The organism is Methyloceanibacter sp. (assembly GCF_050999895.1).
Lineage (GTDB): Bacteria > Pseudomonadota > Alphaproteobacteria > Rhizobiales > Methyloligellaceae > Methyloceanibacter.
Genome location: NZ_JBPCOU010000026.1, coordinates 1 through 56,768 on the forward strand (window position 1 = coordinate 1; position 56,768 = coordinate 56,768).

Sequence of the window (56,768 nt, forward strand, 5' to 3'; positions counted from 1 at the left end):
CCAGGTTACCGTGACGATGGCACCGCCTGGTGGGTGCTCGCGATTGGCAAGATCGAGCCGCGCGCCGGTGCGCTCGAGCAAGGTCTTGGCGATGAAGAAACCGAGACCCATGCCGATATGCTCGTCGGGGGCCTCATTGCTCCAGCTCGGTCCCGGGCGCGTTGTCACGAAGGGCTCGCCGAGCTGCTCGAGCACGGCAGGCGTAAACCCTGCGCCGTCGTCGGCGATGAGGATCCTGACCTCCGCCGCGCTAAAGCGGGCATCGACCTCGACCTTCGTCGCGGCGAAATCGATGGCGTTCTCGATCAGATTGCCGAGCCCATAGATCATGCCGGGGTTGCGTTGCGTCACGGGCTCCTGCACGGCCTTGCCCTCGCCGTCGCCGGCGGCAGGCCCGGTCGCGACCTCGATCGGGACCGCCATCAGCCGGTGCGGATCGACGACCTCCTCGATCAAATGACTGAGGGTGAGGCGGGACAGGATGATGTCTTGCTGCTCGCCGCTGCCGGCGAGATTGGCGAGGATCTCGCGGCAGCGCTCGGCCTGGGCGCGCAGAAGCACGACGTCCTCGTAATGCGGGTCGCTCTCCTTGGCGTCACGGATGAGCTCCTTGGTCACGACCGTTATGGTCGCAAGCGGCGTGCCGAGCGCATGCGCCGCGGCGGCGGCGAGCCCGTCGAGCGCGGACAGCCGCTGCTCCCGCGCGAGCACCATCTCCGCCGCTGCCAGGGCCTCCGCCATGCGCCGCGATTCCTCCGCCGTTCGCCAGGAATAAAGCCCGATGAAGAGAATGCCGGACACGACCGCGGCCCACACCCCCATCACATAGGGGAAGGGCAGCACCAGCGGCCGGTGGTGAAACCACGGCAGCGGGTAGTGAAAGGTCGTGAGCAGCGTGGCGCAGAGCACGGCGAGCGCGCCGAGCGCGATGGTGATCCTGATCGGCAGCGTCGATGCCGACACCGTCACCGGCGCAATCAGAAGGAAGGCAAATGGGTTCTCCAGTCCGCCGGTGAGATAGAGAAGCGCGCCGAGCTGGAGGATGTCGTACCCAAGCATGATGAAGGCGTAATTGCTCTTCAGGCGCTGGCTTGCCGGGTAGCGGATGCGCAAGGCGACGTTCAGCCAGGCCGACAGCGCGATCACGGCAAGGCAGCCGCCGATGGGAAGATCGATGCCGAGGATCCAATAGGCGCCGATGACGGTCGCGGATTGTCCCAGCACCGCGAGCCAGCGCAGCCGCACGATGGTCTGGAGCTTGAGCCGGCTCTCGCCGCGCCGCAGCCAGTCCGACATCGCGGAACCGGACGCGGTTTGACTATTGTTGAGGGCAACCATAGGTGAATCCTAGCACAGTGAAGAGGCCACAATTCCGCCAAGTCGGGCGGCCACGCCGGTCATATGGACAAGAGAGTCGTTGAAGCAAGCAGCCGCCTGGGTGCGGCGCTCCCGGTGGTGGCGCGCGGCCTGACCAAGCTCTATGGCTGCATCACGGCCGTCGACCATATCAGCTTCAGCCTGGAGCCTGGCACGACGGTTGCGCTGCTCGGCGGCAACGGCGCCGGCAAGACCACCACCATCGCGATGCTGCTCGGACTCGTGCTTCCGAGCGCGGGCGAGGTTCGCGTATTCGGCGCCGATATGAGCCGCAATCGCGGGGCCGTCGCGCATCGAATGAATTTCCAGAGCCCGTATGTGGACCTGCCGATGCGGCTCACGGTGCGGCAGAACCTGACCGTGTATGCAAAGCTCTACGGCGTCGCCAATGTTGGCGACCGCATCGCCTTTATCGCCGACGACTTGCAGATCGAGCCTCTGCTCGATCGGCTGACGGGCAAGCTCTCAGCGGGGCAGAAAACGCGCGTCGGCCTCGCCAAGGCGCTGCTCAATGCTCCCGAACTGTTGCTGCTCGACGAGCCGACAGCCTCGCTTGATCCCGACACCGCCGACTGGATCAGGCGCAAGCTCAAGGAATATGCCGAGGACCGCGACGCAACTATCCTGCTCGCCTCGCACAACATGGCGGAGATCGAGCGCCTCGCCGACCGCGTCATCCTGATGGATGTCGGCCGCATCATCGAGGACGCGCCGCCGCGTACCCTGATCGAAACCTACGGCAAGGAGACGCTCGAGGATGTGTTCCTCGACATCGTGCGCGGACGCGTCCGCGACGAAGCCGCAATTCCAACCCGGCAAGCCTCATGACGCGAAGCATCCATGCGCATCCCGGCGCCGAGCCGATACTCCTGCCGCCGACAGGCATCGACGCCTCCTTTCGCCGCATCCGTGCGCTCGTACGGCGCTATGTCTATCTGCTGCGAAGCTCCGGCATCAGGCTGCTCGAGCTGATCTACTGGCCGTTCCTGCAAATGCTGACCTGGGGTTTCTTGCAGCAATATCTCGCCGACACGACGAGCCCGCTGGCGCAGGCCGCGGGCGTCCTGATCGGATCGGTGCTGCTCTGGGATATCCTGTTCCGCTCCAAGATCGGCTTCTCCACCACCTTCATCGAGGAGATGTGGTCGCGCAATCTCGGCAATCTGCTCACCAGTCCGTTGCGGCCCGCCGAGCTTGTCGCAGCGCTCAGCCTATGGAGCGTCATTCGGCTCGGAGTGAGCATGGTGCCGGTCGCCATCGCCGCCTATTTCATTTTCGGCTTCAACCTGCTCGATCTCGGTTTGCCGCTCGCGGCCTTCTTCGCCGTTCTGGTGATGACGAGTTGGTCGCTGGGACTGATCTCGGCGGGCGTCATCCTGCGCTACGGCCTTGGCGCGGAGGAGTTCGCCTGGTCGCTCGCTTTCCTGCTGCTGCCTATCTGCTGCGTATATTATCCCGTCTCGGTCCTGCCGAACTGGCTCCAGCCCATCGCGCTTGCGCTTCCCCCTACCCATGTGTTCGAAGGCATGCGCTCGATCCTGCTGCACGGCACCTTGGATGCGACCGATCTATGGTGGGCGCTCGCCTTGAACGCGGTGTATTTCGTCTTGGGCTACGGCCTGTTCAGCTGGTTCCTGCATGGCGCCCGCGAGAAGGGCACGCTCATTCAGCTCGGAGAATAAGAAAGATGTCTCGCCGCCTTGCTGTGATCGTTGCTGGCTTTCTCATCGGTGCGCTCGCCGGTGCGGCGGCTCTGGTTTTGAACAAGGGTCATGAGACCCTAGGGGTCGCAACCACGGGCACGGCACTGGTCGGCGGGCCGTTCACCCTTGTTGACCAGACCGGCAAGACGGTCACCGAGCGCGACTTCCGCGGCCGCTACATGCTGGTCTTTTTTGGGTTCACCCACTGCCCCGACATTTGCCCGGCCGAATTGCAGGTCATCGCCGCGAGCCTGGAAGCGCTGGGGCCGGCTGCGAAGAAAGTGGTGCCGGTCTTCATCACTGTGGACCCCGAACGCGACACGCCAGAAGTGATGGCGGACTATATCAAGAATTTTGGCGATGAGTTCGTGGGTTTAACCGGATCTCCCGAGCAGATCGCGGCTGTGGCAAAGGCCTATCGCGTCGCTTACGCAAAATTTCAAGAGAAAGACTCGGTGACCGACTATAGCGTCGACCATTCTGCCCTGGTTTACTTGATGAGCCCCAACGGCGACTACATCACACACTTACCCTATGGCACCAGCGCCGAAAAGATGGCCGAAACGCTGCGGCGCTACCTTTAGCCGCGCACGCTAACTCGGGCCTTGCGGCGTTGTGTCATTGCGCTGCAACATAGAATCACCATTTGATTCCGCGATGCAGCATTCTCGTGCAAAGATGCTAAAGTCGGAACGGTGATCCCATGCTCTACCATCTCTATGAGTTGAACCAGGCCGCGCTGAGCCCCGCGAGGGCTGCGGCCGAGGTCGGTCGCCTTCTCTTTCGAAATCCCCTCAACCCCGCCTCGCACACCCCGTTTGGTCGCGGCGCGGCCGCGGCGTTGGAGCTTTTCGAGCGATCCACGCGGCGCTACCGCGAGCCGATCTGGGATATTGCGACGACCACCGTCGATGGACGCGAGGTCGCGGTCCGCGAACGCACCATCATCAGCAAGCCCTTCTGCAAGCTCGTCCATTTCGAGCGCGACGTCTCCGCCTCAAGGCGCCGGAAGGACAACAAGCTCCTGATCGTGGCGCCGCTTGCGGGGCATTTCCCGACGCTCTTGCGCGGGACCGTCCGCGACATGCTACCGGATCATGAGGTCTACATCACCGAGTGGCGGGACGCGCGCCAGGTGCCGCGATCCTCAGGCGGTTTCGATCTGGAGGACTATGTCGACTACATCGTTGAGTTTCTGCGCTATTTCCGGGGCGACGTGCATGTGATGGCCGTCTGCCAGCCAACCGTTCCCGTGTTCGCGGCCGTGTCGCTGATGGAGGCCGCAAACGACCCCAAAGTGCCCCATTCCATGATCTTGATGGCCGGCCCCATCGACGCGCGCGAGAGCCCGACTGCGGTCAACAAGTTTGCCGTCTCACGGACAGTGGAATGGTTCCGGCGCAACGTCATTACGCAGGTCCCGTGGCCGCTTCCGGGCATGATGCGCAATGTCTATCCCGGATTCCTCCAGCTCACTGGTTTCATGGGCATGAATTTCGGACGCCATATTTCGGCGCACCGGGATCATTTTCATCATTTGATCCGGGGCGACGGTGATTCAGCCGAAAAGCACCGCGAGTTTTACGATGAGTTCCTGGCGGTCATGGATCTCACCGAAGAATATTACTTGCAGACGATCGAGAACGTCTTCATCGAGCACAAGCTGCCCAAGGGCGAGATGATTCACCGTAATGTGAAAGTGGACCCGGGCAGGATCCGCCGTGTGGCCTTGATGACGGTCGAGGGCGAGAAGGACGACGTCACCGGCTTGGGCCAGACTTTTGCTGCCCATAAATTGTGCAAAAGCCTCCCGGAGTCGATGCGGGCGCATCACGAGCAGCCCGGCGCCGGCCACTACGGCGTTTTTAATGGTTCGCGCTTCCGTGCCGAAATCGCGCCTAAAATCAAGGCTTTCATGGCCTCGAACAGGCGTCGGACCAGTCGCTTGGCGCGGGCTTTTAGCCGCAACGCGTAATCCGGGGGGAGCATCCGCCCCCGACCCTGTGCTATCGTCGGTTTCGTCGAATCGGAGGCCAACTCCGAAGACGGCAGGGAGCGTAGTGTTATGCTTAAGCGGCTCAAGCCCGGTCGCGGTGAAACCATCGAGGTTAACATCCGTGGCCTCGGGCTCCCCCTTTTACTCAAGCGCAGCCCGCGGGCGCGCCGTTTCAGCCTTCAGGTCAGCGAAGCGCGGCGCGGCGCCGTGCTCACGATGCCGGCGTATTCGAGTTTTGCGGAAGCGGACGAGTTTCTCTCCCGCCATCTCGATTGGCTGAAGGAACATGTCGCGGGTCTCTCCGAGCCGGTGCCGTTCACGCATGGCGCGATCGTACCGTTGCGCGGCTTCGCGTATCAGCTTCGCTTCGCCGGCTGCGTGCGGCGTCGCGGGGTGGTGTGGGTGGAAGCTGCGGAAGACGCCAAGGCCGCGCCCGCATGGCCGGGTGGTGCGCGCGTGTCGGTGCGGCGGCTGCCGCGCCTGCATGTGTCCGGCGAGGACGAACATGCGCCGCGACGTCTCCTCGACTGGCTGAAGCGTCAGGCGCATCTCGATCTCAAGACGCGCGTCGACGTGCATGCGCGCCGCCTCGACCTTCGCCCGAAGCGGCTCTTCATTCGCGATCAAACCACGCGCTGGGGATCCTGCTCGACGAGCGGGGCGCTCTCCTTCTCGTGGCGGCTCGTGCTCGCGCCGCCCTTCGTGCTCGACTATCTCGCAGCACATGAGGTTGCGCATCTTGCCCATATGAATCACGGGCCGCGCTTCTGGGCGTTGGTGGAGCGGTCGATGCCGCGCCAGGTGGAAGCGCGCGAGTGGTTGCGCAAGCATGGTGCGAGCCTGCACCGCTACGGCGCCGATGCCATGCTGCCGTCATCGAACGGCTATTCGCCGAAGCGCAGCATCGAGTAGCGGGAAGCTACGTGTCGCGCGTCTGCTAGTTGCCGGAAAAGATCCCGAACACACGGCGGAAGAGGGGCGTGTCGCCGCCGCTTAGCGCTTGCCACGGCAACTGTGCCGAAGCCTCCTGCACTGGCGGCATGCGCGCCCCCGGCAGCGGCAGCGGCTGCTTGTTCTCATGCGCGTAGAGCATGATCTCGTGCCAGATTTCGGCCGGCACGGTGCCGCCGGTGACCTTCTTCATCTTCGCGCCGTCGTCATTGCCGACCCAGACGCCGCCGACGTAATGCGCGGAGTAGCCGACGAACCACGCGTCGCGTGACGCCTGACTCGTGCCGGTCTTGCCCGCGGCGAAATGGGTTGGGATGCCTGCGGCCTTGCCCGTGCCACGGGTGATGGTGGCGTTCATCATGTCGTTCATGGCGCCGACATATTGCAGCGCCACGACCTGCGGCGGCCGCGCGCTGTTGCGCCGGAAAAGCACGACGCCGTCGCCATTTCTCACTCGCGTGATGATGTGCGGGGTGACGGCATGGCCGCCATTGGCGAAGGGTGTGTAAGCCCCCGTCAGCTCCAAGAGCGTCACCTCCGCGGTGCCGAGCGCAAGCGAGGGGCTCTCATGCAGCACGGACTGAATCCCGAGCCGCCGCGCCGCGCGTGCGACGCGCCAGACGCCGACATCGGCGGCGAGCCTCACCGCGACGGTATTGATGCTCTCGGCCATGCCCTGCCGCAACGTCACCTGGCCGCGGTAGGTGTTGGTGTAGTTCTTCGGCGTCCACCCGGCGACCGTGATGGGCTGATCGGTCTCGACCGAGTCAGGCGAATAGCCGCTCTCCAGCGCCGCGAGATAGACGAAGGGTTTGAAGGCGGAGCCCGGCTGCCGGGAGCCCTTGAGCGCGCGGTCGAACGGGCTCGTCCAGTAGGACCGGCCGCCGACCAGCGCCTTAACGCCGCCCGAGGTGTCGAGCACGACCACGGCGCCTTCACTCATGGAGAGCATAGCACCGTTCGTGTCGAGCTGATTGCGGACAGCCTTCTGCGCCACGCGCTGGAGCCCGGCGTCAATGGTGGTATCGACGATGAGATCGCCGTCCGCGCGTCCGATGAGGCCGGGAAGAAGCTCGGCCACCCAATCCACGGAATAGGGATAGCCGGTGACGTCGTCTCTTGCGCGCAGCCGCAGCGGCTGGGTCTGCGCCGCGCGCGCCTCTTCTTCCGAGAGGAAGCCTGCCTCCACCATGTTTTGCAGCACGTCGTCGAGGCGCGTGCTGGCGAGACTGACGCTCCGCGTCGGCGCATAGCGAGACGGCGCCTTCAAGAGCCCGGCCAGCAGCGCTGCCTGCGGCAGCGTCACCAGGCGCGCCGACTTGCCGAAATAATGCCGCGCCGCCGCCTCGACGCCAAAGGTGCCGCCGCCGAAGTAGACGCGATTGAGATAGAGCTCGAGGATCTCGTCCTTGGTGAAGCGCTGCTCGAGCCAGATCGCGTAGATCAGCTCTTCGAGCTTGCGCTGGAGCGTGCGGTCCGGCTCGAGGAAGAGGTTCTTGGCAAGCTGCTGCGTGATGGTGGAGCCGCCTTCGACCACGCTGCCCGCCGCCGCATTGCGGAACGAGGCGCGCACCAGCCCGATCGGGTCAATGCCGAAATGGCTGTAGAAGCGCCGATCCTCCGTCGCGATGACGGCGTTGATCAGATAAGGCGGCAATCTGTCGAGACGCACATGGCCGCGGCGCAGACCACGCTCCGCGAGCACGGTGCCGTCATCGGCCAGGATGGTGAGATTGGGGGGCCGGTCGTCGAGCGTCGCCAGGATCGGATCGGGCACCTGGGAGATGAAATAGACGAGCGCGCCGCCGAGCACGATGCCGCCCCAGAAGAAGGCGAGCAGGAAGAAGCGCAAGCCGCGATAGAGGAGCGGATGCCAGTTGCGGGTGAGCTTCCGGCGTCTGGCGGGCTTGCGCTGGATGCGTGGGCCCTTGCGCCGCTCGCCAAAGCTCGCCGCAGCCGGACGACGGCCCTGCGCGCTGGGCTTTTGCGTTCGCCGTGCGCCCTGCATTACCCCGCCCCCAACCGACCAATGCCCAACGGGCACAGCGACGGTTGCCGCGATGCCAGCCTCAAGGGTTAACCCTGTCGGATTGATACGGCGTTAAGGAAGCTCGGAAGCGGAGGCTGAACTGCGCCTTAAACGTCGAGATTGGCAACCTGGAGCGCGTTTGCCTGGATGAATTCGCGGCGCGGCTCCACGACGTCGCCCATCAGGCGGGAGAAGATGTCGTCGGCGTCCTCGCCTTCCTTGATCTTCACCTGGAGGATGGTGCGGGTATCGAGGTCGAGCGTGGTCTCCCAGAGCTGGTCCGGGTTCATCTCGCCAAGGCCCTTATAGCGCTGGAGCGAGACGCCCTTGCGGCCGGCGGCCATGACCGCGTTCAGGAGATCGGTCGGGCCGTGCACGGGCAGCGTCACGACCTTGCGCTTGAGCGTCGCGTGCTTGGCGTAGACTTCCTGGAGGTGGGCGGCAAAGCTATCGAGCTTCAGCGCGTCCGCCGAGGCGATGAACGGCCCGTCGATGAGATGAGACTCCATGACGCCGCGAAGCTCGCGCCAGAAGCGCGAGCCGCCCTCGGGAAGCGCCTCGCCCGTCCAGCCGCGCTCGGTCTCGTCGGCAAGCGCATCGAGCCGCTTGGCGATATAAGTCGCCGCCGCCTGCGCTTGCGCGCGGTCCTTCAGCACCTTCGGATTGAGCACGCCCGCGATGGCCGCCTGTTCGATGATGAAGCGCGGGTAGCGGCTGTGCAGGCCCTTCAGGATCGAGACGATCTTGCGCGCGGTCTCAACGATGTCGCGGAGATCCGCGCCGCCGCGTTCGGCATAGTCGCCGGTAAGGAGCACGGTGTCTTCAAGCCCCTCCTCGACGAGATAATCCTCGAGCGCCGTTTCGTTCTTCAAATAGCGCTCGCCGGTGCCGCGCTTCACCTTGTAGAGCGGCGGTTGCGCGATGTAGAGGTGGCCGCCTTCGACAAGCGCAGGCATCTGCCGGTAGAAGAAGGTGAGCAGCAAGGTGCGGATATGCGCGCCGTCCACGTCGGCGTCCGTCATGATGATGATGCGGTGATAGCGGAGCTTGGCGAGATCGAAATCGTCGCGTCCGATGCCCGTGCCGAGCGCGGTGATGAGCGTGCCGATCTCCTGGCTGCCGAGCATCTTGTCGAAGCGCGCACGCTCCACGTTGAGGATCTTGCCGCGCAAAGGCAGCACGGCCTGGAAGGCGCGATCGCGCGCCTGCTTGGCGCTGCCGCCGGCACTGTCGCCCTCGACCAGGAACAGCTCGCATTTGGAGGGATCGCGCTCCTGGCAGTCGGCGAGTTTGCCGGGCAGCGAGGCGATGTCGAGCGCGCCCTTGCGCCGCGTGAGTTCGCGGGCCTTGCGTGCGGCCTCGCGCGCGGCGGCCGCCTCGACGATCTTTTGCACGATGATGCGCGCTTCACCGGGATTCTCCTCGAACCATTGCGAGAGCGCCTCGGCCATCACGCCTTCGACCACGGGGCGCACCTCGGAGGAGACGAGCTTATCCTTGGTCTGGCTTGAGAATTTGGGGTCCGGCACCTTGACCGAAAGCACGCAAGTCAGCCCCTCGCGGGCGTCGTCGCCGGTAAGCGCCACCTTCTCCTTCTTGGCGATCCCGGATTCGGCCGCATATGTGTTGACGGTGCGCGTCAGCGCCGCGCGGAAGCCCGCGAGATGGGTGCCACCGTCGCGCTGCGGGATGTTGTTCGTGAAGCACAGCACGTTCTCGTGGTAGCTGTCGTTCCACCACAGCGCCGCCTCGACCACGATGCGCTCCTGCTCCCGCATCACCACGACCGGCTCGGTGATGAGCGGGTGCTTGGTGCGGTCGAGATAGCGGACGAATTCCCGCAACCCACCCTCGTAGCGCATCTCTTCGGTCTTGGGCTCGACCCCGCGATGATCGGTGAGCAGGATGCGCACGCCCGAATTGAGGAACGCGAGCTCGCGCAGCCGGTGCTCCAGCGTTCCATAGTCGAATTCGACCATGGTGAAGGTGTCATGGCTCGGATGGAACGTGATGCGGGTGCCGCTCTTGCCCTCCGCGTCCCCGACGATCTTCATCGGCGCCTCGGCGACGCCATGGGCGAAGCGCATGAAATGCTCTTTCCCCTGGCGCCAGATGGTGAGGTCGAGCCGGACCGAAAGCGCGTTGACCACCGACACGCCGACGCCGTGCAAACCGCCGGAGACCTTGTAGGAATTCTGGTCGAATTTTCCGCCCGCGTGCAGCTGGGTCATGATGACCTCGGCCGCCGACACGCCTTCGCTGTGCATCTCGGTCGGAATGCCGCGGCCGTTATCCTCGACCGTCACCGAGCCGTCCGCGTTGAGCGTGACAGTGATCTCGTCGCACCAGCCGGCCAGCGCCTCGTCGATGGCGTTGTCGACGACCTCGTACACCATGTGGTGCAGACCGGAGCCGTCATCGGTGTCGCCGATATACATCCCCGGCCGCTTGCGCACGGCGTCGAGACCCTTCAGCACCTTGATCGACTCTGCGCCGTAATCGGAAGTTGCGGCTGCCTTGCGTTCGGAAGCTCGTGTCATTTTTGTCCTGAATCGGTTGCTCAGCCGGGCCTCTCGAAGGCCCCTTTTTCAGCTCCTGATTATACCCTGATTCACGGTGAGAATCTGAGCGTCTTGGGCGATCGGAGCGAATAACGCAACATCGGTTCCGGTCATCCAGGCCTGGGTATCGAGGCGCAGAATTTCGCCAAAAAGGGCCTCTCTTCGGGCCCTGTCCAGATGCGCCGCGATCTCGTCCAGGAGGATCAGGGGAGGGACCCCCTGCAGCGCCTTGATGAACTCCGCCTTGGCGAGGACGAGACCGATCAGAAGCGCCTTTTGCTCCCCCGAAGAGCAGAGCGGCGCGGGGATTTCCTTGGGCCCATGCGAGACGATGAAATCGCTGAGATGCGGACCTTCAAGGGTGCGCGATGCCGCACGGTCGCGCTCGCGGCTCGCATCGAGCAGCGCACGATGGGCGTCCTCGACCTCCGTCGCGGACTGCATCGCGAGCGCATTTTCGAGCATCCCTTCGACGCTGATGACCGCCCACGGAAACGGACTGTCGCCGCGCGCACGCCGCGTGGTCTCGATCAACGCAGCTAGCCGCGCGACGGCATCGAGACGCGCCGCCGCGATCGCGACGGCGGCTTCGGCCATCTCCGTCTCCAGTCCCGTGAACAGGGTACGCGAGCCTTCGCGCATCTGGAATAGCCGATTGCGCTGCCGCATGGCGCGATCGTAGCGGCCGAGCGGACCGCGCATCTTGGGATCGATCGCAAGCACGAGACGATCGAGAAAGCGGCGGCGCTCCGACCCTGGCCCCGTAAACAAGCCGTCCATGGCGGGGATCAGCCAGATCACGCTCACATAATCAGCGAGCGCGCCGGCGCTCTGCTCCTTGCCGGAGATGCGCACAACGCGGCCGGTCCCCTCGCCCGCCTCTGGCGGCGCCGACCCGGTGCCGATCTCGACCTCGCCGTGGCGCGACATCACCCGCGCGGCAATCGCGAAGCCGCCGGGGGCATCCTTGCGCACGAGATCGCCATAGGGGCGGCCGCGTAAGCCCTGGCCCGCGCCGAGCAGCGACACGGCCTCCAGAAGATTGGTCTTCCCCGCGCCGTTCTCGCCGACAAGCAGCACGGGGCGATCGTCGAGCCTCACATGCGCGCGTGCGTAGTTGCGAAAGTCCGTGAGCTTCAGATCGGCGACATAGAGCCGCTCGGGCCGCCCCCTCGCCGCCGCGCCCGATCTATCCTCTCCGTATGCCGCGCTTAAAAGGGCGCTCATACCCGCATCGGCATGAGGACGTAGAGGGCGGATACGTCCTTGACGTCGCGCACCATCGTCGGGGACCCGGGATCGGCAAGCTGGAACTCGGCCGTCTCGCCTTCGAGCTGTCCCGAAATATCCAACAAATATCGCGCATTGAAGCCGATTTCGAGTGGATCGAAACCGTAATCCACCGCGAGTTCCTCGGTGGCGCTGCCGCTATCCGGATTATTGACGGAGAGTATGAGCTTACCGTCCTCGAGGCTAAGCTTCACGGCGCGGCCCTTATCGCTCGACAGCGTGGAGACGCGGTCTACGGCCTGCGCGAAGGCAGCGTTATCGACCTCCATGCGCTTGTCGTTCCCTTGCGGGATGACACGCGCATAATCGGGGAAGGTGCCGTCGATCAGCTTCGAGGTGAGCACGACCCTCGACGTCGAGACGCGGATCTTGGAGGGCGACAATTCGAGCCGCACATCGCCGCTCGTGTCCTCGACGAGCTTGGCAAGCTCAAGCACGGTTTTGCGGGGCACGATCACGCCGGGCATACCTTCGGCGCCTGAAGGAAGCGGGATTTCCACTTGCGCCAGGCGATGGCCGTCGGTCGCGACTGCGCGCAAGGTCGGCTTGCCCGCATCCTCGCCCGCATGCAGATAGATGCCATTCAGGTAATAGCGCGTCTCCTCCGTGGAGATGGCGAAGCGGGTCTTTTCGATCAGCCGCTTCAGGTCGGCGGCGGAAAGCGTGAAGGCGTGGCCGAGATCGTCGACGCTCAACGACGGAAAGTCGTCGGCCGGCAGCGTTTGCAGCGAGAACTGCGACGGCCCGCACGAAATGGTCAACCGCCCCTGCTCGCCGTCGCGCACGAATTCGATCTCGGCATCCGGGAGCTTGCGCACGATATCGTAGAACATGTGCGCCGGCACGGTCGTGGCGCCTTCGCCCTTGCTGCGGCAGGGAACGGTTTCCACGAGCTCCATGTCGAGATCGGTCGCGGTGAGCTTCAGCTCGTTATTGGCCGTGGCGAGGTGGACGTTCGACAGGATCGGAATGGTGTTACGCCGCTCCACTACGCTCGCCACATGGGCAAGAGCCTTGGAGAGACTCGACTTATCAATGCTCCACCGCATGGGCTGATTGTTACCTTTTCGACGACCTTCCGACCGGCGCTTTGAGCCCGCCTAGACCAGCGGTCAAGGCGAGAATCTGCTCCGGTGAAGGCGAGATAGGCGCTTAGAAACCCCTGCTGAACTTGGCCTGATAAGAGGGATTTTGCAAGAGCGTCAAAGGCCCCTCCGCGGCTGCGAAGGGGCCTCTTTTTGGGCTCTTTTCCTAGTCGCGCAGCAGTCGCTTCAGAAGCTCGATCTCCTCGCGCAGCTGATTGTCGTCGCTCATGAGCTGCTCGATCTTACGGATTGCGTGCAGCACGGTGGTGTGGTCGCGGTTTCCGAACCTGCGCCCGATCTCCGGCAGCGAGCGGGAGGTCAGAAGCTTGGCCAGATACATGCCGATCTGCCGCGGCCGTACGATCGAGCGGTTGCGCCGTCCCGACAGCAGGTCGCCGCGATTGACGCCGTAATGCTTCGACACGGTGCGGAGAATGTCGTCGATGCGCACGCGCCTCGGTTCCGCTCCCCGCATGAGGTCGCGCACGATCTGCTCAGCGGTCTCAAGCGTGACGGGCTCGTCGGTGAGCTGGAAGCTTGCACGCAAACGATGGATGGCGCCTTCGAGCTCCCGCCCGCTTTCCGTCAGCCGCTCGGCTAGGAACGCGAGCACGATATCCGACACATTCAGGCCGGTCGTGTCCGCGCAGGCCTCGCTTGCGCGTTTCGACAGGATCTTGTGGCGAAGGTCGTAGTCCATGGTCCCGATCTCGGCGACGAGGCCGCCGCCGAGCCGCGACCGCATGCGCGTGTCCAGCTTGTCGAGCTGTGTCGGCGCGCGATCTGCCGCGACCACCACCTGCTTCCCGCCGTCGATCAGGGAGTTCAGCGTGTGACAGAACTCCTGCTGGATGGTGGGGCCTTGCAGGAACTCCATATCGTCGATGAGCAGAATGTCGATCTTGCGCAGCTTTTCTTTGAAGGCGAGCGCGTCGCGCGCCCGCAACGCCTGCACGAAGCCGGACATAAAGCGCTCCGCGGTGAGGTACAGGACCTGCGCCTCGGGCCTGTGCTGGGTGATGTCCCACGAGATAGCGTGCAGGAGATGCGTCTTTCCCAGGCCCACATTGCCGTGCAGAAACAAGGGGTTGAACAGCGGCTGCGGCGACGAGAAGGCGCCTGCCACCTCTTGCGCGGCGGCGTGCGCCAGCCGATTGGAAGCGCCGGTGAGGAACGTCGAGAAGCTTAAGCGCGGATCGAGGGGCGAGCCCTCAAATCCCTCATAGCCCGTGCGCAACGGGAGCTGCACCGGGGCAGCCTCAGGCGGCATAGGGCTCCGCCGCTGCTGTGGCGCGGCCTCCTTTTGGACTTCACCGCCGAAATGCGGCTGTCTGACCCTGAATTCGATGCGTTCGACTTCGGGCCATTCGCTCCGGCCGAGACGCAGCACGAACTCATAATAGTGCGTGCGCAGCCAGTTCCGCAGAAAGCGCGTTGCGACCGTCAGATGCATGACGGGGCCATCGATACGTTCCAGCTCCACGCCCCGGAACCAACTGGCGAAGACGTCCTCTCCAAGCTCTGCGCGTAGGCGGCTCTTGACCCGCGCCCAGGCGTCTACAGGCGCGATTTGTTCTTGCTGTGCCACGTTTTTTGCCCTGCCCCATTGTATCGTTCGCGCCGCTACGCACCGCACGCCTCACACTTGAGCAGCCAACTATTTCGACGCGGACAGCCATAATCATCATGACGGGGTCTTGCTCCCTAGCTCTGTTGCCAGGGAAGACCGGCCGCCTTCCACCCTTCGACGGCACCGCGATGCCTGTCCCCGTCCAGCGGTCCTTCAAAACCGCCAGCGACGTTATGACAAGCACGGTATCCCGCCTCCGCCATTGCCTTGGCCGCAGCCAAGCTCCGGCTACCCGAACGGCAAATAAAAAACAGCTCGTCGTCCAACTGGATTCCCAGCGCCTTCAGCTCACCGGCCAGGCGCTCGACAAAGCGATGATCCACGGCTTGATCGGGAAAGGTCTGCCACTCAACAAGCACAGCCCTTTTGCCAATCGGTCCTAAATCCGGGATCCCCACATAGGTCCACTCCGCACGTGTGCGCACGTCGACGAGTTGCGAGCGCGGTGTTGTCGTGAGGCTCTTCCAAGCCGTTTCCACGTCAACATCGTCGACCGCTCTATCGTCCGCCCGTGAACTCAACGGTCGCGTCCTCCATCAACGACAGAACGACGTTTCGTCAAATGTTTTGCTGACTAACTATACTTGGTGGTTACGTGACCTAAAGATCACTACCACTCACAGCTTACACGTTAAAATCCACAACATTTCATCCCTCCTTACGCCAGAGACAAAGAAAACCTGTCCCGGCAACAACCAGGCGCATGACGCTTAATTGTAAGGAAGGGGTTCCGCCCCGTTCAGATGTTGGACTATACACATGCGGTTCGGCTGGATCAAGCTATGCCCGGCCACGCAACTGTCACAGATAAGATGTGAGCGGAGCATTCAAGGATGCCGGCCAAGCCCCTGGATCGAAACACGGATTCGAGGCGGCCGTTGCCGGCGCCTGCCTCACATTTGCTGGTTTTACACACGCTCGCGCCGAAGAAATTTTCCCTGCCGGCGCCGATGCCGGGCGCAGAAATGCTGGCGCTCCGGGGCGCCAGACCAAGTCTCTGAAAATGCTTCTGGATTAAGGTCGCGATTGCCATCGCGAAACTGTTGCGCTTCGGCAACAGAGCCCGCTATTGCGCGGGCGCGGCGTCCATGGCGGCGATCCGCTTGGCAAGGCGGGACACTTTGCGCGCTGCCGTCTTGCGATGGATGATGCCGATTTGGCCCGTGCGAGCAATAACTGGCTGGGCGGCGCGAAGAGCGGCCTGGGCGGCATCGCGATCGCCCCCGGCTATGGCCTCCTCGACGCTGCGCGCTGCGCTGCGGAGACGGGTCCGGCGCGCTTTGTTAGCGACGGTACGGCGCTCGGTCTGGCGGCCAGCTTTTTTCGCCGATTTCGTATTAGCCATGGTTCGGTCCTTTGCCCTCGGCCTCGAGGGACGGAAATACCCTGAAAGCTTAGATGATGGTTGGCGTGGTCTATAGCGAGCCGTTTTTGAAGCGTCAACCGAAGTAAGTCATGCCGTTCACGTCCGCGCAGACGGCAAAGCTTCACGCGCAGCGTGAGACCGTCGCGCCCTACTTATTCTTGAACTCAGGCTTCCGCTTTTCGATGAAAGCGGCCATCCCCTCCTTCTGGGTCCTCGGTCGCGAACAGCGAATAAAACTGCCCGCGCTCGAAGCGCACGCCCTCGGCGAGCGTGGTGGCGAAGCCGCGATTGATGGCCTCCTTGATCATCATGACCGCATGCCCGGACAGGTTCGCGATCCTGTCTGCATCCTTCATCACCTCCTCCATCAGCTCCGCGACAGGCACGATCCGGCTGACAAGGCCTGCGCGCTCGGCTTCCTCCGCCTCCATGCGCCGTCCGGTGAGGCAAAGCTCCATGGCCTTGGCCTTACCCACGGCGCGGGTGAGGCGTTGCGTACCGCCGGCGCCCGGCATGATGCCGAGCGTGATCTCCGGCTGGCCGAATACGGCATTGTCTGCGGCAATGATGATGTCGCAGCTCATGGCGAGCTCGCAGCCGCCCCCCAGCGCGTAGCCCCCGACCGCGGCGATTAGCGGCTTGCGGCAGGCGCCGATGCGGTCGAAGGGCGCAAGGAAGTCGCTGCCATAGGCCTCCACGAAGGTTTTCTGGTGCATTTCCTTGATATCGACGCCGGCGGCGAAGGCCTTCTCGTTGCCGGTGATGACGATGCAGCCGATGCCCGGATTGGCTTCGAAAGCGTCGAGCGCACGGTTGAGCTCGCTGATGAGAAGCGTGTTGAGCGCGTTCAGCGCCTGCGGGCGGTTGAGCGTGATGATGCCGACCTTGCCCTTGGTGGTGGCGAGGATAGTCTCGTAACTGGGTGTGGCGTGTGGCTTGGCTTGGTCCCTGCTGATTTCTTCGACATACATTGTGGTCGGTCCTTATCGTTGACAGGTTGGACAGTAAAAACTGGAGCGGCCGTTCTGCACGGCGCGAGCAACGGTGCCGCCGCAGCCTTTGCGCGAACAGGGCTTGCCGGTGCGGCCATAGACCTTGAAGAGATGCTGAAAGCGGCCGAGCGTGCCGTCGGTGCGCGCGTGATCGCGCAGGCTCGACCCGCCCGCCTCAATCGCCTGTTCCAGCACAGCCTTGATGCCGGCGACGAGGGCGATGGTCTTTGCCGTTGCCTTGCCCGTCTTGGTGGGGATGGTGCCGGCCGAGCGGAAGGGCGAGAGCCCCGCGCGGAAAAGCGCCTCGCAGACATAGATATTGCCGAGGCCTGCGATGAGTCGCTGATCGAACAAGGCGGCCTTGATGGAGGTCTTCTTGCCCTTGAGCTTGCCCGCGAGCCAGGCCGGGGTGAAGTCCTTGCTCAGGGGCTCGACGCCGAGGCCTATGAAGAGAGGATGCGTGTCGAGGCTATCGGCAGGGATGAGATCCATATAGCCGAAGCGGCGGGCATCGGTGTAGCGGACCGCGCTGCCGTCATCGAGATGGAACACGATATGCTCGTGCTTTGGAGCCTCCGCAGCCTTTTGGGCGAAGCTGCCGGGCGCGCTTTCCGCTCCATTGGCATGATCGACCTTGAAGCGCCCGCTCATGCCGAGATGCATGACGAGCACCTCGCCGTCGTCGAGCCGCGCCAGCAAGTATTTGGCGCGGCGATCGAGCGCCTCGATGCCGCGGCCTTCGAGCCGCTTCGCGAAATGGGCGGGGAGGGGAAAGCGCAGATCCTTGCGCCGCTGCTCGACCGCCGCGAAGCGATGGCCCACGAGAATGGGGGCCAAACCCCGCCGCACGGTCTCGACTTCAGGCAGTTCAGGCATGGAGGATTAACATACTGCACTGCGAAAGAGTTTCCATTGCGGTGCAACAATAGCATGAACTTGGGCCTTGCGCTATTGTGTAGCGCATGGCTGGGAAAATTGAGGATCGGGGCGCAAAAGGTGCAGACGCGAGCTTCGGCTTCGCGCGCGTGGCCGAAGGCGCCAAGCAGGGCCTGGTCAACCAGGTCTTTGCCAGCGTCGCCGGCAATTACGACCTCATGAACGATTTGATGTCCGGCGGCCTGCACCGCCTTTGGAAGGACGATCTGCTGGGCTGGCTCGCCCCGCCGAAGGGCGCCAGGCCCTTCGCCCTGCTCGATGTTGCGGGCGGGACCGGCGATATCGCCTTCCGCGTCCTCGATAAGACAGGCGCAGGCGCACGGGCCGTCATCTGCGATATCAGCGCTGAAATGATGCAGGCCGGGCGGTCGCGGCAAGGCGGCGCGGACCGCAGGCTCGCGTTCGTCCAGGGAAACGGCGAGGCGCTGCCCTTCGCCGACAAAAGCTTCGATGCCTATACGGTCGCCTTCGGCACGCGCAATTTCACCCATCTCGAGGCGGGGCTCAAGGAAGCCTTCCGCGTGCTCAAGACCGGCGGCCGCTTCCTTTGCCTTGAGTTCTCGGCCGTCGATGTGCCGATCCTCGACCGGCTCTACGATGCCTATTCCTTCAATGCGATTCCGGCGCTGGGCGAGATTGTCGCCGGCGACGGCGCGTCCTATCTGTATCTGGTGGAAAGCATTCGCCGCTTTCCGGATCAGCAATCATTTGCGCGTCTTATCGCCCAAGTAGGCTTCGAGCGCGTGATCTACCGCAATCTGACGGGGGGCATCGCGGCGATCCACTCAGGCTGGCGACTGTGATGCGGATGCGATGAACGCGATTGGTAACATGGCGCGGCTGACGCGGGCGGGGGCGATCCTTGCCTGGAGCGGCGCGCGCGTCTTCCCCGAGGACACGGCGCTGCCGGCGCCTCTGGCCCTGTTCGGCCGCGTGACCGCGCCTTTGCGCAAGAACGGCGCCGCCAACGGCGGCAACGATGCCCGCCTCTCCACGGCGCTGACATCGCTCGGTCCCTCTTACGTCAAGCTCGGCCAGTTCCTTGCCACCCGCGACGACCTCGTCGGCCGCGATCTCGCCCGCGACCTCGCCACCTTGCAGGACCGGCTGCCGCCGTTCTCCGAAACCGAGGCCCGCACCGCGGTCGAGGAGGCGCTCGGCGCGCCGATCGACACGCTCTTTGCCGAATTCGGGCCGCCGATCGCCGCGGCCTCGATCGCTCAGGTGCACAAGGCTTCTGTGCGTGAGCCGAATGGGAGGCTGCGCGCGGTCGCGGTCAAGGTCCTGCGCCCCGGCATCGAGCAGCGCTTTCAGCGCGACCTCGACAGCTATCTCTTCGCCGCGCGCATGATGGAGCAATTTCACTCGCCCTCGCGTCGCCTGCGCCCCGTCGCGGTCGTCGACACGCTGGCGAAATCCGTCGCCATCGAGATGGATCTCCGGATGGAAGCCGCCGCCATTTCCGAGATGGCCGAGAATATCAAGAACGATCATGGCTTCCGCGTGCCGCAAGTCGATTGGAACCGCAGCGCGCGGCGCGTGATGACGCTCGACTGGATCGACGGCATTCCCATCGGCGACCGCAACGCTCTCCTCAAAGCGGGTCACGATCCGAAGGCGCTCGGCGCGCATCTGATGCAGTCCTTCCTGCGCCACGCCATGCGCGACGGCTTTTTCCACGCCGACATGCATCCCGGCAATTTGTTCGTTGACGCCGACGGCAGCATCGTCGCGGTGGATTTCGGTATCATGGGGCGGCTCGGGCTGAAGGAGCGCCGCTTCCTCGCCGAGATCCTGCACGGCTTCATCACCCGCAACTATCAGCGCGTCGCCGAAGTGCATTTCGAGGCGGGCTACGTTCCCTGGCGCCATTCGGTCCCGCTTTTCGCGCAAGCCTTGCGCGCCATCGGCGAGCCGATCATGGGACGGCCCTCGAGCGAAATATCCATGGGCCAGCTCTTGGGCCAGCTCTTCCAGTATACCGAGGTCTTCGACATGGAGACCCGGCCCGAGCTTCTGCTTTTGCAGAAGACTATGGTCGTGGTCGAAGGTGTCGGCCGCGGCCTCGATCCGAACCTGAATATCTGGGTCGTCGCCGAGCCCGTGGTAAAGGAGTGGATGGAGGCGACGTTTGGGGCGGGGGCGCAGTTTGAGGCCGCCGCGGAGGGCGCTGCGTCGGTCGGGCGCTTCGTCGGCGATATCCCGAAGCTGCTCGGGCAGGTCGAGCGCACCTCCGATGCGTTCGCCGCCATGGTCGAGGACGGCTTGCGGCTGGACAACGATTCCGTGGAGCGCCTCGCCGAGGCCCAAAACCGCCGCAACCGGGTGAGCCGGGTCGCGATCTGGGCGGGCGCCATCGCGCTCGTGGCCATCGCGCTGACGCTGATCTTTTGATTTGGGCTGCCACTAACCTATCTTTGGTATCGCTAAAGTCCGGCTTGCGCCGGGGCAGTGCGAGTGAAAAGACAATATGATGCAAGGCAAGCGCATCCTCTTGATCGTCGGCGGCGGGATCGCCGCCTATAAGAGCCTGGAGCTCGTGCGACGCTTGAAGGAGCGGGGCGCTTCCGTGCGCGCCATCGTCACCAAAGGCGGCGCTGAGTTCGCAACGCCGCTGTCCTTCTCCGTCCTCACCGAGGAAAAGGCCTTCACCGATCTGTTCAACCTCAAGGACGAGGCAGAGATCGGCCATATTCAGCTTTCGCGTCAGGCGGATCTCATCGTCGTTGCGCCCGCGACCGCGGATCTGATCGCGAAGATGGCGAACGGTCATGCCGACGATCTCGCCTCGACCGTGCTGCTCGCGACCGACAAGCGCGTGCTCGTGGCGCCCGCGATGAATGTGCGCATGTGGCGCCATCCGGCGACCGAGCGCAACCTTGCGACCTTGCGCGGCGATGGCATTGCCTTTGTCGGCCCGGACGAGGGTGAGATGGCATGCGGCGAGTTCGGGCCCGGACGCATGGCGGAGCCCACTGCAATTCTCGATTCCATCGCTCGCCTGCTTGGGGCGAAGGCCGAAGGCCCGCTTGCCGGGCGGCGCGTGCTCATCACCTCAGGCCCCACGCAGGAGCCGATCGACCCCGTACGCTACATCGCCAACCGCTCGTCGGGCAAGCAGGGCCATGCGCTTGCACGTGCCGCGGCGGCCCTTGGCGCGGAGGTGACGCTCGTGAGCGGACCTGTCGCGCTTCCCGACCCCGACGGCGTGCGCGTGGTGAAAGTCGAGACCGCGCATGAGATGCTTGCCGCCGTGCAGAAGGCGCTGCCAGCCGATATCGCGATCTGCGCCGCCGCGGTCGCAGATTGGCGCGCCATCGACGAGTCGCCGCAGAAGCTGAAGAAGGAACAGGGGTCAACCGAGACCTCTCTCCATCTCACGCAGAATCCCGATATCCTAGCGACCATCGCCAAGCCCGGACGTCAGCGCCCGCGCCTCGTCATCGGCTTCGCCGCCGAGACGCAAAATCTTCTGGCGACCGCCGCTGCGAAGCGCCACGCCAAGGGCGCGGACTGGCTCGTCGCCAACGACGTCTGGCCGGGAACGGGCTCCATGGGCGGCGACAACACGCAGATCCATCTCATCACCGAGCAGGGCGTGGAGGACTGGCCTGCGATGAGCAAGGACGAGACCGCGCGCCGGCTTCTCGCCCGCGCCGCGGACGCGCTTGTCGCGCTGCGCTCGGCTGCGGAATGAACGACGCCGCGCCGCAGGCGGCTCGCACGAAGCTTCGGCTCCAGCAGCTGCCGCACGGCACGGGCCTGCCGCTTCCCGCCTATCATTCGCATGACGCCGCCGGCCTCGATCTACTGGCGGCTCTGCCGCAAGCCGAGCCCTTGAAGCTCGCGCCCGGAAGCCGTGCGCTGGTGCCGACCGGCCTCGTACTCGAAATTCCGCCCGGCTACGAGGGACAAGTCCGGCCGCGCTCCGGACTCGCCCTCAAACATGGCGTGACGGTTTTGAACGCGCCCGGCACCATCGATGTCGACTATCGTGGCGAGGTCATGGTTCTGCTCGTCAATCTGGGCCCAGAAAATTTTATCGTCATGCGTGGCGACCGCATTGCGCAGCTCGTCATCGCTCCGGTGACGCGCGTGGACATTGAGCTGGTCGAGGAAACAAGCGGCAGCCAGCGCGGGCGGGGCGGCTTCGGCTCAACCGGCTGATGAATCCGGCTCTCCCATATGATGCCGAAACGCCCTACATAGACGTATGCTCACCCCTGACGAGATCGAACGTTACAAACGGCATCTTGTGCTGAAGGAGATCGGCGGCGAGGGCCAGCAGCGCCTGAAATCCGCGCGCGTTATCGTCGTGGGCGCGGGTGGCCTCGGCTCTCCGTTGCTTCTTTACCTTGCCGCCGCAGGCATCGGCTCCATCGGCATCATCGACGATGACCGCGTCAGCCTCGACAATCTTCAGCGCCAGGTCGTTCATGACACAGCAAGCGTCGGGGAGTTCAAGACGCGCAGCGCGGCGGGCCTTATCGAGCGCCTCAATCCGCAGGTCGAGACGCGGCTCTACACCACGCGGCTCATAGCGGAGAACGCGCTCAACATCATTCGCGACTATGACATCGTCGCCGATGGCTCCGACAATTTCGCCACGCGCTACCTCGTCAATGACGCCTGCTATTTCGCGAAGGTGCCACTCGTCTTTGCGGCGTTAGGATCTTTCGACGGCCATCTCACCACGTTTCGGGCCTTCGAGGCCGGCGCCGACGGCAAGCCCAACCCCTCCTATCGCTGCCTGTTTCCGGAGCCGCCGCCGGAAGGCACCGTGGCGCCTTGCTCCGAAGCCGGCATTCTCGGCGCGGTCGCGGGAGTGATGGGCACGCTGCAGGCCGTCGAAATTCTGAAGGAGCTGCTCGGCGTCGGCGACAGCCTTGTAGGCAAGCTCCTGATTTACGATGCGCTTGAGACCCGCTTCAGCCAAGTGAGCTACGGCTGGGATCCCGAGAATCCGCTGAACGGGACCAATCCTCGCTTCTCGGACCTCTCCCATCACCGCAAGGCGTTTGCCGACGAGTGCGGATAAAGAGGCACGCGATGCCCACGGAGACCATCACCACGCGCTGCGCGATCGCCGGAGGCGGGCCGGCCGGCATGATGCTCGGCTTCCTCCTCGCCCGCGCCGGCGTCGATGTCGTCGTTCTCGAAAAGCACGAGGATTTTCTGCGCGACTTCCGCGGCGACACCATCCATCCCTCGACCTTGCAGGTCATGTATGAGCTCGGGCTCCTAGAAGCATTTCTCAAGCCGCCGCATTCGGAGGTGCGCGAGATCGGCGGGGTCATCGGCGACGACCCGATCACCTTCGCCGATTTTTCGCACCTGCCGACGCACTGCAAATTCATCGCGCTGATGCCGCAATGGGATTTTCTCGATTTCCTGGCCGACAATGCTAAACGCTATCCGCGTTTCAGGCTCCTGTTGCGCGCCGATGTCGATGGCCTCGTTGAGGATGGCCAAGACATCGCCGGCCTCAAGGCCCAGACGCCAGACGGACCGATCGAGATTCGTGCCGACCTTGTCATCGGTGCCGACGGTCGCCACTCGGTCGTGCGCGATCTTGCCGGGCTGAACGTCGAGGATCTCGGCGCGCCCATGGACGTGCTGTGGATGCGACTCTCCAAGCGCCCCGAGGATGGCTCGCAGACGCTGGGGCGCATTCAGGCCGGTCACCTCTTCGTCATGCTCGACCGCGGCGACTATTGGCAATGCGCCTTCCTCATTCCCAAGGGCGGTTATGACAAGCTGCGCCGCAAAGGACTCGCTGCCTTTCGCGCAGAGATCGTGGACCTCAGCCCGGCGCTTGCCAACCGCGTCGATGAGATCGCGTCATGGGACGACGTGAAGCTTCTGACCGTGAAGGTAGATCGCTTGAAGCAATGGCATCGGGCCGGGCTTCTCTGCATCGGCGACGCGGCGCACGCGATGTCGCCGGTCGGCGGCATCGGCATCAATCTCGCCATTCAAGATGCGGTCGCTGCCGCCAATATCTTGGCGGCGCCCTTGCGCAATGGCGCGGCTTCGATCGAGGTGCTGCGTAAGGTGCAGCAGCGCCGGCAATGGCCGACCGAGATGACGCAGGCAGCGCAAATCTTCGTGCAGAACCGCATCATCAGCAATGTTTTGAGCATGACGACACAGCCGCGAGCACCCTTTGCCGCGAGGTTGCTGAATCGGTTTCCGGTCCTGCGCAGAATTCCCGCGCGCCTTCTCGGCATGGGTCTGCGGCCCGAGCATGTGCACACCCCGGAAGTGAAGCCGGAGCGGCATACTGTCTAGAACATCGCCGGATGCACGCGGTCGGGCGGCGAATGGCCGTCGAGAAAGGTCTTGATGTTGATGATGACCTTCTCGCCCATGTCGACGCGGCCTTCGAGCGTTGCCGATCCCATATGCGGCAGCACCACGACCTTGTCGTTTTTGAGAAGCTTCGGGTTCACGGCGGGCTCGTGCTCGAACACGTCGAGGCCGGCGCCCGCAAGCTCGTTGTTCTCGATCATGCGCGCGAGCGCGTTCTCGTCGATCACCTCGCCGCGCGCGGTGTTAACGACATAGGCCGCGTTTTTCATCAGCGCGAGCCTGCGCGCGGACAACAGATGATAAGTTGCCGGCGTATGCGGACAGTTGACCGAAATGATGTCCATGCGCGCCAGCATCTGGTCGAGGCTGTCCCAATAGGTCGCCTCCAGCGCGTGCTCGATATCCGGCGAGACGCGGCGGCGGTTGTGATAGTGGATCTGAAGTCCGAAGGCCTTCGCGCGTTTTGCGACGGCCTGGCCGATGCGGCCCATGCCGACAATGCCGAGGCGCTTGCCGAAAATACGGTGGCCGAGCATCCAGGTCGGCGACCATCCCTGCCACTCGTCGGTGCCGCTCTTGAGGAGCGCAGCGCCTTCGGTGAGGCGACGGGGCACGGCGAGAATCAGCGCCATTGTCATGTCGGCCGTATCCTCGGTCAGCACGCCGGGCGTGTTGGTCACGAGGATGCTGCGGTTCCGTGCGGTCTCGAGATCGATATTGTCGACGCCTGTGCCGAACTGGGCGATGAGCTTGAGTTGCGGACCGGCCTGACTCAGCACGCCGCGGTCTATACGGTCGGTCACGGTCGGAACCAGCACAGTCGCGGTCGTAACCGCCTCGACCAGCTCGTCGCGCGTGAAGGGCCTGTCGTCGAGATTAAGCTTTGCGTCGAAAAGCTCGCGCAGCCGCGTCTCCACGACGTCGGGAAGCTTGCGAGTGACGATAATATTTGGTCGTTCAGCGGTCATAAATCCGTTCCGTGAGGAGGCAGGCGGGGGAGGCGTCTCCCCGCTTCAATCTCGGGCGCTCCGTGTGAGGCGCGCCGCCTTTCCTAACAGAAGGGCCTTTGCGAGATAAAGCGTCATATTGCTCAAAGCCACGATCCGTTCACTTTTCTACGCCATGCAAGGATCAGGGATTCGAGAAGGCTGGCTTTCCGAAAGGAGGGCATCGCCCTTGAGGGCCAATGGGGGTTGGGCGGTGCGGCATCGATTAGGGGTGGGGGTTGGGGTCCTGGCGCTCGTTTTCGTCGCGTGCCTCGATCTTAGTGCAGCCGCGCAAAGCGCGAATGACGCGCCGCCGCAGGCCGGCAAACAGGCGCTGCGACTGCCGCGCTTCGTCAGCCTGAAATCCAATAAGGTCAATGTGCGCAAAGGGCCGAGCACCGAGCAGGCCATCGTCTGGGTGTTCTCCCGCGCCGGCCTTCCTGTCGAGATCATCGCCGAATCGGAGAATTGGCGACGGGTGCGCGATAGCGAGGGCGCCGACGGCTGGGTATTTCACGGCATGCTCAGCGCGCGGCGGACTGCCCTGATCGCACCGTGGGAGAAAGAAAAAACGGGAACGCCTCTTTATGCGAGAAATTCCTCGGGCTCGCGCGTGCTTGCGGAGCTTGAGCCCGGCGTGCTCGGCAATGTGCTCGAATGCGATGGAGAGTGGTGCAAGCTCTCGGTCGGGGACTATTCCGGGTATGTCGAGCAGGGCAGGCTTTGGGGCGTCTATCGCGGCGAGACGATCAAGTAGCGACGATCGCCGCTTAGCTGCTCTTGTCCACGAGGCGCACCAGCACGTCGACGCGGGCGATCGTCTTTCCTTCCGGCGCTTCGGGCAAGCCCTCGATACGGATGTCTGCGGTCGGGATGTCCATGAGGCGGCCCGAATGCTCGCAGAAGAAATGATAGTGGTTGCAGGTATTGGTGTCGAAATAGGTCTTGGCGCCTTCCACCGCGACCTCTCGCAGAAGCCCGACTTCGGTCAGCTGATGCAAGGTGTTGTAGACGGTCGCCAGCGACACCGGCACCCGCTTGGCCTGAGCTTCCTCGTGCAGCACCTCGGCCGTCACGTGGCGGTCGCCGGGAGCGAATAGCAGCTGCGCAAGCGCCACGCGCTGCCGGGTGGGCCGTAGCCCCGCGCCGCGAAGAATCCTCGCCACGTCGTTCTCTGTCATGTCTGTCAGCATCTTATGCATGCGGGTGACCATTGGGGCCGGGCTTGAAGCGAAATATAGGCGGAAGCAGTGGAACCCGCAATGTCATGCTGCAGATGTAAAAGGAGCAGCGTCGATGGGTCCGGCCTCGCCGGGGGTGGGCTTTTGGTGGCGCGCCGACTGTGTTAGGAAACCCCCCTTAACGACGGTTTGGGCGGAAAGTGGAGTATCCATGACAGGCCGGCAGAGCCAGTTTGCGTTTGAAGACCTGCTTGCATGCGCGCGCGGTGAGCTGTTTGGGCCCGGCAACGCGCAGTTGCCCCTGCCGCCGATGCTGATGTTCGACCGTATCTCGGAAGTGATCGAGGAGGGCGGCGAGCACGGCCAGGGCCGGATCGTGGCCGAACTCGACCTGAAGCCGGACCTCTGGTTCTTCCCTTGCCACTTCAAGGGCGATCCCGTGATGCCGGGCTGCCTCGGCCTCGACGCCCTTTGGCAACTGCTCGGCTTCTTTCTTGGCTGGCTTGGCGCACCCGGCAAGGGGAGGGCGCTGAGCGTGGGTGAGGTCAAGTTTTCCGGCATGGTCTTGCCGACCATGCGCAAGCTCGAATACATCGTCGATCTCAAGCGGGTCGTGCGCCGGAAGTTCACCCTCGGCACCGGCGACGGTTGGCTGAAAGCGGATGGTGAGACCATCTACACGGCGAAGGATTTGAGGGTCGGCCTGTTCCAGGCGGACGCACCGGCACCCGCCGTTGCCTGAACCGAAAGCGGAGCGCGCCCTTAGCGCCTTACCTCAAGGACGTTGACCTTATGAGACGCGTGGTCGTGACCGGCATGGGCATTGTGTCCCCCATCGGCAATAGCGCCCAGGAGGTGCTTGCCTCCTTGCGCGAGGCCAAGTCCGGCATTGTGACGGCCGAGACCTATGCCGAGATGGGCTTTCGCTGCCAAGTGCATGGCGCGCCCAAGATCGACTGGGAAAGCATGATCGACCGCAAGATCCGACGTTTCATGGGCGCCGGCGCGGCCTGGAACTACATCGCCATGGAACAGGCGATTCGCGATTCAGGCCTGGAAGACTCCGAGGTCTCCAACGAGAAGACCGGCATTATCATGGGTTCCGGCGGACCGTCGACCCGCGCCATCGTGCAATCCGCCGATACCGCGCGCGAGAAGGGTCCGAGGAAAGTCTCGCCCTTCGAAGTGCCGAAGGCGATGTGCTCGACCAATTCCGCGACGCTCGCGACGCCCTACCACATCAAAGGCGTGAGCTATTCCATCTCGTCCGCATGCTCCACCTCGGCGCATTGCATCGGCAACGGCGCCGAGCTCATTCAATGGGGCAAGCAGGACATGGTCTTCGCCGGCGGCGGCGAGGAGCTGGACTGGACCCTGTCGGTGCTGTTCGACGCCATGAATGCCCTGTCCTCGGATTTCAACGACCGGCCGCAAGTGGCGAGCCGCGCCTACGACGTCAATCGCGACGGTTTCGTCATTGCCGGTGGCGCGGGTGTCGTTGTGCTCGAGGAGCTTGAGCATGCCAAGGCCCGCGGCGCCCGTATCTATGGCGAGCTTGTCGGCTACGGCGCCACCTCCGACGGCTTCGACATGGTGCAGCCCTCGGGCGAGGGTGCGGTGCGCTGCATGCGCATGGCCATGCAGAATGTCGACGGCATCGACTATATCAATCCGCACGCCACCTCCACGCCGATCGGCGATCTCCGCGAGATCGAAGCGATCCGCGAGGTGTTCGGGTCCGACGCGCCCCCCATCAGCGCGACGAAGTCGCTGACCGGACATTCGCTGGGCGCCGCCGGCGTGCACGAGGCCATCTATTCACTCCTGATGATGAATAACGGCTTCATCTGCGAGTCTGCGAATATCGAGACGCTCGATCCGGTTGTCGCCGATATGCCGATCGTGCGTCAGCGTCAGGACAACGTCGACATTAACTGCGTGATGTCGAACAGTTTCGGTTTCGGCGGCACCAACGCCACACTTGTATTCCGTCGCTTCGACGGCTGAGCCTCCAGGGACGAAGCCCGAGCGAGCGGCCCTTAACCAGAGTAACCACCATGGCAACAACAAAAGATATCGCTGAACCCGGGCCCCTGATGGCGGGCAAACGAGGCTTGGTGATGGGCGTCGCCAACGATCGCTCCATTGCCTGGGGCATCGCCCGCGTTCTGCACGGGCAGGGCGCCGAGCTTGCCTTCAGCTACCAGGCCGGAGCCTTCGGACGCCGTGCCCTCCCTCTCGCCCAGTCCATCGGCGCCGAGATCATAGAGGAAGCCGATGTCGAGGATCTCGCCAGCGTCGAGAACGTGTTCAACGTGATCCGCAAGAAATGGGGCTCGCTGGATTTCGTCGTGCACGCGCTCGCCTTCTCCGACCGCAACGAGCTGCGCGGCCGCTATTGCGACACCTCGCGCGAAAATTTCAAGCACACCATGGTGATCTCCTGCTTCTCCTTCACGGAGATCTGCAAGCTTGCCACGGACTTGATGCCAAATGGCGGCTCGCTCCTCACTCTGACCTATGGCGGCTCGAACCGCGTCGTCCCCTGCTACAATGTCATGGGCGTGGCGAAGGCGGCGCTGGAGGCGAGCGTGCGCTATCTTGCTTCCGATTTCGGGCCAAGGGGCATCCGCGTCAACGCGCTTTCGGCGGGACCGATGCGGACCCTCGCCGGCGCGGGCATTTCGGATGCCCGTACCCTGTTTCACTTCCAGCAACAGCACGCGCCGATGCGGCGCTCGCCCAATCTCGACGAGGTCGGCGGCGCCGCGCTCTATCTTCTCTCAGATCTGTCCGGCGCCGTGACGGGAGAGGTGCATTTCGTGGATTGCGGTTACAGCACGATCTCGATGCCGGCTCTTCCGGCCTTGAAGGCCATGGAGCAGATCGACAAGGACCCGGAGATCGCGGCGGAGAAGCCGCCCCGCGAGGCGGCTCAATAGCTTGAGAATCTAACAGAAAGGACGGGCAATGGCCCATCTCGTAATCATTGCGTGCCTTGTGGCGGTCCAGAACGAGTGCAAGGAAATTCCGCTTCTCGATATCACGGCGGAAGACGTGACGCTCTGCATCACCAAATCGCACGAGAACGCGGAGAAGTGGCAGAAGCAAAATACCGAGTATGTCGTGATCGGTACGAAATGCGTGAAGAATAGCTGAGCGAGAGTGCAAACGTGCTTGCCGCCTCTAGCTTGCTTCGGCCCGCTCCAGCTCCTTGCCCGTCGCCTGGTCGACGACTTTCATGGACAGCCGGACCTTGCCGCGCTCGTCGAAGCCGAGCAGCTTCACCCAGACCATATCGCCTTCCTTGACGACGTCGGTGACGGCCTTGGGCCGCCCCTCGCCAAGCTGTGAGATATGCACCAGACCGTCCTTGGGGCCGAAGAAGTTCACGAAGGCACCGAACTCCATCACCTTGACGACCTTACCTTGATAGATCTCGCCGACCTCGGGCTCGGACGTGATGCTCTTGATGCGGGTGATCGCGGCGCGGATCGACTCGGCGTTCGCGGAGGCGATCTTGACCGTGCCGTCGTCGGAGATGTCGATTTTGGCGCCCGACTCCGCAACGATCTCGCGGATGACCGAACCGCCTGAGCCGATCACTTCCCGGATCTTATCGACCGGAATCTGAATCGTCTCGATGCGCGGTGCATACTCGCCGAGCTCCGGCCGGGCGGTGTTTAGCGCCTTGTTCATCTCCGAAAGGATATGAATGCGGCCGTCACGCGCCTGGTCGAGCGCGACCTTCATGATCTGTTCGGTGATGCCGGTGATCTTGATGTCCATCTGCAGCGATGTGACGCCTTCCGATGTTCCGGCCACCTTGAAGTCCATGTCGCCGAGATGGTCCTCGTCCCCGAGAATATCGGAGAGCACGGCGAAATCGTCGCCGTCCTTGATGAGGCCCATGGCAATACCGGCAACGGGACGTTTCAGTGGAATGCCCGCATCCATCATGGCGAGCGACGAGCCGCAGACCGTGGCCATTGATGAAGAGCCATTGGACTCGGTGATTTCGGAAACCACGCGGACCGTGTAGGGGAACGCCTCACGTTCCGGGAGCACCGGATGGATCGCCCGCCAAGCAAGCTTGCCGTGTCCGATCTCGCGGCGCCCGGGTGAGCCGATGCGCCCAACTTCACCGACCGAGAAAGGCGGGAAATTGTAATGCAGCATGAAGGTCTCTTTATAGGTGCCCTCGAGCGCATCGACATATTGCTCGTCTTCGCCGGTGCCTAGCGTGGTCACCACGAGAGCCTGGGTCTCGCCCCTGGTGAAGAGAGCGCTGCCATGGGTGCGCGGCAGGATGCCGACCTCGCACTCGATCTGCCGCACCGTGCTGAGGTCGCGGCCGTCGATGCGCTTATGCGTCTTGAGAATGTTGCTCCGGACGATGTCCTTCTCCGCGGCCTTGAATGCGCTCGAGACCTTCGCAGCGACCTGGCCGTCATCGTCCTCGGGGACGAGCGCGAGCTTGATATGGTTCTTGACAGCGGCGACAGCGTCGCGGCGGTCTTGCTTGGCGGCGATCATGTAGGCGTCGCGCAAGCCCCCTTCCGCTTCGGAGCGCACGCGCGAGCCAAGCTCGTCGATCGCTTCCTCGAGTTTCACATCCCAAGGATCCTTGGCGGCGCGCTCGGCGAGCTTGATGATGGCGTCGATGACAGGCTGGAAGTGCTGCTGCCCGAACATCACGGCGCCGAGCATCACGTCCTCGGCGAGTTCCTTGGCTTCGGATTCCACCATCAGCACGGCTTCGGTGGTGCCCGCCACGATGAGGTCGAGCTGGCTTTCACCCATCTCGTCCAGCGTCGGGTTCAGCACGTAGTTTCCGCCGATATATCCGACGCGGGCGGCGGCAATCGGTCCTAGGAAGGGGATGCCGGAGATTGTAAGCGCCGCGGACGCTGCGATCATCGCTACGACGTCCGGGTCGTTCTCCATGTCATGGGAGAGGACCGTCGCGATTACTTGCGTCTCGTTCTTGAAGCCCTTGGCGAAGAGCGGACGGATCGGCCGGTCGATGAGACGGGAGGTGAGCGTCTCCTTCTCGGCCGGGCGTCCCTCGCGCTTGAAAAAGCCGCCTGGGATCTTGCCGGCGGCGAAGGTCTTCTCCTGGTAGTTTACCGTCAGCGGGAAGAAGTCGAGGCCGGGCTTCGGCTCCTTCGCGGCGGTGGCGGTCGCGAGAACGGCAGTCTCGCCATATTGCACGAGAACCGAGCCGTCGGCCTGGCGGGCGACGCGACCGGTCTCAAATTTGAGCGGCCGCCCTGCCCACTCGATCTCTACGGAATGTTTATTGAACATGTTGGTGTCCCAATTTGTGGGGAGGAATGCGGCCGCGTTTTAGGGCCGCGGCGGAAAGGCCCGCTCGTCCAGTCAGTGCAAGACGCATCTTGGAGTTGGCTGTCACCGGCGGATACCGAGCCGGTTGATCAACTTCAGATAGCGGTCTTGGTCGCAGGACTTGACGTAGTCGAGGAGCCGACGCCGTTGGCTGACCATTTTAAGCAGCCCCCGGCGGGAATGATTGTCTTTGGCGTGCGTCTTGAAGTGTTCGGTGAGATTGCTGATGCGTTCGGTCAGGATGGCGACCTGCACCTCGGGCGAACCGGTATCGCCGGACGTCGTCTCGTATTCCTTGATGAGTTCTTGCTTGCGCTCAGCGCTGATCGACATCGGATTATCCTTGCTATTTGGGGTTTAAGATTGGCCGGGCCGGGATGTCGTCCAGCACGGTCTGGCTCGGCGCGGGACACATTGAGGAGCCCTAGCGCAAGCGCGGAATATAGGGGTAATTCAGCCCGAGGCCAGTAATATTTGTGCTTTTTAAGGGGCGGTCTTGCTTAATGGCCGAACGGATTGCCCGGCGGTTCGGCCGTCATCCTGCGAGATTGAAGATCCGCCGCGGCCGCAATTCCCCTTGCGCGACATCCCCGATCGCCACGAGCTTGCCGCGCGAGGTGGCGTAGGCGGCACCGGCCATGATCGGCGCGTCGCGTCCCCGCAACAGCACCGCCTGGCCCATTTTCAGCCTGGCGGCATCGGGCCCGCTCAGGCTCAATTCGGGGAGATCGCCAAGCGCGGTCTCGACCGGCTTGAGGACTCCGAGCAAAGCGGCATGACCCTCGGCCCCCGCGCCGAGTGCCTCAAGCCGCGACAGGGGGATGGCCTCGTCCTCGCTGAAGATGCCGACGCGCGTGCGCCGCAATGTCGCAACGTGACCGAGACAGCCAAGCAAACGTCCGAGGTCCCGCGCCACGGACCGCACATAGGTGCCCTTGCCGCACTCGGCCTCGATCACGCAGTGATCGTCCTCCGCCCAATCGACGAGTTCGAGCCGGCCGATTTGAACCGGCCTCGCGGCAAGCTCGAACGCCTCGTCGTCCCTGGCGAGGTCGTAGGCGCGGGCGCCATCGACCTTTAGCGCCGAGTAGCGCGGAGGGACTTGCAGGATGTCCCCGACGAATTGGGGAAGGGCGGCGTCGATCTCGGCGCGCGACGGGCGCCGGTCGCTCGTCGCGACGATCTTGCCGTCGGCGTCGTCGGTATCGGTCTCCGCGCCGAACCGGACGGTGAAGCGATATTCCTTGCGGCCGTCCATGACGAAGGCGACGGTCTTCGTCGCCTCGCCGAGCGCGATGGGCAGAACGCCGGTCGCGAGCGGATCGAGCGTCCCGGCGTGACCTGCCTTGTTCGCCTGGAACAGCCGCTTGACCCGGCTGACGGCTTGCGTGGAGGTCATGCCTTGCGGCTTGTCGAACACGAGCCAGGCGTCGATTGCGAGACCTTTGCGCTGCCGCGCCATGAATTCTCGCCTCTATTCGTCGTCGAGGTCGCGCGCGACAGTTGGGGAGGCGAGCAGCTCGTCGATGCGCCGCGAGACCTCGAACGAGGTGTCGATCTTAAATCGAACTTCCGGCATGAATTTCAGATTGATGCGCCGGGCGAGCGCGCCGCGCAGGAACCGTTTGTGCTTCTCGAGTTGCGCCACCACGTCCTCCGCACCTTCGCCGCCGAGCGGTAGCACGAACACCGTTGCGAGCTTGAGATCGGGTGTCATGCGCACCTCGGGCACGGTGAGGGAGTGGCGCGCCAGCACGTCGTCGTGCAGATCGCCGCGGGCGAAGATCTCCGTGATGGCGTGGCGAATGAGTTCGCCCACCTTCAGCTGGCGTTGCGACGGTCCCTTCGCGGCTCGCTTCGCTCGATCACCCATGGGCTCGGTTCATTGAGTTGGCCAGGCCGTCGGTGCGGGGGTCGTGATAGCTCATCGCCCGGGTCCGAAGGCCTCCGGCAAGCGCGGTTAACGAGCGAACCTTACAGGGCCCGCTGAACGTGCTCGACCTCGAAGCACTCGATCACGTCGCCGGCACGCATGTCCTGGTAGCCCTCGAAGGCCATGCCGCACTCCTGGCCGGCTGTCACCTCGCGCACTTCGTCCTTGAAGCGCTTGAGCGTCGAGAGCTTGCCCTCGTGGATGACGATGTTGTCGCGGATGAGGCGGACATTGGCGCCGCGCTCGACCTTGCCTTCCGTCACGCGGCAGCCGGCGACCTTGCCGACCTTGGAGATGTTGAACACCTCCAGAATTTCCGCATTCCCGAGGAAGGTCTCGCGCACCGTCGGCGCGAGCAGGCCGGACATGGCCTGCTTTATATCGTCGACGAGATCGTAGATGATGGCGTATTGGCGGATCTCGACGCCGAGCCGTTCGGCGGCGTCGCGCGCTTGCGCATTGGGCCGCACGTTGAACGCGAGCAAGACCGCCCCCGACGTTCCCGCGAGAGAAACATCGGATTCGGTGATGCCACCGACGCCGGCGTGCAGGACCCTGGCCCTGACCTCGTCGGTGCCGAGCTTGCCCAACGTCGCGATGATGGCTTCGACCGAGCCTTGCACGTCGCCTTTGATGACAAGCGGGAATTCCTTGATCCAGGCCTCTTTGATCTGGCTCATCATCTGCTCGAGCGAGCCGCGCGCGCCGGCCACGGCCACGCGCCTGCGCCGCTCGCGCATGCGGTAATCCGTGATTTCGCGGGCGCGGGCCTCGTTCTCGACGACGGCAAACTGGTCACCCGCCTCAGGCGCGTTATCGAAGCCGAGCACCTCGACCGGAATCGAGGGGCCGGCTTCCTTCACCTGCTCGCCGACATCGTTGATCAGCGCGCGGACACGGCCCCAGGCCGAACCCGCGACGATGATGTCGCCGAGATGCAGCGTGCCGCGCTGCATCAGCGCTGTTCCGACCGGGCCTCTGCCGCGCTCCAACTTCGCCTCGACGATGACGCCTTCGGCCGGACGCTGCGGGTTGGCATTGAGTTCGAGCACTTCGGCTTGCAGCATGATCGCTTCGAGCAGCTTGTCCAAACCGGTCTTTTTCAGCGCCGACACCTCGACCTCGAGCGTATCGCCGCCGAGGCTCTCGACGACGATCTCGTCGCTCAGGAGCTCGGTACGCACGCGCTTCGGATCGGCGCCTTGCTTGTCGATCTTGTTGATCGCGACGATGATCGGAACACCGGCGGCCTTGGCGTGATTGATGGCCTCGACCGTCTGCGGCTTCACTCCGTCATCCGCCGCAACGACGAGGACCACGATGTCCGTGACCTTGGCGCCGCGGGCGCGCATGGCGGTGAACGCCTCATGGCCCGGCGTGTCGATGAACGTGATGCGATCGCCCTTGGGCGTTTTCACCTGATACGCACCGATATGCTGGGTGATGCCGCCCGCCTCCTGGCTGACGACGTTGGTGGTGCGAATGGCGTCGAGCAGGGAGGTCTTGCCGTGGTCGACATGGCCCATGATGGTCACGATCGGTGCGCGCGGCTCCAGGTCCTCGGCCTCGTCCTCGGCGCCGATGAAGCCTTCTTCGACGTCGGCCTCCGAGACGCGGCGCACGGTGTGCCCGAAATCCTCGGCGACAAGCTGCGCCGTATCTGAGTCGATCACATCGGTGATCTTGTGCATGGCGCCGTCTTTCATCAGGAACTTGATGACATCGACGGCGCGCGCGGCCATACGGTTCGCCAGTTCCTGAATGGTGATGATTTCAGGGATGACGACTTCGCGCTGGATTTTCTGCTGGGCCTGCGGGCCCATGGTCTGCTTTTTCTGCCGCTCGCGGTGGCGCTTCAGCGAAGCCAGGCTCCGCTGGCGCTGCTCCTCGTCGAGGGCATTGGTGATCGTCAGGCGACCACGAACGCGGCGCTCCTCGCCACGCCGCAGCGGCGGCGAGCTCTTCTTGTGACGCGCATCCTGGGTGCGGGGAGCCTCGTCGGCCTCCTCCTTGACGAGAGGCTTGCGAACGACCTCTTCGACCTTCGGCTTTGCTTTGACCTCCGCCTCCAGGCGCTCCGCCTCTTGACGCTCGAGCGCTTCGATTTCCTCGCGAGCCCTGGCTGCAAGCTCATCCGGCGTCGGCCCGCGCTCGGCCTCGTATTTCGCCCGCTCGCGCTCCTCGGCCTCGCGCTCGCGCGCGCCGACCAGCGCCTTGCTGCGAGCATCCTTCTCTTCTTCGGAAAGCGGGCGCAGCACGACACCGGACCGGCGCGGCGCCTCCTCGCGTTGGGTTCTTTGCGGTGCAGCGGGCGCGGCCGCGGCGGCTGCCTTTTCCGCAACCTTCGGCTTCGTCTCTTCGGCCGGCTGCTCGGCTCCACCGAGGACCCGGCGCTTCTTCTTCTCGACGAGAACCGATTTGCTGCGGCCATGGCTGAAGCTCTGGCGCACATGGCCGGACTCAACCGTCCGGCGCACACCGAGCGTCATCTTGCGCGAACCGCGCGCGGTCTTGCCTTCAGTTTCGTTAGTCTCGCTCATTCCGGTTCCGTATCTCGATCCATTTTGGCAAATGCTGCGCTGCCGTCCCGGTAGCGCTCTACACGTTTTGCCGCCTCGACGAACTTCTCTGCAGCTCCGTCCTGGATCAGCGCTGCATGTATCACATTTGTCCGCCCCGATGCCAAACTCAATTCCTCGGTGCCGAAGGTGCGGATGGGCGGAACGGCCTTGTTTACGCTTCGTGCACCGAACTTCGCGTCAAGCTTGCGGCAGCCGTCTTCCGCGGCTTCCTGGGCGTGAACCAGCCGGATCACCCGGCCTCGGGCGAGGGCGTCTTCGACCTTGCCATTCCCGAAAACAATGCCGCCGGCCTTATTGGCCAGCCCGAGCGCGCCGAGCGCGGCATCGGCGAGAAGCCGGTCAACCCGGTCGGCAAGGTCCTTGGGGACCGCAACCTGCGCCTTGAGGGCGCGGGCGAAAACGTTGCGCTTTGCGGCGTCGGCCACACAGTCTCGGGCCGCCGTCAACCAGACGCCCCGGCCGGGCAGGCGCTCCTTCAGGTCCGGAACGATCTCCCCGTCCGGACCGAGGACGAAGCGGAGAAGCTCCTCTTTGGGGCGTCGCTCACGCGTCAGCGCGCAGCGGCGGACAGGACCCGATTCCTCGGGCTCCGCGCACGCCGCTTCGTCCTGATGCATCGCACCGTCCTGCCGCAAAGGCAAATCTCCCTATCGCTCTCATCACGCCGCGCCGCCCGCTTGAGGCTCAGCCTCAGCGAGTTCGTCGGTATCGGACTGGCCCTCTTCGGCCTCGCCCTCTTCGCCGTCTTCAGGCTTCGGCCTGAGGTCGGCTTCGGTGATCCAGCCCGCCTTGACACGGGCCGCCAGGATCAGCTCCTCGACCTGCGGCCGCGTGATGCTGAAGCCGTCGAGAATGCCGTCGTGGCGGATGGTTTCCTTGTCTTTGCGCTCGCTCCAACCGGCGAGATCGTCGGTCGCGCAATCGGCGAGGTCCTCGACGGTCTTGATGTTGTTCTCGCCGAGAGCCACCAGCATCGCCGTATTGAGACCCGGCACTTCCGAAAGATCATCGGCGACGCCGAGCGCTTTGCGCTTGGAGTCGAATTCAGCCTCCACGCGGTCCAGATGCTCCCGCGCGCGGGTTTGAATCTCGTCGGCCGTGGTCTCGTCGAAGCCCTCGATGGAGGAAATCTCCGACGGCTCGACAAAGGCGACTTCCTCGATGGAGCTGAAGCCTTCCGATGCAAGCAGCTGGGCGATGACCTCGTCAACGTCGAGCGCTTCCATGAACATGGCAGAGCGCTCGGCGAATTCCGCCTGGCGGCGCTCGGACTCGCTCGCCTCGGTCATGATGTCGATGTCCCAGCCCGTAAGCTGCGACGCGAGGCGAACATTCTGGCCCTTTCGCCCGATCGCCAGCGAAAGCTGGCTATCCGGCACCACGACCTCGATGCGCTCGGCATCTTCGTCGAGCACCACCTTGACCACTTCGGCCGGCGCGAGACCATTGACGATGAAGGTTGCCGCATCCGGCGACCACTGGATGATGTCGATCTTTTCGCCCTGAAGCTCGTTCACCACCGCCTGCACGCGGCTGCCACGCATGCCGACGCAGGCGCCGACGGGATCGATCGAGGCATCGCGCGAAATCACCGCGATCTTAGCGCGGCTGCCGGGATCGCGCGCCACTGACTTGATGGTGACGATGCCCTCATAGACTTCGGGCACTTCCTGGGCGAACAGCTTCGCCATGAATTCAGGATGCGTGCGCGACAGGAAAATCTGCGGACCGCGCTGCTCGCGGCGCACGTCGTAGACATAGGCGCGGATACGGTCGCCATAGCGGAAATTTTCGCGTGGCAGCGTCTCGTCGCGGCGCACGATGGCCTCGGCCCGGCCGAGATCCACAATGACGTTGCCATATTCGACGCGCTTGACGATGCCGTTCACGATCTCGCCGACACGGTCTTTGTACTCGTCATATTGGCGCTCGCGCTCCGCCTCGCGCACCTTCTGCACGATGACCTGCTTGGCGTTCTGCGCGGCGACACGGCCGAAATCGAGCGGCGGCAAAGGCTCAGCGAGGAAGTCGCCGACCTGCGCGTCAGGATTGCGGCGCCGTGCCTCGGCGAGCGGGACCTGCGTCGCCTCGTTGGTGACGTCTTCCGCCACTTCCAGCAGCCGGGCGAGCCGGACTTCGCCGGTCTTTGGATCGACCTCGGCCCTGATCTCGTTCTCGCTGCCGTAGCGGGACTTCGCCGCCTTCTGGATGGCGTCCTCCATCGCCGCGATCACGACCTGACGGTCGATCGACTTCTCGCGCGCGACTGCATCCGCAATCTGCAGAAGCTCCAGCCTGTTGGCGCTTACGCCTGCCTGAGCCATTGCCATCGTCCTCCGATCCTTACCAACGCGCGGGTCCAATCCGGTCCCGCCGCGAGATCCCTCAATGCGCCTGCTTCTTGTCAGCGGGCTCGGTGAAAAGAGTGCCTGTGTCGATCACAAGCTTTGCGTCGTCGATGAGCGCAAAGGGGAAGCCGACCACCACGGGCTCGGCCTCGCCTTTGAGCTCCATCTTCAATCGCACCTCGCCATCCTCCACGCCTTCGATGACACCCTTAAAGCGCTTTCTGCCGTCGACGAGCTCTTTCAGCTCGACCTTCGCCTCGTGCCCGGCAAAAAACTCGAAGTCGCTCGGGCGCACGAGCGGACGGTCGATCCCGGGGGATGAGACCTCCAGCCGGTACTGTCCCGGCATGGGGTCGTAGGCATCGAGCACAGGCGACAATCTCTGGCTAATTAAGGCGCAGTCGTCGATATTCATCGGCCCACCGGCGCGCTCGGCCATGATTTGCACGGTGCCGCCATCGCGCGGTGAAACCTTGACCCGCACCAAACGGAACCCGAGTTCTTCTAGCACAGGCTCGGCGAGATCGGCGATCACGCGGGCGGGCCCGGTCTCGTGGATAAAGCGGCGGTCGGCGTCGGCGGAAGGACCAGTCATTCGCCTCTTGAACCATGCTCCAGCGTCGGCACCGCGCCAGGCGCGGAGCCTAACAAAAAGGAGCGGGCCGAGGCCCACCCCTGATCAAATTCCCAATCATGAGTTCGGCGCTAATATACGGTATTTTCTCAAGGTTTCAAGGCCGCTCAAGGGGTTCGAGCGACGAAACCACGCCGACGCCTCCTTAGTCGATAAAGAGCACGTGGCTGCGGATGCGCTGAAAGTCGTTGATCCGTTTATAACTGAGCGCGCAGACGCAGCCCGAATAGACGCCGCCCATCGCCGTACGCCAAAAGCGAGCTCGTCCTCGCACGTACAGTTAGTATCGCGATAGGTGATCCAGTCTTTCTGCGCATCCTTGAGAGCGGAAAGCTGGAGAGCGGGCTTCTGCTCGGCCTCTTTGGCCGTGGCGCCGATGGCGTCCTGCAATCTCTGGTAGGCAATGTTGAGGGCTGCATCCGCCTTGTCCGCCGCGCGGGCGAGGCACGCCTTGAACTCGGGATTGGACTTGGTGCTCGCCTCGCACTCCGTGTCAGGTGGCGGCGATGTCGGTTTCGGCGCGGGCCGGCGCGATCATCAACAGGCCAACCGCGGCTAGCAGGTATGTGCGCATATTAGCTCTCCTCTCACTGTCCTCGGGCTCATCGCCGGCGAAAGCGAAGATAGGCTGAGCGGCGCCCGTCGCTCACGGCCTTACGCTCATAGCGCGTCTCCGGCCAATCTTGCGGGCGCATCCGCCAGTCGCCGGCGCGCTCGGCCAGCCAGTCAAACTGTCCCCCTGCCTGGAACGCGAGAAGGGCCTGCGCCGCGTAGTCGCCGACGTCGCTGGCAAAGCGAATGTCGCCGCCTTGCTTCAACACGCGTGCGAGAGCCGGGACTGTTTCCGGCGAGACAAGTCTCCGCTTCCTGTGGCGCAGCTTCGGCCATGGATCGGGAAACAGAATGAAGATGCGCCCAATGGACGCCTCGGGGAGCCACGCCAGCGCGTCCCGCGCATCGCCGTCATGCACGCGTATATTGGTGATTCCACGATCTTCGACGGCGCCGAGCAGGCTCGCCATGCCGTTGATGAAGGGCTCGCAGCCGATGAAGCCAATGTCGCTATGGTGCTCCGCCTGCCACAGGAGATGCTCGCCGGAGCCGAAGCCGATCTCGAGCCAAATCTCTCTCACCGTCTGAGGAAAGAGCTCAGAGACACGAGGTGGGGCTTGCGCAAGATCCAGCCTCAAGCGGGGCAGGAGCTGATCCATGAGCCGCGTCTTGCGCTCGCCCAGAGGCTTGGCCTTGCGCCGTCCGTAGCTTCTGAGGGCCCTCTGCTCCAGGCTTTCCGCCATTGCTAGGAATTTCGTTTGCGGCCGTAAGGCTCGCCGAGATCCACGCGCAGCCGCGGAAACAGCTCGCCCATGAGCCGCGTCTTGCGGTCGCTGAGCGGTTGGGCCCTGCGCCGCCCGTAAGAACGCAGCGGTGACGAGGAGCAGTTCACAACCGAGCTACCTTGGAATCGGAGCAGGCGTTTTCAACGGGCGAACATAGTTTAGAACCGGCGTGTCTCGCCTCGCGCGACCGATCCTCATAGAGTTTAGCATCCTCATGAGGTTCTGCGGGCACTCCATTCCTCCATTCCTAGCAGTCACCATCTCCATCTCAGCCAGCGTTTATGAATGACGATGGCCCGCAAGGTAAGGGGCGCGCGGCGATGACGGTCGATTTTCTGATTTTCGTTGCAGTCGGATTCTTGGCTCAGCTTGTCGATGGCGCCTTGGGCATGGCGTATGGCGTTATTTCGACGACGGTGCTTCTGACGCTCGGTGTTGCGCCGGCGAACGCATCGGCTAGCGTCCACGTCGCCGAGCTTTTCACGACGTTGGCATCCGCCGCGTCCCACCTCTGGCACCGCAATGTCGACAAAAGGCTCTTCTGGAGGCTGGCACCCGCCGGAGTGGTGGGCGGCGCGATTGGGGCCTTCGTCCTCACCTCCGTCGATGGCGACCAGATCAAGCCCTACATCGTCGCCTACATGGCTGTGATGGGCACGGTCATTATCTGGCGCACGGTGAAGGCGATCGCACCTTGGCAGAATCTCACGCAAGGCGCCGCGCCGCTTGGCCTCGTCGGGGGCTTCGTCGATGCGGTCGGGGGCGGCGGTTGGGGCCCTGTCGTGAGCACTACACTCGTGGGAGCAGGCGGCCAGCCGCGTTACGTCATCGGCACAGTCAACACGGCGGAGTTCCTGGTGACGGCCTCGATCTCGGCCATGTTCATCATTGCGCTCGCGACGGGCCATTGGGAAGACGCCGGCGACCTCACGCAAAATGCAGCGGCTGTTGCGGGTTTGATTGTCGGCGGCGTGTGCGCCGCGCCGTTTGCCGGCTACGCGGTGAAACGGATTTCTCCGCGCACTCTCGGCATCGCCGTCGGCGTTCTGGTGCTCGTCCTCGTCGCCTACCAGTTGATCAGGTTGGTCGGATGACGTTTAGCTCAGCTCGCTGCGAATGGGCTCGACCAAGTCGAGGCGCTCCCAGGAGAAGCCGCCGTCATTGTCGGGCTGGCGTCCGAAATGCCCGTAGGCCGCGGTACGCTCGTAGATCGGGCGATTCAGGCCCAGATGCTCGCGGATCCCACGAGGGCTGAGATCCATCACGCGCCGGAGAGCCTGCTCCAGGGTCTCCTCGCCGACAGTGCCGGTGCCGTGCAGGTCGACGTAAAGCGACAGCGGCTGCGATACCCCGATCGCATAGGCGACTTGCAGCGTGCATTTGTCGGCAAGCCCGGCGGCCACGACATTCTTGGCGAGGTAGCGCGCGGCGTAAGCCGCGGAGCGGTCGACCTTGGTCGGGTCCTTGCCGGAAAAGGCGCCGCCGCCATGTGGCGCGGCCCCGCCATAGGTATCCACGATGATCTTGCGTCCGGTGAGACCGGTGTCGCCATCGGGCCCGCCGATCACGAAGCGGCCGGTGGGATTCACATAAAGCTTGGTGTGGCCGTTGACCCAGCCCTGCGGCATCACCTCGTCGATGAAGCCGCGCACGATCTCTTTCACGCGCTCCTGGCTGACATCCTCGCCGTGCTGCGTGGAGACGACGATGGAGTCCGCGCGCACCGGCATTCCATTCTCGTAGGTCAAGGTCACCTGACTTTTGGCGTCTGGCTCGAGCTCCGGCGTGCTGCCGCCCTTTCGCGCCTTGGCCATCTCCTCCAAGATGCGATGCGCGTAGTAGATCGGCGCCGGCATCAAGGGCTCCGTCTCCCGGCAGGCGAAGCCGAACATGATGCCCTGGTCGCCCGCGCCCTCATCCTTTTCCGCGCCCACGTCGGCATCGACGCCTTGCGCGATGTCGGCGGACTGCTCGTGGATGTAATATTCGAACTCGGCGTCCCCCCAGTGGAAGCCTTTCTGTTCATAGCCGATGTCGCGCACCGCGTTGCGGGCGGCTTCCTCGATCTTTTCGAGGGTGACGCTATCGGGGCCGCGCACTTCGCCGGCGAGCACGATGCGGTTTGTCGTGACCAGCGTCTCCACGGCGACCCGCGATAGCGGATCGGCGGACAGGTACAGGTCGACGACGGCATCGGAGATGCGGTCGCAGACTTTGTCGGGGTGACCTTCCGACACGGACTCGCTGGTAAAGACGTGATTTTCGCGCGCCACAGGGCACCCCCTTGAAAGCAAAAAACCGACCCCATTCTCGGGCTCGGGCCGGTTCTCGCAAACGATTGGCCCAACGGTCAAGCCCGCCAGGCCTCAGGCTTCGTTGTCTAGGATTTGCTGGGGGCTGCGCTCAGGGCCCGCACGAGGTCCACCACGCTTTTGCGCACCTTGGAGTCGCCGATCTTGACGAAGGCGCGATTGAGTTCGAGGCCTTCGCGGCTGTTGAGAAACTCGAGGATGAAGGCTTCCGATTCCGGCTCCGCCATTCCCGACGGCGTGCTGCCGTCGAGCTGCGGCGCTTCCTCGAAGAAGAACTGCACCGGCACGTCGAGGATCTTCGAGATCTGGTGCAGGCGGCTCGCGCCGATCCGGTTCACACCCTTCTCGTATTTCTGCACCTGCTGAAATGTCAGGCCCATGCTTTCGCCGAGACGTTCCTGGCTCATGCCGAGCAGCATTCGCCGAAGGCGCACTCGACTTCCTACATGTGTATCGACTGGGTTAGGCTTTTTGCCTGCCATCATCTCACTCTTCAGGGCACGCGGAGGGAGCCGCTTGCCTAACTGATTTTACTGGTAAATCCCCGTTAAGTGGCGGTCATAGGGTGGTGCCATTTTCCCGTCAATACGCACACACCGCCGCACTCGTATTCATGCGCCGCGTTCACCTTAATAGCTGCACGCGACAGACCGACCACGCCAGCAAAGCGAGGGCCAGCACCGATAATTCCACGCCGCGCTCGAACCGCGCGAACAGCGTTGCGCTCAAGGCGCGCGGTAAAGTCGCATCCAAGATGCCAGTCTCTCCGAGTCCGACCTCGCCGAGAATGCGGCCGTAAGCGTCGATCACACTCGATATCCCCGTATTGGCCGCACGCACGACCGGCAATCCCTGCTCCACGGCGCGGATCTGTGCCTGATGGAAATGCTGATACGGGCCGGCGCTCGTTCCGAACCACGCATCGTTGGTGATGTTCAATAGCCATTCGGGTCTCGCATCGGAACGCGTTATAGCGTCAGGAAAGATAATTTCATAGCAGATAAGTGGGTTCAAGGCCGGAATCCCCTCAATTTCGAGCCGCCGGGGGCCGGTTCCGACGCTGAACCCCCCGCGAATGCCGGTCAATTGCATGATGCCGAGGCTTTCAAGAAAGTCTTGGAAGGGCAGATATTCGCCGAAGGGCACCAGATGCATTTTGTCGTAGCCGCCGGTCACGCGGCCGCCGCTATCGATGGCGAGCACGCTGTTATAGATGCGGCTCGTGGTGAGCCTGCCCTCCGCATTGCGTTCGTCAACGACGCGCGCGGAGCCGACAAGGAGGGCGGCTTTCTCGGGCAACGCGTTTCCGATCGCAGCGAGCGCGTCGGGCGAGTCGGCAAGGAGGAACGGCACCGCCGTCTCCGGCCAAATAACGACGTCGATCTTCTCCAACCCCGCAGACTCCATGAGCGCAAGATAGTCGTTGAAGATCTCGACGCTGTTTTCAGGACGCCATTTGTCGGCTTGATCGATATTCGCCTGCACGACGCGCAAGCGCACATCGGTGCCCGTTCGGTCCGCAGATGCCAGCCGCTGCTTGCCCCAGACAAAACCAGCGCCGAGCAAAAGAATGAGAACGCAAGCGAGCGCAGCCGCGCTTCTCGGTGCCGAGAGCTTCGATCCGGGTGGAGCAAGGATGGTGGCAGGACTTGCGAAGAGGAGAACGGCGAGGAGGCTAAGCGCGTAGACGCCTAACAAGGAGGCGATCTGCATCAGCGGCAAGGTGGCGAGAACGCCGTAGCCGATCAGGTTCCACGGCAGGCCGGTCAGCACGTGCCCGCGCGCGAATTCCGCAAGACCGAGAGCGATGGCGAGCGCGAAAGCGCGTCCCGGTCCGGGCGCCCACATTGCCATAGCCAGTGCTGCGGCTGCGGCGAAAAATAGCGCCATGCCGCCGGGCAGCAACGTCATGACAAACGGTAAGAGCCAGGCATGCCGCAGCGGCTCGACGAGAAATGCCTCGGCGGTCCAATACAGCCCCGCAAGGAAGTAACCGAAGCCGAACCAGAATCCCGTTAGCCCGGCGCAGATCAGCCGCGGGCGTAGCGTGGATTGCGCATGGCAGCCGTCGAGCATGAACACGAGGACGCCGAAGGTCAGGAACAGGACGGGCCAGATATAGAGCGGCGCGAAGGCGATGACGCTCAGCGCGCCGGCGAGAACAGCGACAAGAGCGCGACGCCAGCCGTTCAAGCCGGCGAACCGGGTCGCCAGCGCCGTCATCGTTGACGACACCTCACCGGCGAGCCAGGTTCGCTCACGAAGTCTCGGCCTTTGCGGCGTCTTTCTTCTTCGTGTGGATGCGCAGCTTCTTGATGCGGCGCGGATCGGCGTCGAGAACCTCGAACTCGATGCCGCTCGGGTGGCGCACGAGTTCGCCGCGTGCCGGGATGCGGCCCGCGATCGAGAAGACCAGTCCGCCCAGCGTATCGATGTCCTCTTCCTGCTCCGCCGAGACGAGCTGTAGGTCGAGATGCCTCTCCAGCTCTTCGATCGGCGTGCGCGCGTCGGCGAGCGTGCCGAGCCGCGGATCGATGCGGATAAGCGGCTCATCCTCCACGTCGTGCTCATCCTCGATCTCGCCTACCACTTCTTCGATGAGATCCTCGATGGTCACGAGCCCGTCGGTGCCGCCATACTCGTCGACCACGAGCGCGAGGTGGATGCGCGTGGTTTGCATCTTGAGCAGCAGATCGACGACCGACATCGACGCCGGCACGAAGAGAAGCTCACGTGTGATCTTGATAGCGGCGATCGTGCGCCGCAGATCAACCTTCGCCAGAACGAGCTCCGTTTCGCCCTCCGTCTCCGCTTCCGTGGTGATCCACGACATCAGATCGCGGATATGGATGAGCCCGAGCGGCTCATCCAGCGTCTCGCGGTAGACGGGCAGGCGTGAATGCTCTGCCTGGCGGAAAACGCGCATCAGATCGTCGACCGGGATCGATTCCTCCACCGCGATGATGTCGGCCCGCGGCACCATGACATCTTCGACGGTGAGCTTGCCGAGACGCAGGATTTTGAACAGCATCGCGCGCTGTTGCGCCGTCAGCGTGTCTTCCTTGCTGCGGGCGACCGCCTTTTCAATCAGCTCGCGAAGATCGGGCTCTTCGCCGAGCCCGAAGGTCGCGAGCAGCCGCTCGAACCACGACGCCTCCTCCTCGACGCGGCGGTCTGAGTCGGCCGGGCCGCCGTTATCCGGAACAGGGGCGTTGCTGCTCATGGCGAAACCTCCACGACGCTGTCCGCATAGGGATCGGCAATTCCGAGCGAGGCGAGGGCCCGCCGTTCGAGGTCTTCCATTTTCTCGGCCTCGCGGTCCGAGTCGTGGTCGAAGCCCAGAAGATGCAGCATGCCATGGATCGTCAGGTGGCAGACATGGTCGGTGAGGGCGATGTCCTGCTCGCCGGCCTCTTTCGCCACCGTTTCGTAGCCGAGAATGACGTCGCCGAGAGGGCGGGGCTCGCTCAAATTGTCGTCCGCCGGGAAGGAGAGCACGTTGGTGGCCGCATGTTTGCCGCGCCAGGTGCGGTTCAGGGTGCGGATTTCCGCATCGTCAGCGAGCAAGATCGCAACTTCGTAATGCTCGCTCTTGCGCTCCGGTGCAAAATCGAAGGCGGTAGTTGCGGCTAGAGCCACCATCGCGTCGGTCACGCCTGAATTGTCCCAAGCGTCGCTGTGACGGACAACGTCGATGTCGAGTCGCGCGCGGCGCTGGGCGCCGCTGGGACTAGGGCCAGAGTCAGCCATGACGCTTGTCGCGCCCTTCGACCGCCTCGTAAGCGTCGACGATCTTGCCGACGAGCTCGCGCCGGACGACATCGCGGCGGGTGAATGGGATATGCGCGACTTCATCGATGCCGCTCAAGATATCGATCGCCTCGACCAAGCCGGAATCCTTTCCTTGCGGAAGATCGACCTGGGTGGGATCGCCGGTGACGATCATTTTGCTCTCCTCCCCGAGCCGCGTCAGGAACATTTTGAGCTGCACCGGCGTGCAGTTCTGCGCCTCGTCGAGAATGACGATGGCGTGAGCGAGCGTGCGGCCGCGCATGAACGCAAGCGGCGCGATCTCGATGACGTCGGTTGCGAGGCCCCGCTCGACGCGTTCCGGCGGGAGCGTATCATAAAGGGCATCGTAGAGCGGCCGCAGATAGGGATCAACTTTCTCGCGCATATCGCCCGGCAGAAAGCCGAGCCGTTCGCCGGCTTCCACCGCGGGCCGCGACAGGATGAGGCGATCGCATCTGCCGCTCTCAAGACAGGCCGCAGCGAAGGCTACCGCGAGATAGGTCTTGCCCGTGCCGGCGGGACCGGTGGCGAAGACAAGATCGTTCTTTTGCAGGGCCGTGAGATAGGCGCTCTGCATCGGCGTGCGCGCGGTAATCAGGCGCTTGCGGGTGCGGATCTGCTGCGCTTCGGGGAGGGACGCGTCCTCGCCCGGTTCCAAGGTGCGGGTGTGATGGATGGCGCCGACGACCTCGCCGATGCCGATGGGTTCGCCTTGAGCAAGGCGCGCGTAAAGTTGCTCAAGCACGGCCTTTGCCGCTTCGCAGGCATCTTCGGGGCCGCGCAGGCTGACGGCATTGCCGTTGACGACCGCCTGCACGCCGAGCCGGTCTTCTAGGACGGCAAGGTTGGCGTCGTAGTCGCCGAGCAGGTCGCGCACGATCCGCGGATCGTCGAAAAACACGACCGTCGGTTCCGCGCCGCCGTTGATGGTCGCTGCCGCCGCCGGCCGATTTGGCGCTCCGCCACGTCCTCGCGCCAAGGCTGACTTCCGCTCGCTGGCCTTGCTGGTCACTCGGCCGCCTGAATTGGCTCGCGCCATTCAAATCCCGATTTCACGACACCGTTAAGACTGTTCGATCCGGCTGCCAAGATGTCAACCTCCACGATCTGGCCGATCAGGGCTTCGGGCCCTTCGGCGTGAACAGCCTGTAGATAAGGCGAACGCCCGCCGATCTGACCTTGTTTCCGGCCCTTGCTCTCGAACAGCACATTTAATGTCCGCCCGACGGTTGCGCGGTCGAAGTCGTGCCTGGCGTCGTCCAGCACGCGCTGCACCTCATGCAGACGCGCCGTCTTCACCGCCTCCGGCACTTGACCGGGCAGCGACGCCGCAGGGGTGCCTGGACGGGCGCTATATTTGAAGGAGAAGGCCTGCACAAATCGAACGCGGCGGACGAGCGCGAGGGTCGCCTCGAAGTCGTCATCGGTCTCGCCCGGAAAGCCCACGATGATATCGGTGGAAAGGGCCATGTCCGGTCGCGCGGCGCGCACTTTCGCGACCACCGCTTCATATTCGTCGGCCGTGTGCTTGCGGTTCATCGCCGAAAGTATTCGGTCGGAGCCAGACTGGAAGGGCAGGTGCAGATAAGGCATCAGCTTCGGCTCGTCGCCGTGCAGGCCGATGAGGTCTTGAGCCATGTCGTGCGGATGGCTCGTCGTGTAGCGAAGCCGCGCAATGGACGAAATTTCGGCGAGACGGCGCAGCAGCTGCGCCAGCGACCAAGCCCCGCCGTCGGGTCCCGCGCCGTGATAGGCATTCACATTCTGCCCGAGCAAAGTCACCTCGCGCACGCCGGCATCCGCGAGCCGCTCGACTTCCGCGGCGATCTGGACGACCGGCCGCGAGAACTCGGCGCCGCGCGTATAGGGCACGACGCAGAAGGTGCAGAACTTGTCGCAACCTTCCTGCACCGTGACGAAGGCCGAGGGCAGGGCTCGCTTCTGTGTCCGCTGCGGCAAATGCGCGAACTTGTCTTCGGCGGGGAAATCCGCCGACACCACCGGCTTACGCGTGCGGGCCGCCTCGGCGACGAGATCGGCCAAACGATGATAGCTCTGCGGCCCGACGACGACATCGACCACGGAGGCGCGCGCGACGATCTCGGCGCCTTCGGCTTGTGCCACGCAGCCGGCGACGACAACCATCGTGTCGCGCCCTTCGCCGCGGCGCTGCTCCTTCCTTTGGCGCACGCGGCCGAGCTCGGAATAGACCTTCTCCGCCGCTTTCTCGCGAATATGGCAGGTATTGAGGATGACGAGATCGGCGTCGGCGGCGTCGGAGGTCAGCTCATAGCCGGCCGGACCCAGCGCCTCGGCCATGCGCTCGGAATCGTAGACGTTCATTTGGCAGCCGAACGTCTTGATATGCATCGTCTTGGGCGTGTGCGCCATGAAGGGGTTTGTTGAGCACCGCCCGGCTCCCGTCAAGGGCCTCGGCTCTACCTGTTGAGAGCCTTCATGGCGGCCTCGGGATAACGACTGCCGGAGGCCGCGCCCATCGGTGCGATGCTGTCGAGACGGTCGAGGTTCTCCTGCGTCAGCCGCACGTCCAGCGCCCCGACATTTTCCTCCAGATAACGCCGTCTCTTGGTGCCGGGGAACGGGACGATGTCTGCCTTGCGCCAGCACCCAGGCTAGCGCGAGCTGCGCCGGAGTGCAGCCTTTGTCCTCGGCCATGACCTTGACCTGTTCGACCAGATCGAGGTTGCGCTGAAAGCTTTCACCCTGAAAGCGGGGACCCTTGCGACGCCAGTCGTCTTCGTCGAGATCCTCGATCTTCGTGATTTGTCCCGTGAGAAAGCCGCGGCCGAGCGGACTATAGGGCACGAAGCCAATGCCAAGCGCGCGCACGGTGTCGAAAATTTCGCCCCTCGGGCTCGCGGGTCCACAGCGAATATTCCGACTGCAACGCGGCGATGGGATGCACGGCAGCGGCGCGGCGGATAGTCTCCGGTCCCGCTTCCGAGAGGCCGAGATAGCGCACCTTGCCTTCCGCAACGAGTTCGGCCATGGCGCCGACCGTGTCCTCGATCGGCGTGTCCGGATCCACCCGATGCTGATAATAGAGGTCGATGACATCCACGCGGAGGCGCTTCAAACAGGCCTCGCAAGCTGCGCGCACATAGGCAGGCTGGCCGTTGATGCCGATAAAGCTGCCATCCTCACCGCGCACATTGCCGAACTTGGTGGCGAGCACGACCTGATCGCGCTTGCCCGCGATGGCGCGGCCGACGAGGATTTCATTATGGCCAGAGCCATAAATATCGGCGGTATCCAGAAAGGTAATGCCGAGCTCGATGGCGCGATGAATGGTGTCGATGGCCTCGGCCTCGTCGATCACACCATAAAACTCGCTCATTCCCATGCAGCCAAGGCCGATCGCCGAGACTCAAGGCCAGACCGTCCAAGCATGCGCGTCTTCATGGCAAGCTTCCAAAGCGTAGAGCCTATCCCAGATGAACCATAAAAGGTCCGCGTCAGGCGTAGGGCTAGTTTAGCCCTTGCATCCTGTCATGCCCTTCAAGGCCTGCTGGTCCGCTGACTTCGTCTGGAAGGCATCGGAACCGAGCACGGTCATCGACTTGCCGTCGGGCTTGTGCGTCACGATCGAGCATTTATGCGAGATCAGATTCTGCGCGACGTAATACTCGGCTGCAAGCGCCGGCGTCGCCATGCCGGCCAGGAGCATACCTACGATCACATACGTCTTCATGCGACTTCTCCTTCTTGGATTGTCGCCCCTCCTTGGGGGATTCCTCCGCCAAGGATCAAAGTATGCAATTTCATTCCGGCGCCTGTTTGGCGGAGCACTGCGCAGCGTTGCCGCATGGCGCGAAGACGTGCGACACTCTGCGCTATTGGGATCGGCTTACGTGTTGCACTCCGGCAGGCGTGCTTTCGCCTGCTCGGCTTCTTCCATCGTCGTGTACGACTGATCGCCGATCCGCTTCATCGTCGAGCCGTCCGGCGGGGTGCTCATCACCCGGCACTGATTGAGCGACGTGTCGAGAGCCACGTAATATTCCTGCACGGCGAACGCAGGCCAAGCGGTGGCGAGCGTCACGCGGCAGCGAAAACATATTTGGTCATTGGACATCTCCTTCTGATCTGTCCCGCCCATCCGAAGCTGAGCTCGGAATCCATTAGAGCCTGAATTTATCGGCAGACGGTTGGTTCCGGCTTTCAGGCGCCCAATAATTTGGCAATGAGCTTCGGCGCTGGCCCAATGGGCGCAATTTGTTCAAAAGTGCATTGTTTCGGCGCCTTGTCGGGGCGAAAGCGCACGAGCTTGGTGCCGTGGCGAAAGCGGTTATCGGTCACTTGATCGTAACGCACCTCGACCACGAGTTTCGGCTGCACGGGCTGCCAATCGCCGGAGCGCTCCGTGCTCCAACGGCTCGGACCGCCGGGCGCCTTGCCGGAGAAACCAGGCGGCGCGATCATCCCTTCGAGCAGCTTGGTGAATGCGGCGCGCTCCCTGTCGGTGATGGTCGCGGTGAAGCCGACATGGTCGAGGAGGCCGTCGTCGTCGTAGAGGCCGAGCAGCAGCGACCCCACCTCGCGGCTTTTGCTGCCGTAGCGGAAACCGCCGACGACGCAGTCCGCGGTTCGCGTGGGTTTGACTTTCAGCATCGCGCGTTCGCCCGGCATATAGGGGCCGTCGCTGTGCTTCGCGATGACGCCGTCCAGCGCGCCGCTTGCGCGCGACAGCCATGCCTCCGCCTCGCCCCGACCCTCGGTATAGGGCGAGAGCTTCAGGGCCGGTTCGCGAGCGACCGAGACGAACGCTTCAAGCGCCTTGCGCCGCTCCGTCAGCGGCGCCTCGATCAGCGACCGGCCGCGCGGCGTCACGATCATGTCGAACAGGATCAGGATCGCGGGCGTGTCCTTGGAGAGCTTCGCGATGCGGCTCTCGGCCGGATGCAGCCGCGCCTGTAGGGCCTCGAAGGAAAGTGTGTCGCCGTCGGGGATCGCAAGCTCGCCGTCGATCACGAAGCGCTTTTGCGGCAGCGTCTTCAGCAAAGCGACCATCTCCGGGAAGTAACGCGCGAGCGGCTTGCCCGATTTCGCGCGGAGATCGACCGCGCCATCGCTCTTGAAGGCGAGGCAGCGGAAGCCGTCCCATTTCGGCTCGAACTGCCAACCCTCATCGTCGGGCAGGTCCTCGACGAGCCGCGCCTCCATCGGCTGAAGATCAAGCGGCACGGGCAGATCGGCGAATGGATCGCGAGACGGCATGGTTGATCCTGACACGGATGCCTGTAGGAACGCGGCTTAGGGCTCACGCGTTGCTGTGGGGGATGATCCAGTGTGGAGACCCACAATGCCAGCGAAATCAGGTTCACAGCAGAAAGCCGCCGGCGCGGCGCTGTCTGCCAAACGTGGCGACACCAAGGTCGGCGAGCTCAAGGGCGCATCGAAAAGCATGTACAAATCGATGAGCGAAAAGAGCTCGACAAATGGCTTCGACCAAGCGCAAGGGTAAGCCCGAGCACGTGGCCAAGAAGAGGTCGTAACGGCATCGCCTACTGTAGCCGCACGAGCACGGTGTCGGCGGCGCCCGTCGCATCGGTGACGGTCACGCGCACAAAGCCCGGCCCATCGGGCTCGAAGAAGAGCGTGCCAGCCCCACTCCTGCTGCCGGCGGGCATGCCGTTCAACATGATGTTCAGCGGTGGCGTCCCGCCGGCGATCTTGATCGCGATCGGATCGGGAGCCTCGCCTTGCAAGCCTGAAAGCTCAAGACTGGCGCCATTGGGCGGAAACAGGATCCGCACCTGGGGCGTCATCGCCTCACCCGCGGCTCCATGAGACGCGAAGCGTCGAAGCGGCGGCGGCAATTTTGCTGTGCTTGTAATCAGCACACCGCGCGGCGCGGAGGGTAGCGGGTGCGGTGACATGCCGAGCCGCGCGAAGGCGTCGAATAGGATCGGTGCGGCAGCCGTGCGGCCGGCGAGACCGGTCACGGGCGCGCCGTCAGGACGTCCGACCCAGACCCCGATCGTGTGCTTGCCATCGAAGCCGACCGCCCAGGCATCGCGATAACCGTAGCTGGTGCCGGTCTTGAAAGCGATGCGTCCGCCCGCGGCACTTTCCGGCGGTGGCGTGCCTAGGAGGCTGCTAGCCACATACCAGGCCGCGACTGGCTCGATCAGCCGCTTCGGCGCTTTCTGAACTGCGCCCAGCCCTTCATTGAGCGGCGCCACCGTGCCCTGCCGTGCCAGTCCGGCATAGAGCATGGTGAGATCGGTGAGCCTGACGCCGACGCCGCCAAGGCCGAGCGCAAGGCCCGGCGCCTCGGTCTTCGGCAGGATAAGCGTCGCTCCCGCCTGCGCAAGCCGCGTGATCAGGCGCGTCGGCCCGACTTCCTCCAGCACCGCGACGGCCGGCACGTTGAGAGAGAGTTGCAGCGCGCGCCTGACCGTGACAGTGCCCTGAAAGGTCAGATCGAAATTCTCAGGCGCGTAGGCGCCGAAGCGGATCGGGCGGTCCTCGATCAGCGTGTCGGGATGGATCAGCCCGTCCTCGAAGCCGATGCCGTAGATGAAGGGCTTGAGCGCCGAACCGGGCGAGCGGATCGCCTGGGTAAGGTCTACTTGGCCAGCGCGGCGCTCGTCGAAATAGTCCGGCGAGGCGATGCGGGCGAGGATCTCCCCCGTCGCATTGTTCACCACGATCAGCGCCGCCGACATGTCGGGGCCGAGAACCGCCACGCGATCGCGCGCCAGCGCCTCGAGCGTCCGCTGGATTGAGGCATCGATGGTGAGGCGTTGCGGCGTCTGCCGCGGGCTTACCGCCATCGCTTCATCGGCGGCATGCGGCGCGATCATGGGCAGCGACTTGCGCGCGTTGGGCACGGGCTCGCGCTTCGCGCGCTCGATCTCGGCCGCGGTGAACAGTCCGTGGCCGGCGATGCGATCCAGCACGCGGTTGCGGGCGCGCCTCGCGGCTTCCTGATAGCGGTCGGGGCGGCGCAGCTCCGGCGATTGCGGCAACGCCACGAGCAGCGCCGCCTCACCGAGCGTCAGGCGGCGCGGCTCCTTGTTGAAATAAGCGAGCGACGCGGCGCGGACCCCTTCCAGATTGCCCCCATAGGGCGCAAGCGTCAGATAGAGATCGAGGATCTCTTCCTTGCTCAGCTTCCATTCGAGCTCTAGCCCGCGCACCGCCTCGCGCACCTTGACGTGGAACGAGCGTTTCGCCCGCGGCTCCAACAGCCGCGCCACCTGCATGGAGAGGGTCGAGCCGCCGGAGACGATGCGGCCATGCGTGGCGAGCTGCCACGCCGCGCGCATCATCGCGAAGGGGTCGACACCGCGATGATGCCAGAAGCGCTTGTCCTCGTAAGCCAAAAGAACTTCGAAAAAGCGCGGATCGACGTCTTTCGTCGTCGCCGGCAAACGCCAGCGTCCTTCGCTCGTCAGATAGGCGCGGAGCAGTTGGCCCTTGCGGTCGAGCACGACGGACGAAAGTTCGAGGTCGCGTCCAAGCGGTGGCGGCCCGAAGGCCTGGAACAGGCCGACCGCACCGCCGGCGACGATGGCCACGATCCACAGCGTGGCAATAGCGGCATAGGCCGCGAGGCGCCCTCCGCGCTGCTGGCGCTCCCTCTCCCTGGTGGGGAGAGGGCCGGGGTGAGGGGGATTGGCCTCGGCAGCGTGCCGGAGCGTCCCCTCTCTCGGCATGCCGGACGTGCCGACCTCTCCCCGCTGGGGACAGGAGGAGCTCTTCATTTTGCTCATCTGGCCGGCGTCACCGCGACGGATCCGGTGCCGGTGCGGCCGAAGCGATCGGGACGATACATGTCCTCCACATTCGCCTGCGGCAGCACGTAGGTCCCGGGCGACACTGCGCGCACGACATAGGCAGCGGTAAAGGTAGTGGGATCGCCGGTCCTGCGTTCGAAAGCCGCGGTGAAGCGATCGTCTCGGAACTCCGTATGGGCCGCCGAGGCGCCGCCTTCGATCCATCCGAGCGTGCCGGTGTCTCCCGAGGACACGAGCCGCGGATTGTCGATCTCGAAGCCGGCAGGCACGTAGTCCGTCAGCGCAACGCGCGCGAATTGCGGCTGCGCTTCCGTCACCGTCAGCAGGACCACGACGCGCTCGTTCTGCCTGGCTTGGGTTGGGTCCGCGTCCTCGCCGTTCAGCGTGTGGAAGCTGCGCTCGAGCTTGAAGCCGCTCTCGGCGGCAGGTTCCGGCGAGGTCGGCGCGCCCGTGATGGTCACGACGGTTTGCAACGGCGTGTCCCCGGTATTGGCTATCGTGACGCCGTTCTCCTTAAGCTCCTCTTCGCTAAACGTTGCGTAGAACGGACCCTCATGAGCCGCGCCGTCGGCCGACAGCGAAACGTTCTGCGTGCCCACCGCACGCGCGGCGAGAACGAGCCAGGCTTCTTCCTGTGTCGATGTATTGGTCACGAGCGTACGCGCGCTGTCGACCCGCGAGGTCGCGCTGACGAGCACCGGCTTTGCCGCATCGCCTTCCGCCGCGAGCGTCACGACTACGGCCGCGTCGCGCAAGGGCGAGCCGAAATCCGTGCGGCCGATATCGAGCTTCGGATCTTTCGGCAAAGCGCCGAGCGCGCGATCAAACACTTTCTCCGAGCGCACGCGATCGCCGAGCATGGCCAACGCCGCGCCGACCTGCGCCTTGGCGGTCGCCGTGGCGAGATCGTCGATCTTGGTGTCGGCGATATAGCGAAGGTCGCCGACCGGAGCCATGCCGTTGCGGGCGAGCACGTAAAGCCCATAAGCGAGCGCGAGGCCGCCATCGGTGCTCACATCCGGCGCGCTGCTCACATAGTTCCGCAACCGGTTCAGCGCGAGCTTGAAGGACTCATCCGGCACGGCGAAGCCGCGTGCACGCGCCCGCGTGAGAAAGTCCGTCACATAGGCGTCGAGCCACGCGTCGTCGCCGCCCGGCGCCCACAGACCGAAGGCGCCCTCCGAACCTTGGCGGGCAAGCACAATCTCGATCGAGTTCCTGATGCGCTGGTCGACATCGGCATCGACCGCGAGTTGCGCATTGAGCGCGAGTTCATTTACATAGAGGAGCGGCAACGCGCGGCTGACGATCTGCTCGGTGCAGCCAAGCGGATAGCGGTCGAGCGCAGCCAGCAGGCTCGCAACGTCGAGCGCCGCCGACGGCGTGATCGAAAGCGCGAGCTTGCCCGTTCCGGGCACGAGATCGCTGAAGACATCGGTCGACATGGCGATGCTGGCGCCGGGCTCGAGCGGATTGACCGTGCGCCGTGCGAGGATCTGCGTCGATGGCTTGACCGTCAGCGGGAATTGCCGTTCGAGCGCGAACCCTTCGGGACCGCTGACGGCGACCGTCACCGTGCCGGAGCCGACGCCGAGCGCGGAAACCGGCAGGCTCACGCCCGCCCGCTTCTTGGCGTCGAGCGTCAGGGGCTTGTCGCCGTCTTCGACGCTGAAGGGCCCGTCGCTGCTGACGGCGATCTGATAGCTGCCGCTCGCACCCTCGACATTGTCGAGATCGAGCCGGAGCGTGCCCTTGTCGCCGGTGAGGAGGAAGCGCGGCAAGGTCGCGGTAAGGATGACAGGGTCGCGCACCACGACATCGCCTGAGGCGTGGCCGACTTTGTCTTTGCTCCACGCCGCCGCCATGACGCGAACCGTGCCGGTGAAGGCGGGGATCGGGAACTCGACCTCGGCGGTGCCGTCGGGCCCGCCGCTTACGATGCCGGAATAGAGCGCGAGCGGCAGCTGGGTCGGCGGGCTGCCTTGCATCGCCCCCGCGCCGCCGTCACCGCCGCTGCGAACCTCGCCCTTGGTGCCCTGCATGCCGTCGATGAGCTGACCGTAGAGGTCGCGCAATTCAGTCGAAAGCTTGCGCTGCCCGAGATAGTAGTCGTCGGGCGCGGGGACTTTATAATTGGTGAGGTTGAGAATGCCGACATCGACCGCCGACACCACGATGCGTGCATCCTCGTTGGACGCGAGCCCCGCGAGCTTGATTGGCACGCGCAAGGTCGTGTCCGGGCGGATGAGGTCGGGCAGGTCCAGGGTGACACCGATCGTATGCGCCGCCTTGTCGACGCTGAACCACTGCACGCCAATGG

At 64.0% G+C, this 56,768-nt stretch carries 49 protein-coding genes and 4 pseudogenes (1 of these 53 running past the window's edge); 18 read left to right on the plus strand and 35 right to left on the minus strand.

Annotated elements, in window-relative coordinates; genetic code table 11:
• Positions 1 to 1,338, minus strand: a 1,338-nt coding sequence (locus tag ACR2J1_RS02590; RefSeq protein ID WP_434017793.1) for an ActS/PrrB/RegB family redox-sensitive histidine kinase, incomplete at its 3' end; no start/stop codon positions are given.
• A gap of 63 nt (positions 1,339 to 1,401) precedes the next feature.
• Here ACR2J1_RS02590 and ACR2J1_RS02595 point away from each other — a divergent pair.
• From ACR2J1_RS02595 to ACR2J1_RS02615, 5 genes are all read left to right on the plus strand, one after another.
• On the plus strand, positions 1,402 to 2,205 hold the full coding sequence (locus ACR2J1_RS02595) for an ABC transporter ATP-binding protein (protein WP_434017794.1): 804 nt from the start codon (positions 1,402 to 1,404) through the stop codon (positions 2,203 to 2,205).
• Complete coding sequence (locus tag ACR2J1_RS02600; protein ID WP_434017795.1) at positions 2,202 to 3,059, plus strand: ABC transporter permease; 858 nt, start codon at positions 2,202 to 2,204, stop codon at positions 3,057 to 3,059. Before ACR2J1_RS02595 ends, ACR2J1_RS02600 begins: the two co-directional genes overlap by 4 nt.
• Positions 3,060 to 3,064: 5 nt before the next feature.
• Positions 3,065 to 3,664, plus strand: coding sequence for an SCO family protein (locus ACR2J1_RS02605; RefSeq protein WP_434017796.1), 600 nt, complete (start codon positions 3,065 to 3,067; stop codon positions 3,662 to 3,664).
• A gap of 119 nt (positions 3,665 to 3,783) precedes the next feature.
• Positions 3,784 to 5,055 carry a polyhydroxyalkanoate depolymerase gene (locus ACR2J1_RS02610; RefSeq protein WP_434017797.1) on the plus strand — a complete coding sequence of 424 codons (1,272 nt, stop codon included), beginning with the start codon at positions 3,784 to 3,786 and terminating at the stop codon, positions 5,053 to 5,055.
• 90 nt (positions 5,056 to 5,145) lie between these two features.
• Positions 5,146 to 5,988, plus strand: coding sequence for a M48 family metallopeptidase (locus tag ACR2J1_RS02615; RefSeq protein WP_434017798.1), 843 nt, complete (start codon positions 5,146 to 5,148; stop codon positions 5,986 to 5,988).
• A gap of 25 nt (positions 5,989 to 6,013) precedes the next feature.
• On the opposite strand, the gene ACR2J1_RS02620 is transcribed toward ACR2J1_RS02615, so the two are convergent.
• From ACR2J1_RS02620 to mutM, 9 genes and pseudogenes are all read right to left on the minus strand, one after another.
• Positions 6,014 to 8,035, minus strand: coding sequence for a transglycosylase domain-containing protein (locus tag ACR2J1_RS02620; RefSeq protein WP_434017799.1), 2,022 nt, complete (start codon positions 8,033 to 8,035; stop codon positions 6,014 to 6,016).
• Positions 8,036 to 8,163: 128 nt separating this feature from the next.
• Positions 8,164 to 10,596, minus strand: coding sequence for a DNA topoisomerase (ATP-hydrolyzing) subunit B (gyrB, locus tag ACR2J1_RS02625; RefSeq protein ID WP_434017800.1), 2,433 nt, complete (start codon positions 10,594 to 10,596; stop codon positions 8,164 to 8,166).
• Between the two features lie 48 nt (positions 10,597 to 10,644).
• A complete protein-coding gene (gene recF, locus ACR2J1_RS02630; RefSeq protein ID WP_434017801.1) occupies positions 10,645 to 11,844 on the minus strand; it encodes a DNA replication/repair protein RecF in 1,200 nt (399 codons plus the stop codon).
• Positions 11,841 to 12,956, minus strand: coding sequence for a DNA polymerase III subunit beta (dnaN, locus tag ACR2J1_RS02635; protein ID WP_434017802.1), 1,116 nt, complete (start codon positions 12,954 to 12,956; stop codon positions 11,841 to 11,843). The genes recF and dnaN overlap by 4 nt, the downstream gene beginning before the upstream one ends.
• A gap of 202 nt (positions 12,957 to 13,158) precedes the next feature.
• Positions 13,159 to 14,580 (minus strand): chromosomal replication initiator protein DnaA, encoded by a 1,422-nt coding sequence (gene dnaA / locus ACR2J1_RS02640; RefSeq protein ID WP_434017803.1) that lies wholly within the window; start codon positions 14,578 to 14,580, stop codon positions 13,159 to 13,161.
• A 116-nt stretch (positions 14,581 to 14,696) separates the two neighbouring features.
• Positions 14,697 to 15,101 (minus strand): rhodanese-like domain-containing protein, encoded by a 405-nt coding sequence (locus ACR2J1_RS02645; RefSeq protein ID WP_434017804.1) that lies wholly within the window; start codon positions 15,099 to 15,101, stop codon positions 14,697 to 14,699.
• A gap of 587 nt (positions 15,102 to 15,688) precedes the next feature.
• Positions 15,689 to 15,967 carry a 30S ribosomal protein S20 gene (gene rpsT / locus ACR2J1_RS02650; RefSeq protein ID WP_434017805.1) on the minus strand — a complete coding sequence of 93 codons (279 nt, stop codon included), beginning with the start codon at positions 15,965 to 15,967 and terminating at the stop codon, positions 15,689 to 15,691.
• Between the two features lie 169 nt (positions 15,968 to 16,136).
• Positions 16,137 to 16,959 (minus strand): annotated as a pseudogene (locus ACR2J1_RS02655) (enoyl-CoA hydratase).
• A 12-nt stretch (positions 16,960 to 16,971) separates the two neighbouring features.
• Entirely contained in the window at positions 16,972 to 17,856 is an 885-nt protein-coding gene (mutM, locus tag ACR2J1_RS02660; RefSeq protein WP_434017806.1) for a bifunctional DNA-formamidopyrimidine glycosylase/DNA-(apurinic or apyrimidinic site) lyase, read from the minus strand.
• 86 nt (positions 17,857 to 17,942) lie between these two features.
• Between mutM and ubiE the strand changes: the two genes are divergently transcribed.
• The 6 genes from ubiE to ACR2J1_RS02690 all read left to right on the plus strand — a co-directional run bounded on the left by ubiE (position 17,943) and on the right by ACR2J1_RS02690 (position 24,207).
• On the plus strand, positions 17,943 to 18,719 hold the full coding sequence (gene ubiE, locus ACR2J1_RS02665) for a bifunctional demethylmenaquinone methyltransferase/2-methoxy-6-polyprenyl-1,4-benzoquinol methylase UbiE (protein WP_434017807.1): 777 nt from the start codon (positions 17,943 to 17,945) through the stop codon (positions 18,717 to 18,719).
• Between the two features lie 10 nt (positions 18,720 to 18,729).
• The gene (ubiB, locus tag ACR2J1_RS02670) at positions 18,730 to 20,310 is read left to right on the plus strand and encodes a 2-polyprenylphenol 6-hydroxylase (protein ID WP_434017808.1); all 1,581 of its coding nucleotides are present in this window, start codon (positions 18,730 to 18,732) and stop codon (positions 20,308 to 20,310) included.
• 76 nt (positions 20,311 to 20,386) lie between these two features.
• Positions 20,387 to 21,613, plus strand: coding sequence for a bifunctional phosphopantothenoylcysteine decarboxylase/phosphopantothenate--cysteine ligase CoaBC (gene coaBC, locus ACR2J1_RS02675; protein ID WP_434017809.1), 1,227 nt, complete (start codon positions 20,387 to 20,389; stop codon positions 21,611 to 21,613).
• Positions 21,610 to 22,083, plus strand: a complete 474-nt coding sequence (gene dut / locus ACR2J1_RS02680) for a dUTP diphosphatase (RefSeq protein ID WP_434017810.1) — start codon at positions 21,610 to 21,612, stop codon at positions 22,081 to 22,083. The genes coaBC and dut overlap by 4 nt, the downstream gene beginning before the upstream one ends.
• 46 nt (positions 22,084 to 22,129) lie before the next feature.
• A complete protein-coding gene (locus ACR2J1_RS02685) occupies positions 22,130 to 22,954 on the plus strand; it encodes a HesA/MoeB/ThiF family protein (protein WP_434017811.1) in 825 nt (274 codons plus the stop codon).
• A gap of 11 nt (positions 22,955 to 22,965) precedes the next feature.
• On the plus strand, positions 22,966 to 24,207 hold the full coding sequence (locus ACR2J1_RS02690; protein WP_434017812.1) for an FAD-dependent oxidoreductase: 1,242 nt from the start codon (positions 22,966 to 22,968) through the stop codon (positions 24,205 to 24,207).
• Here ACR2J1_RS02690 and ACR2J1_RS02695 read toward each other — a convergent pair.
• Positions 24,204 to 25,196, minus strand: coding sequence for a 2-hydroxyacid dehydrogenase (locus tag ACR2J1_RS02695; RefSeq protein ID WP_434017813.1), 993 nt, complete (start codon positions 25,194 to 25,196; stop codon positions 24,204 to 24,206). The two genes, ACR2J1_RS02690 and ACR2J1_RS02695, sit on opposite strands and share 4 nt — an antisense overlap.
• A 250-nt stretch (positions 25,197 to 25,446) precedes the next feature.
• Here ACR2J1_RS02695 and ACR2J1_RS02700 point away from each other — a divergent pair, with 250 nt between their 5' ends.
• Positions 25,447 to 25,971, plus strand: a complete 525-nt coding sequence (locus ACR2J1_RS02700) for an SH3 domain-containing protein (RefSeq protein WP_434017814.1) — start codon at positions 25,447 to 25,449, stop codon at positions 25,969 to 25,971.
• 13 nt (positions 25,972 to 25,984) lie between these two features.
• Here ACR2J1_RS02700 and irrA read toward each other — a convergent pair whose 3' ends face one another.
• On the minus strand, positions 25,985 to 26,395 hold the full coding sequence (irrA, locus tag ACR2J1_RS02705) for an iron response transcriptional regulator IrrA (protein WP_434017815.1): 411 nt from the start codon (positions 26,393 to 26,395) through the stop codon (positions 25,985 to 25,987).
• Between the two features lie 211 nt (positions 26,396 to 26,606).
• Here irrA and fabA point away from each other — a divergent pair, with 211 nt between their 5' ends.
• From fabA to ACR2J1_RS02725, 4 genes are read left to right on the plus strand one after another with little or no spacing between them, the layout of a single operon-like run.
• A complete protein-coding gene (gene fabA / locus ACR2J1_RS02710; protein ID WP_434017816.1) occupies positions 26,607 to 27,137 on the plus strand; it encodes a 3-hydroxyacyl-[acyl-carrier-protein] dehydratase FabA in 531 nt (176 codons plus the stop codon).
• Between the two features lie 50 nt (positions 27,138 to 27,187).
• Complete coding sequence (fabB, locus tag ACR2J1_RS02715; RefSeq protein ID WP_434017817.1) at positions 27,188 to 28,402, plus strand: beta-ketoacyl-ACP synthase I; 1,215 nt, start codon at positions 27,188 to 27,190, stop codon at positions 28,400 to 28,402.
• A 50-nt stretch (positions 28,403 to 28,452) separates the two neighbouring features.
• On the plus strand, positions 28,453 to 29,337 hold the full coding sequence (gene fabI, locus ACR2J1_RS02720; protein ID WP_434017818.1) for an enoyl-ACP reductase FabI: 885 nt from the start codon (positions 28,453 to 28,455) through the stop codon (positions 29,335 to 29,337).
• Positions 29,338 to 29,365: 28 nt separating this feature from the next.
• The gene (locus tag ACR2J1_RS02725; protein ID WP_434017819.1) at positions 29,366 to 29,554 is read left to right on the plus strand and encodes a hypothetical protein; all 189 of its coding nucleotides are present in this window, start codon (positions 29,366 to 29,368) and stop codon (positions 29,552 to 29,554) included.
• Between the two features lie 27 nt (positions 29,555 to 29,581).
• Here ACR2J1_RS02725 and pnp read toward each other — a convergent pair whose 3' ends face one another.
• The 10 genes and pseudogenes from pnp to trmB form a co-directional block, all read right to left on the minus strand.
• Entirely contained in the window at positions 29,582 to 31,705 is a 2,124-nt protein-coding gene (gene pnp, locus ACR2J1_RS02730) for a polyribonucleotide nucleotidyltransferase (RefSeq protein WP_434017820.1), read from the minus strand.
• 102 nt (positions 31,706 to 31,807) lie between these two features.
• The gene (rpsO, locus tag ACR2J1_RS02735; protein WP_434017821.1) at positions 31,808 to 32,077 is read right to left on the minus strand and encodes a 30S ribosomal protein S15; all 270 of its coding nucleotides are present in this window, start codon (positions 32,075 to 32,077) and stop codon (positions 31,808 to 31,810) included.
• Positions 32,078 to 32,279: 202 nt separating this feature from the next.
• Positions 32,280 to 33,206: a tRNA pseudouridine(55) synthase TruB gene (gene truB, locus ACR2J1_RS02740; protein ID WP_434017822.1), complete on the minus strand. Its 927-nt coding sequence runs from the start codon at positions 33,204 to 33,206 to the stop codon at positions 32,280 to 32,282.
• Between the two features lie 12 nt (positions 33,207 to 33,218).
• Complete coding sequence (rbfA, locus tag ACR2J1_RS02745) at positions 33,219 to 33,617, minus strand: 30S ribosome-binding factor RbfA (protein WP_434017823.1); 399 nt, start codon at positions 33,615 to 33,617, stop codon at positions 33,219 to 33,221.
• Positions 33,618 to 33,718: 101 nt separating this feature from the next.
• Positions 33,719 to 36,217: a translation initiation factor IF-2 gene (infB, locus tag ACR2J1_RS02750; RefSeq protein WP_434017824.1), complete on the minus strand. Its 2,499-nt coding sequence runs from the start codon at positions 36,215 to 36,217 to the stop codon at positions 33,719 to 33,721.
• Positions 36,214 to 36,876 carry an RNA-binding protein gene (locus ACR2J1_RS02755; protein WP_434017825.1) on the minus strand — a complete coding sequence of 221 codons (663 nt, stop codon included), beginning with the start codon at positions 36,874 to 36,876 and terminating at the stop codon, positions 36,214 to 36,216. Before ACR2J1_RS02755 ends, infB begins: the two co-directional genes overlap by 4 nt.
• A 42-nt stretch (positions 36,877 to 36,918) precedes the next feature.
• Positions 36,919 to 38,583: a transcription termination factor NusA gene (nusA, locus tag ACR2J1_RS02760; protein WP_434017842.1), complete on the minus strand. Its 1,665-nt coding sequence runs from the start codon at positions 38,581 to 38,583 to the stop codon at positions 36,919 to 36,921.
• Between the two features lie 61 nt (positions 38,584 to 38,644).
• On the minus strand, positions 38,645 to 39,202 hold the full coding sequence (gene rimP / locus ACR2J1_RS02765; protein WP_434017826.1) for a ribosome maturation factor RimP: 558 nt from the start codon (positions 39,200 to 39,202) through the stop codon (positions 38,645 to 38,647).
• A gap of 96 nt (positions 39,203 to 39,298) precedes the next feature.
• Positions 39,299 to 39,715: pseudogene (locus tag ACR2J1_RS02770) on the minus strand (lysozyme inhibitor LprI family protein); the annotation flags it as partial.
• A 128-nt stretch (positions 39,716 to 39,843) separates the two neighbouring features.
• Entirely contained in the window at positions 39,844 to 40,536 is a 693-nt protein-coding gene (gene trmB, locus ACR2J1_RS02775) for a tRNA (guanosine(46)-N7)-methyltransferase TrmB (RefSeq protein WP_434017827.1), read from the minus strand.
• Between the two features lie 362 nt (positions 40,537 to 40,898).
• Between trmB and ACR2J1_RS02780 the strand changes: the two genes are divergently transcribed.
• On the plus strand, positions 40,899 to 41,672 hold the full coding sequence (locus ACR2J1_RS02780) for a sulfite exporter TauE/SafE family protein (RefSeq protein ID WP_434017828.1): 774 nt from the start codon (positions 40,899 to 40,901) through the stop codon (positions 41,670 to 41,672).
• Positions 41,673 to 41,675: 3 nt separating this feature from the next.
• On the opposite strand, the gene metK is transcribed toward ACR2J1_RS02780, so the two are convergent.
• From metK to ACR2J1_RS02835, 11 genes and pseudogenes are all read right to left on the minus strand, one after another.
• Complete coding sequence (gene metK / locus ACR2J1_RS02785; RefSeq protein ID WP_434017829.1) at positions 41,676 to 42,851, minus strand: methionine adenosyltransferase; 1,176 nt, start codon at positions 42,849 to 42,851, stop codon at positions 41,676 to 41,678.
• A 107-nt stretch (positions 42,852 to 42,958) separates the two neighbouring features.
• Positions 42,959 to 43,375 (minus strand): helix-turn-helix domain-containing protein, encoded by a 417-nt coding sequence (locus ACR2J1_RS02790; protein WP_434017830.1) that lies wholly within the window; start codon positions 43,373 to 43,375, stop codon positions 42,959 to 42,961.
• A gap of 139 nt (positions 43,376 to 43,514) precedes the next feature.
• Positions 43,515 to 45,113: an apolipoprotein N-acyltransferase gene (lnt, locus tag ACR2J1_RS02795; protein ID WP_434017831.1), complete on the minus strand. Its 1,599-nt coding sequence runs from the start codon at positions 45,111 to 45,113 to the stop codon at positions 43,515 to 43,517.
• 34 nt (positions 45,114 to 45,147) lie between these two features.
• Positions 45,148 to 46,113, minus strand: a complete 966-nt coding sequence (locus ACR2J1_RS02800; protein WP_434017832.1) for a hemolysin family protein — start codon at positions 46,111 to 46,113, stop codon at positions 45,148 to 45,150.
• Entirely contained in the window at positions 46,110 to 46,640 is a 531-nt protein-coding gene (gene ybeY, locus ACR2J1_RS02805; RefSeq protein WP_434017833.1) for an rRNA maturation RNase YbeY, read from the minus strand. Before ybeY ends, ACR2J1_RS02800 begins: the two co-directional genes overlap by 4 nt.
• A complete protein-coding gene (locus ACR2J1_RS02810; RefSeq protein WP_434017834.1) occupies positions 46,633 to 47,694 on the minus strand; it encodes a PhoH family protein in 1,062 nt (353 codons plus the stop codon). The genes ybeY and ACR2J1_RS02810 overlap by 8 nt, the downstream gene beginning before the upstream one ends.
• On the minus strand, positions 47,691 to 49,073 hold the full coding sequence (miaB, locus tag ACR2J1_RS02815) for a tRNA (N6-isopentenyl adenosine(37)-C2)-methylthiotransferase MiaB (RefSeq protein ID WP_434017835.1): 1,383 nt from the start codon (positions 49,071 to 49,073) through the stop codon (positions 47,691 to 47,693). The genes ACR2J1_RS02810 and miaB overlap by 4 nt, the downstream gene beginning before the upstream one ends.
• A 47-nt stretch (positions 49,074 to 49,120) precedes the next feature.
• A pseudogene (locus tag ACR2J1_RS02820) lies at positions 49,121 to 50,105 on the minus strand (aldo/keto reductase).
• A 70-nt stretch (positions 50,106 to 50,175) separates the two neighbouring features.
• Positions 50,176 to 50,394 (minus strand): hypothetical protein, encoded by a 219-nt coding sequence (locus tag ACR2J1_RS02825; RefSeq protein WP_434017836.1) that lies wholly within the window; start codon positions 50,392 to 50,394, stop codon positions 50,176 to 50,178.
• Positions 50,395 to 50,550: 156 nt separating this feature from the next.
• Positions 50,551 to 50,778, minus strand: coding sequence for a hypothetical protein (locus ACR2J1_RS02830; protein WP_434017837.1), 228 nt, complete (start codon positions 50,776 to 50,778; stop codon positions 50,551 to 50,553).
• Positions 50,779 to 50,864: 86 nt separating this feature from the next.
• On the minus strand, positions 50,865 to 51,920 hold the full coding sequence (locus ACR2J1_RS02835) for an ATP-dependent DNA ligase (RefSeq protein WP_434017838.1): 1,056 nt from the start codon (positions 51,918 to 51,920) through the stop codon (positions 50,865 to 50,867).
• An 85-nt stretch (positions 51,921 to 52,005) separates the two neighbouring features.
• On the opposite strand from ACR2J1_RS02835, the pseudogene ACR2J1_RS02840 reads away from it, so the two are divergent.
• A pseudogene (locus ACR2J1_RS02840) lies at positions 52,006 to 52,198 on the plus strand (DUF3008 family protein).
• Between the two features lie 9 nt (positions 52,199 to 52,207).
• Here ACR2J1_RS02840 and pbpC read toward each other — a convergent pair.
• Positions 52,208 to 54,424, minus strand: coding sequence for a penicillin-binding protein 1C (pbpC, locus tag ACR2J1_RS02845; protein WP_434017839.1), 2,217 nt, complete (start codon positions 54,422 to 54,424; stop codon positions 52,208 to 52,210).
• Positions 54,421 to 56,768, minus strand: the 3' end of a protein-coding gene (locus tag ACR2J1_RS02850; RefSeq protein WP_434017840.1) for an alpha-2-macroglobulin. 2,863 nt of this gene lie beyond the right edge of the window; 2,348 of the gene's 5,211 nt are visible here — the last part of the coding sequence; its start codon lies off the right edge, out of view; the stop codon is at positions 54,421 to 54,423. Before ACR2J1_RS02850 ends, pbpC begins: the two co-directional genes overlap by 4 nt.

Excerpts from the sequence above, each read along its gene's own strand:
- ACR2J1_RS02685 (WP_434017811.1), top strand. The coding sequence starts at position 22,130 with ATGCTCACCCCTGACGAGATCGAACGTTACAAACGGCATCTTGTGCTG.
- irrA (WP_434017815.1), bottom strand. The coding sequence starts at position 26,395 with ATGACAGAGAACGACGTGGCGAGGATTCTTCGCGGCGCGGGGCTACGG.
- pnp (WP_434017820.1), bottom strand. The coding sequence starts at position 31,705 with ATGTTCAATAAACATTCCGTAGAGATCGAGTGGGCAGGGCGGCCGCTC.
- ACR2J1_RS02600 (WP_434017795.1), top strand. The coding sequence starts at position 2,202 with ATGACGCGAAGCATCCATGCGCATCCCGGCGCCGAGCCGATACTCCTG.
- pbpC (WP_434017839.1), bottom strand. The coding sequence starts at position 54,424 with ATGAGCAAAATGAAGAGCTCCTCCTGTCCCCAGCGGGGAGAGGTCGGC.
- dut (WP_434017810.1), top strand. The coding sequence starts at position 21,610 with ATGAACGACGCCGCGCCGCAGGCGGCTCGCACGAAGCTTCGGCTCCAG.
- ACR2J1_RS02610 (WP_434017797.1), top strand. The coding sequence starts at position 3,784 with ATGCTCTACCATCTCTATGAGTTGAACCAGGCCGCGCTGAGCCCCGCG.
- ACR2J1_RS02835 (WP_434017838.1), bottom strand. The coding sequence starts at position 51,920 with ATGCCGTCTCGCGATCCATTCGCCGATCTGCCCGTGCCGCTTGATCTT.
- ACR2J1_RS02595 (WP_434017794.1), top strand. The coding sequence starts at position 1,402 with ATGGACAAGAGAGTCGTTGAAGCAAGCAGCCGCCTGGGTGCGGCGCTC.
- rpsO (WP_434017821.1), bottom strand. The coding sequence starts at position 32,077 with ATGTCGATCAGCGCTGAGCGCAAGCAAGAACTCATCAAGGAATACGAG.
- ACR2J1_RS02825 (WP_434017836.1), bottom strand. The coding sequence starts at position 50,394 with ATGAAGACGTATGTGATCGTAGGTATGCTCCTGGCCGGCATGGCGACG.
- rbfA (WP_434017823.1), bottom strand. The coding sequence starts at position 33,617 with ATGGGTGATCGAGCGAAGCGAGCCGCGAAGGGACCGTCGCAACGCCAG.
- ACR2J1_RS02605 (WP_434017796.1), top strand. The coding sequence starts at position 3,065 with ATGTCTCGCCGCCTTGCTGTGATCGTTGCTGGCTTTCTCATCGGTGCG.
- nusA (WP_434017842.1), bottom strand. The coding sequence starts at position 38,583 with ATGGCTCAGGCAGGCGTAAGCGCCAACAGGCTGGAGCTTCTGCAGATT.
- infB (WP_434017824.1), bottom strand. The coding sequence starts at position 36,217 with ATGAGCGAGACTAACGAAACTGAAGGCAAGACCGCGCGCGGTTCGCGC.
- miaB (WP_434017835.1), bottom strand. The coding sequence starts at position 49,073 with ATGGCGCACACGCCCAAGACGATGCATATCAAGACGTTCGGCTGCCAA.
- ubiB (WP_434017808.1), top strand. The coding sequence starts at position 18,730 with ATGAACGCGATTGGTAACATGGCGCGGCTGACGCGGGCGGGGGCGATC.
- dnaN (WP_434017802.1), bottom strand. The coding sequence starts at position 12,956 with ATGCGGTGGAGCATTGATAAGTCGAGTCTCTCCAAGGCTCTTGCCCAT.
- truB (WP_434017822.1), bottom strand. The coding sequence starts at position 33,206 with ATGGCGCGGCAGCGCAAAGGTCTCGCAATCGACGCCTGGCTCGTGTTC.
- ubiE (WP_434017807.1), top strand. The coding sequence starts at position 17,943 with ATGGCTGGGAAAATTGAGGATCGGGGCGCAAAAGGTGCAGACGCGAGC.
- ACR2J1_RS02615 (WP_434017798.1), top strand. The coding sequence starts at position 5,146 with ATGCTTAAGCGGCTCAAGCCCGGTCGCGGTGAAACCATCGAGGTTAAC.
- gyrB (WP_434017800.1), bottom strand. The coding sequence starts at position 10,596 with ATGACACGAGCTTCCGAACGCAAGGCAGCCGCAACTTCCGATTACGGC.
- rimP (WP_434017826.1), bottom strand. The coding sequence starts at position 39,202 with ATGACTGGTCCTTCCGCCGACGCCGACCGCCGCTTTATCCACGAGACC.
- fabI (WP_434017818.1), top strand. The coding sequence starts at position 28,453 with ATGGCAACAACAAAAGATATCGCTGAACCCGGGCCCCTGATGGCGGGC.
- ACR2J1_RS02780 (WP_434017828.1), top strand. The coding sequence starts at position 40,899 with ATGACGGTCGATTTTCTGATTTTCGTTGCAGTCGGATTCTTGGCTCAG.
- ACR2J1_RS02690 (WP_434017812.1), top strand. The coding sequence starts at position 22,966 with ATGCCCACGGAGACCATCACCACGCGCTGCGCGATCGCCGGAGGCGGG.
- fabB (WP_434017817.1), top strand. The coding sequence starts at position 27,188 with ATGAGACGCGTGGTCGTGACCGGCATGGGCATTGTGTCCCCCATCGGC.
- mutM (WP_434017806.1), bottom strand. The coding sequence starts at position 17,856 with ATGCCTGAACTGCCTGAAGTCGAGACCGTGCGGCGGGGTTTGGCCCCC.
- ACR2J1_RS02725 (WP_434017819.1), top strand. The coding sequence starts at position 29,366 with ATGGCCCATCTCGTAATCATTGCGTGCCTTGTGGCGGTCCAGAACGAG.
- rpsT (WP_434017805.1), bottom strand. The coding sequence starts at position 15,967 with ATGGCTAATACGAAATCGGCGAAAAAAGCTGGCCGCCAGACCGAGCGC.
- ACR2J1_RS02800 (WP_434017832.1), bottom strand. The coding sequence starts at position 46,113 with ATGAGCAGCAACGCCCCTGTTCCGGATAACGGCGGCCCGGCCGACTCA.
- fabA (WP_434017816.1), top strand. The coding sequence starts at position 26,607 with ATGACAGGCCGGCAGAGCCAGTTTGCGTTTGAAGACCTGCTTGCATGC.
- recF (WP_434017801.1), bottom strand. The coding sequence starts at position 11,844 with ATGAGCGCCCTTTTAAGCGCGGCATACGGAGAGGATAGATCGGGCGCG.
- ybeY (WP_434017833.1), bottom strand. The coding sequence starts at position 46,640 with ATGGCTGACTCTGGCCCTAGTCCCAGCGGCGCCCAGCGCCGCGCGCGA.
- trmB (WP_434017827.1), bottom strand. The coding sequence starts at position 40,536 with ATGGCGGAAAGCCTGGAGCAGAGGGCCCTCAGAAGCTACGGACGGCGC.
- ACR2J1_RS02695 (WP_434017813.1), bottom strand. The coding sequence starts at position 25,196 with ATGACCGCTGAACGACCAAATATTATCGTCACTCGCAAGCTTCCCGAC.
- coaBC (WP_434017809.1), top strand. The coding sequence starts at position 20,387 with ATGATGCAAGGCAAGCGCATCCTCTTGATCGTCGGCGGCGGGATCGCC.
- ACR2J1_RS02755 (WP_434017825.1), bottom strand. The coding sequence starts at position 36,876 with ATGCATCAGGACGAAGCGGCGTGCGCGGAGCCCGAGGAATCGGGTCCT.
- ACR2J1_RS02790 (WP_434017830.1), bottom strand. The coding sequence starts at position 43,375 with ATGATGGCAGGCAAAAAGCCTAACCCAGTCGATACACATGTAGGAAGT.
- ACR2J1_RS02830 (WP_434017837.1), bottom strand. The coding sequence starts at position 50,778 with ATGTCCAATGACCAAATATGTTTTCGCTGCCGCGTGACGCTCGCCACC.
- lnt (WP_434017831.1), bottom strand. The coding sequence starts at position 45,113 with ATGACGGCGCTGGCGACCCGGTTCGCCGGCTTGAACGGCTGGCGTCGC.
- ACR2J1_RS02620 (WP_434017799.1), bottom strand. The coding sequence starts at position 8,035 with ATGCAGGGCGCACGGCGAACGCAAAAGCCCAGCGCGCAGGGCCGTCGT.